Annotated in this window: 47 protein-coding genes and 1 pseudogene (2 of these 48 cut by a window edge); 26 read left to right on the forward strand and 22 right to left on the reverse strand. The window is 75.4% G+C overall.

Annotated features, from left to right (window positions below; translation table 11 throughout):
• The 4 genes from ACFYUY_RS02135 to ACFYUY_RS02150 all read right to left on the reverse strand — a co-directional run.
• A protein-coding gene (locus ACFYUY_RS02135) for an ABC transporter substrate-binding protein (protein ID WP_387897174.1) crosses the window boundary here: on the reverse strand, positions 1-240 show its beginning. 762 nt of this gene lie to the left of the window's left edge; the window shows 240 of its 1,002 coding nt (coding positions 1-240); it begins with the start codon at positions 238-240; its stop codon lies off the left edge, out of view.
• Positions 241-334: 94 nt separating this feature from the next.
• Positions 335-1,168 (reverse strand): ABC transporter ATP-binding protein, encoded by an 834-nt coding sequence (locus ACFYUY_RS02140; protein ID WP_360205444.1) that lies wholly within the window; start codon positions 1,166-1,168, stop codon positions 335-337.
• Positions 1,168-2,202, reverse strand: coding sequence for a FecCD family ABC transporter permease (locus ACFYUY_RS02145; RefSeq protein WP_387897177.1), 1,035 nt, complete (start codon positions 2,200-2,202; stop codon positions 1,168-1,170). Before ACFYUY_RS02145 ends, ACFYUY_RS02140 begins: the two co-directional genes overlap by 1 nt.
• Positions 2,199-3,164, reverse strand: a complete 966-nt coding sequence (locus tag ACFYUY_RS02150; protein ID WP_360205481.1) for an iron ABC transporter permease — start codon at positions 3,162-3,164, stop codon at positions 2,199-2,201. Before ACFYUY_RS02150 ends, ACFYUY_RS02145 begins: the two co-directional genes overlap by 4 nt.
• 242 nt (positions 3,165-3,406) lie before the next feature.
• On the opposite strand from ACFYUY_RS02150, the gene ACFYUY_RS02155 reads away from it, so the two are divergent.
• The 6 genes from ACFYUY_RS02155 to ACFYUY_RS02180 all read left to right on the forward strand — a co-directional run bounded on the left by ACFYUY_RS02155 (position 3,407) and on the right by ACFYUY_RS02180 (position 11,851).
• The gene (locus ACFYUY_RS02155; RefSeq protein WP_387897179.1) at positions 3,407-4,207 is read left to right on the forward strand and encodes a (2Fe-2S)-binding protein; all 801 of its coding nucleotides are present in this window, start codon (positions 3,407-3,409) and stop codon (positions 4,205-4,207) included.
• A 269-nt stretch (positions 4,208-4,476) separates the two neighbouring features.
• On the forward strand, positions 4,477-4,878 hold the full coding sequence (locus ACFYUY_RS02160; protein WP_360219712.1) for a VOC family protein: 402 nt from the start codon (positions 4,477-4,479) through the stop codon (positions 4,876-4,878).
• A gap of 72 nt (positions 4,879-4,950) precedes the next feature.
• On the forward strand, positions 4,951-5,709 hold the full coding sequence (locus ACFYUY_RS02165; protein ID WP_387897180.1) for a dienelactone hydrolase family protein: 759 nt from the start codon (positions 4,951-4,953) through the stop codon (positions 5,707-5,709).
• A 693-nt stretch (positions 5,710-6,402) separates the two neighbouring features.
• Entirely contained in the window at positions 6,403-7,221 is an 819-nt protein-coding gene (locus tag ACFYUY_RS02170) for an alpha/beta hydrolase (RefSeq protein ID WP_387897182.1), read from the forward strand.
• Positions 7,222-7,332: 111 nt separating this feature from the next.
• Positions 7,333-9,546, forward strand: a complete 2,214-nt coding sequence (locus tag ACFYUY_RS02175; protein ID WP_387897183.1) for a serine/threonine-protein kinase — start codon at positions 7,333-7,335, stop codon at positions 9,544-9,546.
• Positions 9,547-10,195: 649 nt separating this feature from the next.
• Positions 10,196-11,851: a M4 family metallopeptidase gene (locus ACFYUY_RS02180; RefSeq protein ID WP_387897184.1), complete on the forward strand. Its 1,656-nt coding sequence runs from the start codon at positions 10,196-10,198 to the stop codon at positions 11,849-11,851.
• Between the two features lie 195 nt (positions 11,852-12,046).
• Here the strand turns inward: ACFYUY_RS02180 and ACFYUY_RS02185 are convergent, their stop codons facing one another.
• The 3 genes from ACFYUY_RS02185 to ACFYUY_RS02195 all read right to left on the reverse strand — a co-directional run bounded on the left by ACFYUY_RS02185 (position 12,047) and on the right by ACFYUY_RS02195 (position 15,458).
• Positions 12,047-13,297: an MFS transporter gene (locus ACFYUY_RS02185; protein WP_387897185.1), complete on the reverse strand. Its 1,251-nt coding sequence runs from the start codon at positions 13,295-13,297 to the stop codon at positions 12,047-12,049.
• A 311-nt stretch (positions 13,298-13,608) separates the two neighbouring features.
• Positions 13,609-14,610, reverse strand: coding sequence for an ABC transporter substrate-binding protein (locus tag ACFYUY_RS02190; RefSeq protein WP_387897187.1), 1,002 nt, complete (start codon positions 14,608-14,610; stop codon positions 13,609-13,611).
• A 59-nt stretch (positions 14,611-14,669) separates the two neighbouring features.
• Complete coding sequence (locus ACFYUY_RS02195; protein WP_387897189.1) at positions 14,670-15,458, reverse strand: MerR family transcriptional regulator; 789 nt, start codon at positions 15,456-15,458, stop codon at positions 14,670-14,672.
• Between the two features lie 265 nt (positions 15,459-15,723).
• Here ACFYUY_RS02195 and ACFYUY_RS02200 point away from each other — a divergent pair, with 265 nt between their 5' ends.
• Genes ACFYUY_RS02200 through ACFYUY_RS02210 form a run of 3 tightly spaced genes read left to right on the forward strand, consistent with a single transcriptional unit; the run spans position 15,724 to position 19,267 of the window.
• Positions 15,724-17,319, forward strand: a complete 1,596-nt coding sequence (locus tag ACFYUY_RS02200) for a flavin-containing monooxygenase (RefSeq protein WP_387897191.1) — start codon at positions 15,724-15,726, stop codon at positions 17,317-17,319.
• Positions 17,316-18,350 (forward strand): alpha/beta fold hydrolase, encoded by a 1,035-nt coding sequence (locus ACFYUY_RS02205; protein ID WP_387897192.1) that lies wholly within the window; start codon positions 17,316-17,318, stop codon positions 18,348-18,350. The genes ACFYUY_RS02200 and ACFYUY_RS02205 overlap by 4 nt, the downstream gene beginning before the upstream one ends.
• Entirely contained in the window at positions 18,347-19,267 is a 921-nt protein-coding gene (locus tag ACFYUY_RS02210; RefSeq protein WP_360219685.1) for an SDR family oxidoreductase, read from the forward strand. The genes ACFYUY_RS02205 and ACFYUY_RS02210 overlap by 4 nt, the downstream gene beginning before the upstream one ends.
• Positions 19,268-19,353: 86 nt before the next feature.
• Here ACFYUY_RS02210 and ACFYUY_RS02215 read toward each other — a convergent pair whose 3' ends face one another.
• Positions 19,354-20,718: a PLP-dependent aminotransferase family protein gene (locus ACFYUY_RS02215; protein ID WP_387897193.1), complete on the reverse strand. Its 1,365-nt coding sequence runs from the start codon at positions 20,716-20,718 to the stop codon at positions 19,354-19,356.
• Positions 20,719-20,865: 147 nt separating this feature from the next.
• Here ACFYUY_RS02215 and ACFYUY_RS02220 point away from each other — a divergent pair, with 147 nt between their 5' ends.
• Complete coding sequence (locus tag ACFYUY_RS02220) at positions 20,866-21,528, forward strand: LysE family translocator (RefSeq protein ID WP_387897195.1); 663 nt, start codon at positions 20,866-20,868, stop codon at positions 21,526-21,528.
• A gap of 66 nt (positions 21,529-21,594) precedes the next feature.
• On the opposite strand, the gene ACFYUY_RS02225 is transcribed toward ACFYUY_RS02220, so the two are convergent.
• The 4 genes from ACFYUY_RS02225 to ACFYUY_RS02240 form a co-directional block, all read right to left on the reverse strand.
• A complete protein-coding gene (locus ACFYUY_RS02225) occupies positions 21,595-22,668 on the reverse strand; it encodes a serine hydrolase domain-containing protein (RefSeq protein WP_387897197.1) in 1,074 nt (357 codons plus the stop codon).
• On the reverse strand, positions 22,665-23,600 hold the full coding sequence (locus ACFYUY_RS02230) for a DUF6895 family protein (protein ID WP_360219673.1): 936 nt from the start codon (positions 23,598-23,600) through the stop codon (positions 22,665-22,667). Before ACFYUY_RS02230 ends, ACFYUY_RS02225 begins: the two co-directional genes overlap by 4 nt.
• On the reverse strand, positions 23,597-24,331 hold the full coding sequence (locus tag ACFYUY_RS02235) for a hypothetical protein (protein ID WP_387897199.1): 735 nt from the start codon (positions 24,329-24,331) through the stop codon (positions 23,597-23,599). Before ACFYUY_RS02235 ends, ACFYUY_RS02230 begins: the two co-directional genes overlap by 4 nt.
• 80 nt (positions 24,332-24,411) lie before the next feature.
• On the reverse strand, positions 24,412-24,618 hold the full coding sequence (locus ACFYUY_RS02240; RefSeq protein ID WP_360219667.1) for a hypothetical protein: 207 nt from the start codon (positions 24,616-24,618) through the stop codon (positions 24,412-24,414).
• Positions 24,619-24,773: 155 nt separating this feature from the next.
• Between ACFYUY_RS02240 and ACFYUY_RS02245 the strand changes: the two genes are divergently transcribed.
• Together ACFYUY_RS02245 and ACFYUY_RS02250 are read left to right on the forward strand one after the other, a co-directional pair.
• Positions 24,774-25,547, forward strand: a complete 774-nt coding sequence (locus ACFYUY_RS02245; RefSeq protein ID WP_360219664.1) for an SDR family NAD(P)-dependent oxidoreductase — start codon at positions 24,774-24,776, stop codon at positions 25,545-25,547.
• A 226-nt stretch (positions 25,548-25,773) separates the two neighbouring features.
• Positions 25,774-27,654 (forward strand): ABC transporter ATP-binding protein, encoded by a 1,881-nt coding sequence (locus tag ACFYUY_RS02250; RefSeq protein WP_360219661.1) that lies wholly within the window; start codon positions 25,774-25,776, stop codon positions 27,652-27,654.
• 110 nt (positions 27,655-27,764) lie between these two features.
• Here the strand turns inward: ACFYUY_RS02250 and ACFYUY_RS02255 are convergent, their stop codons facing one another.
• Entirely contained in the window at positions 27,765-28,433 is a 669-nt protein-coding gene (locus tag ACFYUY_RS02255) for a lysophospholipid acyltransferase family protein (protein ID WP_360219658.1), read from the reverse strand.
• 173 nt (positions 28,434-28,606) lie between these two features.
• Here ACFYUY_RS02255 and ACFYUY_RS02260 point away from each other — a divergent pair, with 173 nt between their 5' ends.
• The gene (locus tag ACFYUY_RS02260; RefSeq protein WP_360219655.1) at positions 28,607-28,819 is read left to right on the forward strand and encodes an EF-hand domain-containing protein; all 213 of its coding nucleotides are present in this window, start codon (positions 28,607-28,609) and stop codon (positions 28,817-28,819) included.
• A 189-nt stretch (positions 28,820-29,008) separates the two neighbouring features.
• Here ACFYUY_RS02260 and ACFYUY_RS02265 read toward each other — a convergent pair whose 3' ends face one another.
• A complete protein-coding gene (locus ACFYUY_RS02265) occupies positions 29,009-31,207 on the reverse strand; it encodes a bifunctional glycosyltransferase family 2 protein/CDP-glycerol:glycerophosphate glycerophosphotransferase (RefSeq protein ID WP_360219652.1) in 2,199 nt (732 codons plus the stop codon).
• A 769-nt stretch (positions 31,208-31,976) separates the two neighbouring features.
• Here ACFYUY_RS02265 and ACFYUY_RS02270 point away from each other — a divergent pair.
• Complete coding sequence (locus ACFYUY_RS02270; protein ID WP_360219649.1) at positions 31,977-32,243, forward strand: hypothetical protein; 267 nt, start codon at positions 31,977-31,979, stop codon at positions 32,241-32,243.
• A 277-nt stretch (positions 32,244-32,520) separates the two neighbouring features.
• On the forward strand, positions 32,521-32,967 hold the full coding sequence (locus ACFYUY_RS02275) for a YjbQ family protein (RefSeq protein WP_387897202.1): 447 nt from the start codon (positions 32,521-32,523) through the stop codon (positions 32,965-32,967).
• A gap of 204 nt (positions 32,968-33,171) precedes the next feature.
• Here ACFYUY_RS02275 and ACFYUY_RS02280 read toward each other — a convergent pair whose 3' ends face one another.
• A complete protein-coding gene (locus ACFYUY_RS02280) occupies positions 33,172-33,738 on the reverse strand; it encodes a DUF1990 family protein (RefSeq protein WP_387897203.1) in 567 nt (188 codons plus the stop codon).
• A gap of 144 nt (positions 33,739-33,882) precedes the next feature.
• Here ACFYUY_RS02280 and ACFYUY_RS02285 point away from each other — a divergent pair, with 144 nt between their 5' ends.
• The gene (locus ACFYUY_RS02285) at positions 33,883-34,101 is read left to right on the forward strand and encodes a hypothetical protein (protein WP_387897204.1); all 219 of its coding nucleotides are present in this window, start codon (positions 33,883-33,885) and stop codon (positions 34,099-34,101) included.
• 12 nt (positions 34,102-34,113) lie between these two features.
• Here ACFYUY_RS02285 and ACFYUY_RS02290 read toward each other — a convergent pair whose 3' ends face one another.
• Together ACFYUY_RS02290 and ACFYUY_RS02295 are read right to left on the reverse strand one after the other, a co-directional pair.
• Positions 34,114-37,227 carry an AAA family ATPase gene (locus tag ACFYUY_RS02290; protein ID WP_387897205.1) on the reverse strand — a complete coding sequence of 1,038 codons (3,114 nt, stop codon included), beginning with the start codon at positions 37,225-37,227 and terminating at the stop codon, positions 34,114-34,116.
• Complete coding sequence (locus ACFYUY_RS02295; RefSeq protein WP_360219634.1) at positions 37,224-38,393, reverse strand: exonuclease SbcCD subunit D; 1,170 nt, start codon at positions 38,391-38,393, stop codon at positions 37,224-37,226. Before ACFYUY_RS02295 ends, ACFYUY_RS02290 begins: the two co-directional genes overlap by 4 nt.
• 533 nt (positions 38,394-38,926) lie before the next feature.
• On the opposite strand from ACFYUY_RS02295, the gene ACFYUY_RS02300 reads away from it, so the two are divergent.
• The 3 genes from ACFYUY_RS02300 (at position 38,927) to ACFYUY_RS02310 (ending at position 42,029) form a co-directional block, all read left to right on the forward strand.
• Positions 38,927-39,775 (forward strand): hypothetical protein, encoded by an 849-nt coding sequence (locus ACFYUY_RS02300; protein WP_387897206.1) that lies wholly within the window; start codon positions 38,927-38,929, stop codon positions 39,773-39,775.
• A gap of 225 nt (positions 39,776-40,000) precedes the next feature.
• Positions 40,001-40,681, forward strand: coding sequence for a hypothetical protein (locus ACFYUY_RS02305; RefSeq protein WP_360219628.1), 681 nt, complete (start codon positions 40,001-40,003; stop codon positions 40,679-40,681).
• A 550-nt stretch (positions 40,682-41,231) separates the two neighbouring features.
• Positions 41,232-42,029 carry an SGNH/GDSL hydrolase family protein gene (locus ACFYUY_RS02310; RefSeq protein ID WP_360219625.1) on the forward strand — a complete coding sequence of 266 codons (798 nt, stop codon included), beginning with the start codon at positions 41,232-41,234 and terminating at the stop codon, positions 42,027-42,029.
• Between the two features lie 114 nt (positions 42,030-42,143).
• On the opposite strand, the gene ACFYUY_RS02315 is transcribed toward ACFYUY_RS02310, so the two are convergent.
• From ACFYUY_RS02315 to ACFYUY_RS02330, 4 genes and pseudogenes are all read right to left on the reverse strand, one after another.
• The gene (locus ACFYUY_RS02315; RefSeq protein ID WP_387897208.1) at positions 42,144-42,374 is read right to left on the reverse strand and encodes a hypothetical protein; all 231 of its coding nucleotides are present in this window, start codon (positions 42,372-42,374) and stop codon (positions 42,144-42,146) included.
• A gap of 79 nt (positions 42,375-42,453) precedes the next feature.
• Positions 42,454-42,753: pseudogene (locus ACFYUY_RS02320) on the reverse strand (hypothetical protein); the annotation flags it as partial.
• Between the two features lie 150 nt (positions 42,754-42,903).
• Positions 42,904-44,034 (reverse strand): polysaccharide deacetylase family protein, encoded by a 1,131-nt coding sequence (locus tag ACFYUY_RS02325; protein WP_360214032.1) that lies wholly within the window; start codon positions 44,032-44,034, stop codon positions 42,904-42,906.
• A 328-nt stretch (positions 44,035-44,362) separates the two neighbouring features.
• Positions 44,363-46,261, reverse strand: a complete 1,899-nt coding sequence (locus tag ACFYUY_RS02330) for an AMP-dependent synthetase/ligase (RefSeq protein WP_387897209.1) — start codon at positions 46,259-46,261, stop codon at positions 44,363-44,365.
• A gap of 811 nt (positions 46,262-47,072) precedes the next feature.
• On the opposite strand from ACFYUY_RS02330, the gene ACFYUY_RS02335 reads away from it, so the two are divergent.
• From ACFYUY_RS02335 to ACFYUY_RS02355, 5 genes are all read left to right on the forward strand, one after another.
• Positions 47,073-50,117, forward strand: coding sequence for a nitrate- and nitrite sensing domain-containing protein (locus ACFYUY_RS02335; protein WP_387897210.1), 3,045 nt, complete (start codon positions 47,073-47,075; stop codon positions 50,115-50,117).
• Positions 50,118-50,229: 112 nt separating this feature from the next.
• The gene (locus ACFYUY_RS02340; RefSeq protein ID WP_360213917.1) at positions 50,230-50,649 is read left to right on the forward strand and encodes a roadblock/LC7 domain-containing protein; all 420 of its coding nucleotides are present in this window, start codon (positions 50,230-50,232) and stop codon (positions 50,647-50,649) included.
• A gap of 8 nt (positions 50,650-50,657) precedes the next feature.
• Positions 50,658-51,305 (forward strand): DUF742 domain-containing protein, encoded by a 648-nt coding sequence (locus ACFYUY_RS02345; protein ID WP_387897211.1) that lies wholly within the window; start codon positions 50,658-50,660, stop codon positions 51,303-51,305.
• On the forward strand, positions 51,286-51,930 hold the full coding sequence (locus ACFYUY_RS02350; RefSeq protein ID WP_387897213.1) for an ATP/GTP-binding protein: 645 nt from the start codon (positions 51,286-51,288) through the stop codon (positions 51,928-51,930). Before ACFYUY_RS02345 ends, ACFYUY_RS02350 begins: the two co-directional genes overlap by 20 nt.
• A 1,169-nt stretch (positions 51,931-53,099) precedes the next feature.
• Positions 53,100-53,690 carry a winged helix-turn-helix domain-containing protein gene (locus tag ACFYUY_RS02355; RefSeq protein ID WP_387897503.1) on the forward strand — a complete coding sequence of 197 codons (591 nt, stop codon included), beginning with the start codon at positions 53,100-53,102 and terminating at the stop codon, positions 53,688-53,690.
• A gap of 205 nt (positions 53,691-53,895) precedes the next feature.
• On the opposite strand, the gene ACFYUY_RS02360 is transcribed toward ACFYUY_RS02355, so the two are convergent.
• Positions 53,896-54,678 carry an IclR family transcriptional regulator gene (locus ACFYUY_RS02360; RefSeq protein ID WP_360213921.1) on the reverse strand — a complete coding sequence of 261 codons (783 nt, stop codon included), beginning with the start codon at positions 54,676-54,678 and terminating at the stop codon, positions 53,896-53,898.
• Positions 54,679-55,265: 587 nt separating this feature from the next.
• Between ACFYUY_RS02360 and ACFYUY_RS02365 the strand changes: the two genes are divergently transcribed.
• Together ACFYUY_RS02365 and ACFYUY_RS02370 are read left to right on the forward strand one after the other, a co-directional pair.
• Positions 55,266-56,234, forward strand: coding sequence for an ABC transporter substrate-binding protein (locus ACFYUY_RS02365; RefSeq protein ID WP_387897215.1), 969 nt, complete (start codon positions 55,266-55,268; stop codon positions 56,232-56,234).
• A 188-nt stretch (positions 56,235-56,422) separates the two neighbouring features.
• Positions 56,423-56,625, forward strand: partial view of an NrtA/SsuA/CpmA family ABC transporter substrate-binding protein gene (locus ACFYUY_RS02370; RefSeq protein WP_360213925.1) — the start only. Its footprint extends 826 nt past the window's final position; the window shows 203 of its 1,029 coding nt (coding positions 1-203); it begins with the start codon at positions 56,423-56,425; its stop codon lies beyond the right edge, outside the window.

A 56,625-nucleotide genomic window follows, 5' to 3' on the forward strand; every position in this document is an offset into this window, starting at 1 on the left:
GACGTCGTCCAGCTCGCCGCTGTCGAGCACCACGACGCGCTGGGGCTGCGCCTTGATCTGGGCCGTTCCGGCGGCGTGGGTGACGGTGCGCGGGAAGCCGGCGGTGGCTCCGGCGCTCGCGGAGGCGCCGGCCTGGGCGGCGTCCCCGCCCTGCTTGGTCCCGCCGTCGCTGCCGCAGGCGGCGAGCAGCGTGGTGGAGAGGGCGGCGGCGAGGACGGCGACGGGCAGTCGGCGGTTCATGGGGGTTCCTTGGATCCGGTCGAACGGGGGACGGGGAGGGGGAGGGACGGGAGGAAGGGAGTGGGGGGAAGGGCGGGGTGTCCGGGCGCGGCCGTCAGCCGGCGGCGGCTCCGGCGCGGGCACGGGCCCGGGGGACGACCAGCGGCGTGCCGGTCTCCGGGTCGGGCACCACCCGGCAGGGCACCTGGAAGACGGCCTCGACCAGCTCGGCGGTGAGCACCTCGGAGGGCGCGCCGGCGGCGGCCAGCCGGCCGTCCTTGAGCACCACCAGGTGGTCGGCGTACCGGGCGGCCTGTCCGAGGTCGTGCAGCACCATGACGACGGTGCGGCCGGCCTCGGCGTGCAGGTCGGCCACCAGGTCGAGGACGTCGAGCTGGTGGCGGAGGTCGAGGAAGGTGGTCGGTTCGTCGAGCAGCAGCAGCTCGGTGTCCTGGGCGAGCGCGAGCGCGATCCAGGCGCGCTGGCGTTGCCCGCCGGAGAGCCGGTCGACCTGCTGGTCGCGCAGTTCGGCGGTGCCGGTGCGCCGCAGCGCCTCCTCGACGGCCTCCTGGTCGGCCGCGGACCACGGGCTGAGCATCCGCTGGTGCGGGTAGCGGCCCAGTCGGACGAGGGCCTCGACGGTGATCGCCTCGGGGGTGACCGGCTGCTGCGGAAGCAGGCCCATCCGCTTGGCGAGCGCCCGGGCGGGCATCCGGTGGATGTCGGAGCCGTCCAGGGTGACGGTGCCGGCGGCCGGGCCGAGCAGGCGGACCAGTCCGCGCAGCAGGGTGGACTTGCCGCAGGCGTTCGGTCCGACGATCGCGGTGACGGCGCCGCCGGGCAGTTCGAGGTCGAGTCCGTCGACGACGGTGCGGTCGCCGTAGCGCAGGTGGAGGCCGTGGGCGGCGAGCCGGTTGGCGGTGGGGTCGACGGTGGGGGCCGTGGTCATCAGCTGTTCCTCACGGGGAGCCGGCCCTGGCGGATCATCAGCGCCAGGAGCCAGGGCGCGCCGAGGGTGGCGGTGACGGCACCGACCGGCAGGCCGTGGACGGGGATCACGTGGAGCACGAGGAGGTCGGCGCCGAGCAGCAGGACGGCGCCGGTGAGCGCGGTGAGCCCGAGGGTGCCGAGGGTGGGGGGACCGGCGAGCAGCCGGACGAGGTGCGGCACGGCGAGCGCGACGAAGGCGACCGGGCCGGTGAGGGCGGCGGCCAGCGAGGCGAGGGTGATGCCGAGCAGCAGCAGGAGGAGCCGGTCGCGCCCGGGGTCGAGGCCGAGCCCGCCGGCGGAGTCGTCGCCGAGGTCGAGGACGGCGACCCGGCGCTGGCAGAGCAGCACGGCGCCGGCGGTGAGGGCGATGGCCGTGCCGCCGATCCACACCTCGGTCCAGTTGCGGCCGTAGAGCGAGCCGGTGGTCCACTGCATCGCGGAGGAGGCCAGTTCGGCCGGGAACCGGACGATCATCAGGTTCACGGCGGCGGCCAGGCCCTGCTGGACCGCCAGGCCGACCAGCACCAGGCGGGTGACGGCCATCCGGGACTTCCAGGCGAAGCCGCCGAGCAGCAGGGCCGCGAGCAGCCCGCCGCCGAGCGCGGCCAGCGGGATCAGCTGCTGGGAGGCGCCCGTGGCGAGCATCAGGACGGCTCCGAAGGAGGCTCCGCCGGTGACGCCGATGGTGTCGGGGGAGGCGAGCGGGTTGCGGAAGAGCCGCTGCAGCATGGAGCCGGCCATCGCCAGTGCGGCGCCCGCGATGAGCGCCGACACCACGCGCGGTGCGCGGAACTGCTGCACCACCAGTACGTTTCCGGGGTCGCCCTGTCCGACGAGGGCGCGCAGCGCGTCCCAGACGGAGATGCTCAGCCGTCCGGTGCCCAGCGCGACGCCGGTGAGCAGGACCAGCAGGACGGCGGCCAGGGCCGACCAGGCGGCGGTGCGGGCCCGGCGCCGGGCGAGGGTGCGGACGGGCAGGGCGAGCGCGGTCACCGGGCCACCTTCCGGGCGAGCACCGCGAGCAGCGGGGCCCCGAGGAAGGCGGTCACGATGCCGACCTCGATCTCGGAGGGGCGCACCACGAGCCGGCCGAGCACGTCGGCGGTGAGCAGCAGCAGCGGACCGGTGATCAGACAGCCGGGCAGCAGCCAGCGGTGGTCGTTGCCGAGCAGCGGGCGGACCAGGTGCGGCGCGGCCAGGCCGATGAAGGCGACCGGTCCGGCGACGGCGACGGCGCTGCCGGCGAGCAGCACGACGGCGAGCCCGCCGGCGAGCCGGATCCGGGCGACCGGCACGCCCAGCGACTGGGCGGTCTCGTCGCCGAGGGCGAGGGCGTTGAGCGCGGGGGAGATGGCCAGGGCGCCCAGCAGGCCGACGGCCAGGAACGGCAGCACCGGCAGGAGGGTGTCCAGCTGCCGCCCGGCGATCGAGCCGGCCAGCCAGAACCGGGCCTCGTCCAGGGTGCGGTGACTGGCCAGCATCAGGGCGGAGGTCCAGGAGGTGAGCACCACGGTGAGCACGGTGCCGCCGAGGGCGAGCCGGACGGGGTCGAGGTCCCCGCCGCGGCGGGACATCGCGTACGCGGCGACGGCGGCGACGGCGGCTCCGGCGAAGGCGAACCAGACGTACTGGACGGGCCGGGCGAGGCCCAGCGCGTAGATCGCGGCGACGACGGCGAGGCCGGCGCCGGCGTTGATCCCGAGGGTGACGGGGGAGGCCAGCGGGTTGCGGGTGACGCCCTGGGCGACGGCCCCGGCGACGCCGAGCGCGGCTCCGACGGCCAGCCCGATCACCGTGCGGGGCAGCCGAAGGCCCGTCACGACGTCGGCGTCGCCGCCGTGGGCGGCTCCGGTCAGCGCGTCCACGACGGTGGACAGCGGGATGGATCGGGAGCCGAGCGCGAGGCTCAGCGCGGCGCACAGCACGAGCGCGCCCGCTCCGGCGATCAGCAGCAGGGGCCGCCGGACCGCCGAGGACCGGGGCGTCGCCGGGGCCGTGGCGGCCGTCGGGTCGGTTCTCAACACGAGTCGACATCTTAGGTTAGGTTTGCCTAAGTTCGTCAATCTCGGACTCCCGCCCACCGCCCGTTCGACCGCGGACCGGCACGGGGGCGCGGCCCGAGATGGCATGCCATCCGCGACATTGTAAGGTGAGCCTCACCTTATTCGATCATGCGGAGTCGATCTAGGGAGCGAAGATGATCCCGGGACCACCCCTGCCCGTCGCACCGCCGTCCGCGCTGCTCGGTGACTACCGGCGGCTGCTCGGCCTCTGCCCGGTGCTGAGCCTGCGTCTGCTCGACGCCGCGGAACCGGCGCCCGAGGCCGCCGACGGCTGGTACGGCGCGACCCGGATCGCCGACGACGAACGGGCCCTGGCCGCCGTGCTGGCCGGCGCGGAGGAGCGCATCGCCGCCGAACACGGCCGCGCCCCCCGGCCCCACGTCACCGCGTCCCGGCTGCTGCACCACTACGCCTGGTCGGTCTGCCTGCTCATCGCCGGCCCCTGGCACCTCTCCCGGCGGGTCCCCGTCATCGACCCTTCCGACGTGTGGCTGCACGCCCCCACCGGCGACCTCGCCCTGCGTCCGCGGGGCCACGTCGAGCTCCCCGGAGACGACGAGCTGCGCGCCGAGCTGCGGGCCGCCGTCGTCGGCCACCTCGAACCGCTGCTCGCGGCCTTCGCCGCCCCCACCCGCCGCCGGGACCGCGCCCTGTGGGGCATGGTGACGGACGATCTCGCCTCCGCCGTCTGGTACCTCGGCCGGATGCTCGGCGACGAGGACGCCGCCGTCGCGGCCGCCGGGGCGCTGCTGCCCGGCGGCACCCTCCCGCTGCCCGGCGCCGCCGACTTCCGCCGGCTGCACACCCCCGACGGGCGCGGCCACCACACCCGCACCCGGCTCGGCTGCTGCCTCTACTACGCCGTCGGGCCCGCCGCCACCGCCTGCCTGACCTGCCCGCGCACCGATGACGAGGAACGGCTGCGCAGGTTCTGACGGCGCGTCCGGGGAGCGGGCGGGGGCGGCCGGGGCGCCTCCGGCCGGCCGGAGGCGCCCCGGCGGGGCCGCTCCGGTGTCAGTGGCATCGGCTAGGGCGTGTCTTTCGGATCACGTCGGATCAGCGGGCGTCGTTGGGGTGCGTGCATCGGCGGCGCCGAGGAGGGAGTCCATGCGGAGCATCGGCGACTGACGAGAAGCCGGCGAGGTGCGTGCCCCGGCGGCGACCGCCTGGCGTGATCCGAAAGACAAGCCCTAGGGTCACGAGCATGATCGATGCGACGACACGGGTCCGGATCGCCCGCCCCTCGCGGGACCTCCGGGCGGCCGAGCACTTCTACGTGGGCGGTCTCGGCCTCGACGTGCTGTGGCGCACCACCGAGCGGGTGTCCGGCGAGCACGACCTGCTCATGGTCGGACCGCCCGGGGGCGCCTGGCACTTCGAGCTCACCCACGATCCGGAGCACCCGCTGGAGCCCACCCCGACGGTCGACGACCTGTTCGTGGTCTACCTCGGCGCGCCGGTGGACGACGCCCTGGTCGCCCGGCTGGAGGCGGCCGGCGGCACCCGGGTGCCCGCCCACAACCCGTACTGGGAGGAGTTCGGCGTCACGGTGGCCGACCCGGACGGCTACCGCCTGGTGCTCTGCTCGCGCGGCTGGGGAGCCTGAGCCGGGAAAATGCCGTGCTCGGCCGGGCCCGAACGGCTACCCTTCCGCGCGGACCGAAGGAGGCCCCTCACCATGAGCACGCGCGGAACCACCGTGGACGTCCCGACGGCGGACGGCACCGCCGACGCCTACCTCGCCCACCCCGACGACGGCCGGGCCCACCCCGGCGTCATCCTCTACATGGACGCCTTCGGACTGCGGCCCCACCTGCGCCGGACGGCCGACCGCCTCGCCGCCGCCGGCTACACCGTGCTGGTCCCCAACTGCTACTACCGGCAGGGCCGGGCGCCCGTCGTCGACCTGCCGGAGCTCATCGACCCGGACGGCGACCCGTCGGTCTTCGACCGGCTCATCCCGCTGCTCGCCACGCTCACCCCCGAGGCGACCACCCGCGACGCCGACGCGTACCTGCGGTGGCTGGCCGACTCCCCGCTCGTCCAGGACGGCCCGGTCGGCCTCACCGGCTACTGCCGCGGCGCCGTGCTCGCCCTGCGGACGGCCGCCAGCCACCCGGAGCGGGTCGCGGCCGCGGCCGGGTTCCACGGCGGCAACCTCGCCACCCCGGCACCGGACAGCCCGCACCTCGGGGCCCACCGGATCACCGCGGAGCTGTACTTCGGCCACGCCGACCAGGACGGGTCGATGCCCGCCGAGCAGATGACCAGGCTCGCCGAGGCCCTCACCGCGGCCGGCGTCCGGCACCGGGCGGAGGTCTACCCGGGCGCCCTGCACGGCTACACCCAGGCCGACACCACCCGCTACGACGCGGCCGGGGACGCACGGCACTGGGACGCGCTGCTCGACCTGCTGAAGCGGACGCTGCAGGCCTGAGCCGCCCTGAGCCGGCCCGCGCGTACGGGGGCGGGTGGGCGGTGACACGGGCCCGAGGCCTGCCGGGGGCTGATGACGGGGCTATGACGGGGTGGATCACGGGCCGGACGGCCAGGGGGCGGGATGGGTCACGACAGGGCGGTACGGGGGCAGGGCGTGACGGGGCAGGGCGGGACGGGGCGGGACGGGGCGGTGAGGGGCCGGGTGCAGGACCGGGAGCGCCGGACGCCGGCGCCGGAGGGCGCCCGCTCTTCGCCGGGAGGTCGACTGACGGACACGAAGGATTCGGGCTGCCGTGTCGCCGGGAGGCCAGGGTCTGAGGCCTGTCGGCCTCCGCGGCCCGGCGCCTGACGGACGGTCGGGGCTCGATGAACGACCGGGCCCGATGAACGACCGGGCCCGATGGACGACCGGCTGCCCGGGACCGGGGCGCCGGTGGAGGCGTCCGCGGCCACGGCCGCCGCGGTTTGCAGGAGAACCCGCGACACCCGGCACCCGAGCCGGGGCGCGGACAGTACCCAGGGGGAAACGCACATGCGCAACACGCTGAACAGAATCGACGCACGGACCACCCGGAACGGCGGACGGACGGCGCCGCGCCCGCGGGCGGGGGGAGCCGCGGGCCGGGAGGCGCTCGGCGAACGCGTCCCCGGAGGGGTTAGCCGGGGCGAACTCGACCGCTCCGGAAGGGCGTTGCGATGGTCCGAGGCGGGGCTCGGCGGCCCGCCGGTGGTCCTGCTCGCGGACTGCGGCAGCCCGTCGCAGACCTGGGCGCCGGTGCTGCCCGAACTCGCCGCGCACAGCCGGGTGGTGGCCTACGACCGGGCCGGGCTCGGCGCGAGCGACCCGGAGCGGTCCGCCGGCCCGACCCTGGAGACCCCGGTCGGTGACCTGGCCGCCCTGGTGGAGCACCTGGACGCCGGACCGGCCGTCCTGGTCGGGCACGGTTGGGGTGGCCTGCTGGCCCAACTCCTGGCCTGGCAGCAGCCCGAGCTGGTCGCCGGACTGGTCCTGGTGGACCCGGCCCACGAGGAGTTCCAGCCGCCGGCCGTCCGCACCGCCGACGCCGTCCTGCTGAGCCTCGGGCTGATCCGGGAGGCGCTGGCGCCCGCCGCCCCCGGCGTCACGGGTGCGGCGCCAGGGGCCGGCGGCGTGGGGACCGGGACGGCGACCGGGACGGTGGCGGTCAAGGTCGCCCGCCGCCACCAGTGGCGCGCCGCGCTCGACGAGAACCGGCTGGCCGCCCTCGCCGTCCCCGAGCTCCGCAGCAGGCGCTCCGCCGGACGGCTGCCCGACGTGCCGGTGACGGTGCTGAGCGCGACCGACGGGCTGCCCAGGGCGCTGCGCGAGCGCTGGACCATCCTGCAGTCGAGGATCGCGGAGGGGGCCGTCCGGGGCTCGCACATCGTGGTCAGGGGAGCCGGCCACGCCGTCCACACCGACCAGCCGGAGGCCGTCGTCGCCGCCGTCCTGGAGGTCGTCGAGCACGCCCGACAGGCCCGGAACGCCTGATCCGGACCCCAACCGCCCTTCGGACGGCCCCTGCTGGGCCTTCGGCCCCCTCTGGCACACTGGGGGCCGAACGGCCCGCTGGGGAGGGTCATGACACATGGGGGAAGCGGTATGAGGGGTCCGGGTGCCGTGCTCGGCGGGCGCTACACGCTGGTCGAGCGGATCGGCGGCGGGGGCATGGGCACCGTCTGGCGGGCCGACGACACGGTGCTGGCACGCCCCGTCGCCGTCAAGATCCTGCACTCGGCGCTGTTCGAGGACGACACCTTCATCCAGCGCTTCCGGCGGGAGGCCCAGCTCGTCGCCGCGATCGACCATCCGGCGGTCGTGGACGTGCACGACTACGGCGAGACCGGCGGGCGCCCGGCGGGCGCCGCGGGCGGCTCCGGTGACGACGGCGGGGCCGACGGGGCTGACGGCGGCGGGGACGGAGTCGGCGGCGGGGAGGGCGGCGGCGGGGAGGAGCGCTGCGCCTACATCGTCATGGAGCTGATCGACGGGCGGCCGGTGGACCGGGTGCTCGCCGAGGAGGGCCCGATGGCGCCCGACCGCGCGCTCGGCCTGGTCGCGGCCGCCCTGGACGGACTGCACGCCGCACACCTCCGCGAGATCGTGCACCGTGACCTCAAGCCGTCCAACCTGATGCTGCGCGCCGACGGCCGGGTGACCATCACGGACTTCGGGATCGCCCGGGCGATCGCCAGCACCAAGATCACCGCCTCGCACGCGATCGTCGGTACGGCGCTCTACATGGCCCCCGAGCAGGCCGAGGGCCTGGGGACCGGCCCGGCCGCCGACCTCTACTCGATCGGCGTGGTCTGCTACGAACTGCTCACCGGGCGGCCGCCGTTCACGGGCGAGGGGGTGCTGGAGGTCGCCCTCAAGCACGTCCGGCAGCCGGCCCCGGACCTGCCGGAGACCTTCCCGGCGGCGGTCCGGGAGCTGGTCGCGAGGGCGCTGGCGAAGAAGCCCGAGGACCGTTACGCCGACGCCGCCGAGATGGCGGCAGCGGCGCGGGCCGCGGTCGGCGGGGCGGGTGCCGGCGGGGTAGGTGCCGGCGGGGCGGGTGCCGAGGGCGCGAACGGCGCCGGCGCCCGGGCGGACAGCGGGACGATCGACCTCAGGGGAGCTGCTCCCGGAGGTGCCGCCGGTGCCCCTGGTGCCGCCGCAGGCGCACCGGAGGAGAAGGCCGCGGACGGCGCGGCGCCCGCCGGCGGAGCCGCCGACCGCCCCGCACCGGACGAGGTCGCGAAGGTGGAGCCGCAGGCGGTCACCGAGCCGGTCCGGCGCCGCTCGCGGCGGGCACTGCTGGTGCCGGTCGTCATCCCCGTGGTGATCTCGCTGGGCACCGCCACCGTCCTGCTGGTCGACCGCGGGCCCGGCCGCTCGGACGCGGCCGTGCCGCCCGCCGCCCAGGCCACCGTGGTCGTGACGGCGCCGGCGGCGCCCGCGGCGGGTACCGAGACCCCCACGGCCGCCGCCACCACGACGCCCGCCACCCCGACCCCGTCCGACACCCCGGCGGCGACCCCCGCGGCCGACCCGTCGGCGGGCGCCCCGAACCAGCAGGGCGCGCCGGTGCCCGCCCCCGCGCCCGGGCAGGCCGGCAGCGGCACCTCGGCGGGCCGTGGCAGCGGAGCCGGTGCGGGCGGCGGCGCGGCAGCCGGCGGGTCCGCCTCCGGAGGAGCCGCCTCGGGCGGTGCGCAGTCCGGGGGCGGAGCCTCGGGCGGCCAGAACGGTGGCGCGGGTGGTGGCACGCCCAACCAGCCGGCCAACCCCAACCCGCAGCCGCCCGCCCAGAACGCGGCCGGTGGCGCCGCCGCCGGTGGCGGGTCCCCGGCCGGGGGCGGTTCACCGGCCGGCGGGGGCTCCCCGTCGGGTGGCGGCAACCCGCCCGCGCCGCAGACCCCGGCCCGCCCCGCGTCCTGCGGCGGCACCAGCTGGACGACCATCGTCAGCGTGCAGGACGGCCGCCCCATCGGGTTGTCCCGCGACTCGCTCAGCGGCGGCGACAACCCGGTCGTGGTCGGCGGCGCCTCCCAGTACGGCTGGGTGCGGGCGACCAACCCCGGGGCCTGGATCCTGTTCAACGCCTGCAACAGCGGCGGCCCGCAGCTCGTCCAGACCACGGACGGCAAGGTGGTGCTGAACGGCGGCTTCAGCTTCCTGACCAACTGGACGGTGCGCAACGGCACGGCCCAGGGCTCCTACACCCTGGCCGACTTCCAGAACCAGGTCTGCATGACCAACAACGGCCCGGGCAGCCCGGTCACCATGGTCGCCTGCACGCCGGGCAACGCCGCCCAGGAGTGGCGCTTCCAGTAACGGCGCCGCCGTTTCCGCCAACCACCTTTTCGTCTGGGGCACTTCACGCAGCGCCACGCGGAGCTGACGGTGCGTCGACAGCGGTCCGTCGGGCCGCCCGTCGGGCGGCCTTCGCGTTCAACTCGTCGACTGCGCACCGGAGTCGGGCGAACACGCAAGTGGTCGGAGCTAGCAGCCGCGGCGGCCGAGGGCAAGGGTGGCCGGTGGCGGGACCTCGCCAACCGGATGTCAAGATTCCGTATGGGAAGTTCTACAGCGGTGTAAAAGTCGATTTGCGGCCACTCGGGGCGGTCGACCCGGAGGGCGTTCGGCGGCCGGTCGCGCATCGGAGCAGGTCGGCGGTGATGGTTCGGACGGGAACTGTCGCCGAGGTGGGTCGAATTGCCCTGTTTTGCCTACCCCGTAGAAGGCGGTCCGGGCTGGCGGGACCTGGCCAATTCCTGAAGCAGACCTGTCAATTCATCTGGTGCATCGTCATGCTTCTTCTCAACCCCGGCGCCGGCCCCCACCCCCACCCCTCGGTGGCCCGCCGCTCGAACGCCCGGGGTTTCAGCACGTCAGCGCCCGTTCCGCCCCCACAGGTGCCGACCCCGGCCCCCGGGACGCGGCGTGACCGCGGCCAGCCGCGGTTTCCCGGAAGGACTCGTACGTGAAGCGTAAGCTCGCGGCCGTCGCCGTTCTCTCGGCCACGGCCCTCCTGACCGGTGTGATCCAGGTGAGCACCGCCGCCCAGGCCAGCCCCGCCCCCGCCGGCCAGACCGGGGAAGCCCGCGCCGCCCAGGCCGCCCGGCAGCACGCGGCCGTGTTGGCGCTGGCCGGCGACCAGTCCGGCCCGCTCGCCGGCGCCCTCGCCCTGGGCGGGCAGGAGCGGCTCGTCGCCAAGGACGCCGTCGTGGACCAGGACGGCACCCGCCACCTGCGCTTCGAGCGCACCTACGCCGGCCTGCCGGTGCTCGGCGGCGACCTGGTCGTCCACCAGAAGGCCGACGGCTCGGTGAAGGCGGTGAACAAGGCCGTCACCGCGCAGCTGAGCCTGCCGAGCCTCACCCCGCGCATCCCGGCCGACCAGGCGGCCGCGCAGGCCACCGGCGCGGTCCAGGCCACCGTCGGCGCCACCCTCGACGCCGACGAGTCGCCGCTGACGGCCGTGCACCAGACCGGCAAGGCCGAGCTGGTGGTCTGGGCGAGCGACGGCAACCCGCGCCTGGCCTACCGCACCACCGTCGAGGGCGTGCGCGCCGACGGCACCCCGAGCAGCCAGGTCCTCGTCACCGACGCCGCCAGCGGCAAGGTCCTGTCCACCCACGAGAAGGTGCAGACCGCCGCCGGCACCGGTACCGGCGTCTTCGTCGGCCAGGTGCCGCTCACCACCGCGCAGGACGGGGCGAGCTACTCGCTGAAGGACGACTCCCGCGGCGGCCAGTCCACCAGCGACATGAACAACGGGACCACGGGCAGCGGCTCCCCGTTCGCCAACACGTCCAACTCCTTCGGCGACGGCACCGCCGGAAACCGCGAGTCCGCCGCCGTGGACGCCCAGTTCGGCGCCGCCACGACCTGGGACTTCTACAAGAGCGCCTTCGGCCGCAACGGCATCCGCAACGACGGCGTCGGCGCCGCCAGCCGCGTGCACTACGGCTCCAACTACGTCAACGCGTTCTGGAGCGACGACTGCTTCTGCATGACGTACGGGGACGGCAGCGGCGACACCCACCCGCTCACCGAGATCGACGTCGCCGGGCACGAGATGAGCCACGGCGTCACCGCCGCCACCGCGAACCTCAACTACTCCGGGGAGTCCGGAGGCCTGAACGAGGCCACCTCCGACATCATGGGCACGATGGTCGAGTGGTACGCCAACCTGCCCTCCAACCCGCCGAACTACCAGATCGGCGAGCTGGTCAACCTGCGCGGCGACGGCAGCCCGCTGCGCTACATGGACCAGCCCAGCAAGGACGGCCAGTCCGCGGACTCCTGGTCCGCCGACGTCGGCAACCTGGACGTGCACTTCTCGTCCGGCGTGGCGAACCACTTCTTCTACCTGCTGTCCGAGGGCAGCGGCGCGAAGAGCATCAACGGGTTCGACTACAACAGCCCGACCTCCGACGGCTCGACGCTCAGCGGCATCGGCCGGGACAAGGCCGCGCAGATCTGGTACCGCGCCCTGACCGTCTACTTCACCTCCACCACCGACTACGCGGGCGCCCGGGCGGGCACCCTCAGCGCGGCCTCGGACCTGTACGGCGCCGACAGTGCCGAGTACAACGCCGTCGCCGCCGCCTGGACGGCGGTGAACGTCAACTGAGGCCGGTGGCGGCCTGACCGACGGTCCTGCCGGCCGTGGGTGCCGGCCGGCAGGACGGAACGGCGGGGGTGACGGTGTGCGGACCACCGTCACCCCCGCCGTCGTGCGCTCACCGTCGCCCCCGCCGTCGTGCGCTCACCGTCGCCCTCCGGTGCTCATCGACCCACCGGTTCACCGGTTCACCGGCCCACCGGTTCACCGGCCCACCGGTTCACCGACCGGGTCCGGTGTGGCCGGGGCGCTCGGTTCGCGGCGGCGGTAGCGGCGCTCCGTCGCGGTGCAGGCGGCCAGCAGCAGGGCGGTGGCGGCCGCGGCGGCGGTCACGGCGAACGGCGCGGCGGGCGAGAAATGGGTGGTGGCCCAGCCGCCCAGGAAGGTGCCGGCCGACTGGGCCAGGATCAGCGCGCTGACCAGCACGGCCATCGCCTCGCCCAGCCGGGCGGCCGGGACCGTCCGCTCCACCAGGCCGAACATCGTGATCATCTGCGGGGCCACCGCCACCCCGAGCAGGCCGACGGCCGCGGTCAGCGTCCACAGTCCGCCGCCGGAGACCAGCAGGACGCAGGAGGCGGTGAACAGCAGCACCGTACCGGCCCGCAGCCGGGACGGCAGCCCCCACCGGGCGGGGAGGGCGGCGGTGGCGATCCCGGCCACGGAGCTGGTGCAGCCGATGAAGCCGTAGAGCAGCCCGGCGGCGCCCGGCCGGCCGAGGGCCTCGGTCGTGGCCGTCACCCCGACCTGCACGGAGCCGAAGCACGCGCCGAGCAGCGCCATCCCGGCCAGCAGCAGGACGTACGGGGTGCTCAGCAGCCGCTCGCCGTTCCCCGCCGGGGACTTGGGGACGCCCGGGGAGGCGGTCGGGTGCAGTGCGAACAGGGTGGCGCAGACGCCGGACAGGGCGGCGGCCGTGAGCAGCCCGACCGAGGGGGAGACGACGGTGGCGAGCACGCCGACCAGCGCGGGCCCGGCGGTGAAGCCGATCTCGTCCACGATTCCGTCCAGCGACAGCATGGTGGAAGTCAACTCCGGCTCCCCGGCGGCCAGTCGGACCCACCGGCTGCGGGACAGCGGGCCCACCAGCGGGACGGACAGGCCGATCAGCGCTGCCGCCGCGACCTGCCAGCCGAGGGCCAGCCCGTCCTCCGAGGCCGCCACCAGGGCGACCAGCGCGGTGGCGTTCACCAGTGCGGCGACCAGCCCGACCGTCCGCTGCCCGCGCCGGTCGGCGAGACGGCCCACCAGCGGTCCGCCGACGGCCTGCCCGCCCGCCAGCGCCCCGGCCACCAGGGAGCCGCACCACACGCTGCCGGTGTTCCGGCTGACCAGCAGCAAGGTGCCGATCGGGCTCATCGCGTTCGGCAGCCGGCCGAGCAGCGACCACAGCAGCACCCGGCCTCCGGTCAGTTGCGCGGCTGTTCGGAACTTGACGACCATGGACGCGGACATCGGCGCACGACCCCAAACGGAGCCGACGCGGGCGCCCGCCTCCCGTCGTCGGCCCGGTCAGGCGACTGCGACCTGCGGGTGAGCCTCGACGGTAGGGGCGGCCGGTGCGGCCGGGTAACCGTCCGATCACCCAGTGCAGTCGGGGTGCGGGCGGGGGAGGGGTTGGAGGAGTGGACAACGCGGTCGCCCCGCGCCGGTGGCTTCCGACAGTCCGGCGGCTCGGCGGCGGGTCGGTCGACCGCCCTGACTGATCGTCAATTCTCTTCTGCACGCCGTCGGCCGTAAGTCGTCAGCCCGTCAGTGGTCAGGCGTCAGCCGGTGAGGTCCGCCCGGATCTGGTCCAGGATCAGGCCGGCGCCGGTGTAGCCGATGCCGAGCATCCACAGGTTGTCGTCCACGCGGAACACCCGGCCGTTGCGGACGGCGTCCAGGTTCTTCCAGAGCGCCCCCTCGGTGATCCTGCCCTGGTCGGACTTGGCCGCGTCCCCGTAGACCGAGTAGAAGATGGCGTCGGCCGCCGCCTGGTCGACCTGTTCGGGGCTGATCTCGACGGAGAACCCGGGCTTGTCCTGGTTGGCGGGGCGGCCGAGCCCGAGGTCCTTGAACAGCGAGCCGACGAAGGTGTCGTTGAGGTAGAGCCTGGTGGGTGCACCGGCCAGGAAGCGGGCCATCGCGACCCTGGTGGCGGCGGCCCGGGCCGGGCCGCCGAGCGCGGTGACGAGGTCCCGGGCCTTGGTCCGGTACGCCGCGTCGGCCGCCTCGGCCTCGCCCTGCCGCCCCAGCGCCTCGGCGTGCAGCCGGACGTTCTCCTTCCAGGTCGGCCCGGTGGTCTTCGAGAGCACCGTCGGCGCGATCTTCGACAGTTCGTCGTACCGCTGGTCGTCGCGGACCTGGTTGCTCAGGATGAGGTCCGGCCGCAGCGCGGCGATCGCCTCCAGGCTGGGCTGGCCGATGGCTCCGACGGCCTTCGTCCCCGCCAGCCGGTCGGCGGGCAGGTAGCCGGGGAAGGACGCGCCCGCGGAGACGGTGGTCGCGCCGACGGGGGTGAGGCCGAGGGTGACCGCCGAGTCCAGTGCGTCGGTGTCCAGCACCACCACCCGGGCCGCCCTGGCGGGTACCCGGGTCTCGCCGCGGGCGTGCCGGACGGTGCGGGGGCCGGCGCCGCCGGAAGGGCCGCCCCCCGGGGCGGACGCGCCGGTGCCCGGGGAGGGCTGGTCCGCCCCGCAGCCGGTGAGCGCGGGACCGAGCACGAGGCCCGGGGCGAGCCGGGCGGCGAGGCCGAGTGCGGTGCGGCGGCTGAGCGGTCGGGGCATCGGCGGATCCTCCAACGGGCGGGCGGGGCGCGGGAATTCCTGCCCGTCCGTCGGGGTGGTCATGCGTCGGGGTCGGTCTCGCGCCGCTGGCGCAGCAGGTCGTCGTAGTCGGCCTGCACCCGGCGGTCCATCGCCAGGGCGAACTGGGCGTCGACGACCGTACGGGCCAGCGGCCGGACCCGCACTATGCGTTCGGTGAGCCGCGCGGCCTCGCCGGGCGGCAGCGGGGCGTCGCCGGCCAGGGCGCCGAGCAGGTGCTCGCCGACCAGGTCGACGAAGACCTCCGCGATGGCGTCCACGTGCTCCTGGGTGCGCCTGCTGGCGTCCAGGACGGCCGAGAGCGGCACGCCCTCGGCGACCAGCGCGGTGGTGGCGTCCATCAGCCGCCGGCTGACGTGGGTGATCCCGTCGTCGTCGACCGAGATGAAGCCCTGGGAGATCGACTCGGCGGTGTTCTCCTCGGTGAGCTGCTCCCCGAAGACGGCGCGCAGTTCGTCCCAGTCCAGGCGCACCGGCGTCTCGTCCGACCAGGGTGCGACGATCGCGGCCTCCAGTCCGATCAGCTCGGCGACGTCCCGCCCGCTCTCGCCGGCGCCGATCAGCTCGGCGATGCCGCCCAGGGTGTGGCCGCGCTCCAGCAGTTCGCCGATCATCCGCAGCCGGGCGAGGTGCTCCTCGCCGTACCAGGCGATCCGACCCTCCTTGCGGGGAGGCTGGAGGAGTTTGCGCTCGCGGTAGAAGCGCAGGGTCCGGGTGGTGATGCCGGCCGCCTCGGCCAGTTCCTCCACGCGGTACTCGCGCTTTTTGTCGTCGGCAGCAGCTCTGACCTTGTCCACGGCGATCAGCATAGGTCCGTCGCCTCGGGCGGTTCCCGAATCAGGATGGTCGCGCTTCTTCCATCCGGTGTCAGCAAGGGCTACCCTGCCAATCGTGCCAGTGATTACTGGCGCGATTGGTAGGGTCCCGGGGGCCGGCCCCCGGGAGGCAGCACCACCGCGGCCCCGACGGCGCCGCCCGCACGTGATGAGTGGCACCGGTGGTGCCGCCCGCACATGATGAGCGGCACCCGTCAGGCAGCCCGAAGATCACCGCCCACCCTCAGGAGGAGGCCGCATGGCATCCAGCAGCAAGCGCCCCCGCTCCGGCGCGTCCGGCGCCCCGGCGGAGGAGGCCGCCCCGGTGGGCGAGGCCGTCCCGGCGGGAGAGGCCGCCCCGCACGTGCGGGTGGCGGTGATCGGCTCCGGGTTCGGCGGCCTCGGCGCGGCGGTGCGGCTGCGCCGTGCCGGCATCACCGACTTCGTCGTCCTGGAACGCGCGGACTCGGTCGGCGGCACCTGGCGCGACAACAGCTACCCGGGCTGCGCCTGCGACGTGCCCTCGCACCTCTACTCCTTCTCCTTCGCGCCCAACCCCGAATGGCCGCGCAGCTTCTCCGGCCAGCCCGACATCCGCGCCTACCTGGAGAAGGTCGCCACCGTCTTCGGCCTCCGCCCCCACCTGCGCTTCGGGGCCGAGGTGCTGGAGGCGCGCTGGGAGGCGGACCGGACCCGCTGGCGGATCACCACCTCGGCCGGCCAGTGGACCGCCGACGCCGTGGTGTCCGCGGCCGGACCGCTCGCCGACCCGCAGATCCCCGACCTGCCCGGGCTCGCCTCCTTCCCCGGCAAGGTGTTCCACTCCTCCCGCTGGGACCACGACTACGACCTGGCCGGCAAGCGGGTCGCCATCGTCGGCACCGGCGCCTCCGCCGCCCAGATCATCCCGTCGATCCAGCCGGAGGTCGGGAAGCTGACGGTCTTCCAGCGCACCCCCGCCTGGGTCCTGCCGCGCCGGGACCGCGAGATCAGCCGGCTCGAGAAGTGGTTGCACGACCGCCTGCCCGTCACCGGCAGGATCCGCCGCGGCACCCTGTTCGCGCTCCGCGAGCTCCAGGTCGACGCCTTCGTCCGACGCCCGGGCATGCTGAAGGTGGTCCAGCAGTTCGCCGAACGCCACCTCGCCCAGGGCGTCGCCGACCCGGCCCTGCGCGCCAAGCTCACCCCCGACTACCGCATCGGCTGCAAGCGCATCCTGCTCAGCAACACCTACTACCCCGCGCTCGCCGCCGCCAACACCGAGGTGGTCGCCTCCGGCCTGCGCGAACTGCGCGGCTCCACCCTGGTCGCCGCCGACGGCACCGAGCACGAGGTGGACGCCATCGTCTTCGGCACCGGGTTCCACGTCACCGACATGCCCATCGGTGCCCGGGTGTTCGGCGCCGACGGCACCAGCCTGGCCGAGCAGTGGAAGGACGGCATGGAGGCCCTGCGCGGCTCGACCGTGCACGGCTTCCCGAACCTCTTCTTCGTGATCGGCCCCAACACCGGCCTCGGGAACAGCTCGATGATCCTGATGATCGAGTCCCAGCTGAACTACCTGATCGACGCGCTCACCACCCTCGACACCGTCGGCGCCACCGCGATGCAGCCCACCGTCCGCGCCCAGCGCCAGTGGAACCTCGAACTCCAGCACCGGATGGACCGCACCGTCTGGACGACCGGTGGCTGCCGCAGCTGGTACCTCGACCCGAACGGCCGGAACACCGTGCTCTGGCCCGGCTCCACCACCGCGTTCCGCCGTGCCACCCGAAGAGTCGACCTCGGCGAGTACGAGTTGATCATGCGCACCGCACCTTCCGCCGCCCCCGCCGTCCAGGAGGTGTCCGCATGAGCGCCGACCGTCTGCCCGCCGAGTACGTCCCGCCCACGCCCGTCGAGGAGTTGAGCGTGCGCTCGGCCGACGGCGTCAGGCTGCACGTCGAGGTGCACGGCCAGCCCGGGGCGCCGACCGTGGTGCTCGCCCACGGCTGGACCTGCTCGACCGCCTTCTGGGCCCCGGTGATCCGCCGACTCGCCGACCGGTACCGGGTGGTGGCGTACGACCAGCGCGGCCACGGGCGGAGCGAGATCCCGCCGAGCCGGGCCCGCTACTCCACCCGCGCGCTCGCCGAGGACCTCGCCGCCGTGCTCGCCCGGACCGTTCCGGCGGGGGAGCGGGCCGTGCTCGCCGGGCACAGCATGGGCGGGATGACCATCATGGCCGCCGGCGGACGCCCCGGGGTCGCCGAGCGCACCGCCGCCGCCGTCCTGATCTCCACCGGGCCGTCCGAGCTGGTGGACCGGCTCACCGTCCTGCCGGGCGCGGTGCGCCCGCCGTGGCTGCGCCGCTTCCTGCACCGGCAGCTGCTGCGCTCCCGGCTGCCGCTCGGGCCGGTCACGTCCGTCAGCCGCGCCGCGCTCAAGTACGCCACCATGGGGCCGGGTTCGGCCGCCGGGCAGGTCGAGGCGACGGCGCGGATCGTGCACGCCTGCCCGACGGGCGTGCGCGTCCACTGGGCCGGCGTCCTCGACCGGCTGGACGTCCACGCCGGGCTCGCCCGGCTCACCGTGCCGACGGCGGTCGTGGTCGGCACCGCCGACCGGCTGACCCCGCCCGTGCACGCGCACCGGATGGTCGCCGAACTCGCCGACCCGCAGGGGCTGTTGCTGCTGCCGGGGGTCGGCCACATGGCCCCGTTGGAGCGGCCGGTGGAGGTCGCCGCCGAGATCCACCGGCTGGCCGCCGCGCACCTGTCCGGTAAGCCGGCTACCGAGCCGGCCGCCGAGCCGGTCGCCGAGCCCACCGTCGAGCCCACCGTCGAGCCCACCGTGTCCGTCGAAACCCCTGCCGGCCCCGCCACCGAGAGGACCGCCGTCGCATGAACGCCGTTCCGCCGCTGTCCGCACAGGTCGTCGTCATCACCGGAGCCGCCCGCGGGGTCGGCGCCTCGCTGGCCCGCACGCTCGCGCGGCGCGGAGCCACCGTCGCCCTCCTCGGCCTGGAACCCGAGGAGCTCAAGGCCGTCGCGGCGCAGTGCGGGCCCGGCGCGACCAGCTGGGAGGTCGACGTCACCGACCTCGACGCGCTGACCGACGCCGCCCGCCGGATCAAGGAGCACCACGGCCGGATCGACACCGTGGTCGCCAACGCCGGCATCGCCATCGGCGGGCCGCTCGCGGACAGCGACCACCGCGCCTTCACCCGGGTGATCGAGGTGAACCTGCTCGGCAGCGTCGCCACCGCCCGGGCCTTCCTGCCCGCACTGACCGAGAGCCGGGGCTACCTGCTGCAGATCGCCTCGCTGGCCGCGCTGACGCCCGCGCCGCTGATGAGCGCGTACTGCGCCAGCAAGTCCGGGGTGGAGGCCTTCGCCCACTCGCTCCGCGCCGAGGTCGCCCACCAGGGGGTCAAGGTCGGTGTGGGGTACCTGAGTTGGACCGACACGGACATGGTGCGCGGGGCCGACGAGGACACCGTGCTGCGGCAGATGCGCACCCGGCTGCCGTGGCCGGCGAACAAGACGTACCCGCTGGAGCCGGCGGTGGAGCGGATCGCCGCGGGCATCGCCCGCCGGTCCGCCCACGTCTACGCCCAGGCCTGGCTGCGCGGGATGCAGCCCGTCCGCTGGGTGCTGCCGAGCCTGATCGCGGCGGTCGGCTCCCGTGACGTCGCCAAGCTCGCCCCGCAGCTCGCGGCCACCGCGGCCTCCCGGCTGCGCGCCGTCGGCGCCGGGGGCGCGGCGGACACGGCGGTCCGGCGAAGCCACAGCGGCCCGGGGGGCGGCGCCGACGCCCGGTGACGGATGACAAGTAACAGATAACAGATAACAGCTGACAGATGTTGAAATCTGTCAGCTGTTATCTGTTCGCCGTCAGCTGTCAGTCGTCAGCTGTCAGCCGCTCTGGTCGCTCGGCCCCCCGCCCCTCCGGCCCCCGCCGTCGCGATCCGCGCCAGCGTCCCCAGGGCCCGTGCCAGCACCGGCAGGGTCGGGGAGGCGAGCCCGACCCGGACCGCGGCCGGTGACCGGCGCGGGTCCACGGCGAACGCCGCCGCGGGTGTGATCGAGATCCCGGCCCGCGCGGCCGCCGCCACGAAGGCCTCCGCCCGCCAGGCCCCCGGCAGCTCCCACCACAGGTAGTACGAGCACGGGTCGGCCCGCACCCGCTGCCCCGCCAGCACCTCGCGCGCCAGCGCCTGCCGGTCCGCCGCGTCGGCCCGCTTGGCGGCCTCGGTCGCGGCCAGGGTGCCGTCCCCGATCCAGCGCACCGCCGCCTCCAGCGCGAACCCGTTCGGCGTCCACCCGCCCGACCGCAGCGCGCCCGCCACCTGCTCGCGCAGCGCGCCGGGGGTGAGTGCGAACCCGCTGGTCAGTCCCGGCACGAGCCGCTTGGACAGGCTGTCCACGAGAACGGTGCGCTCCGGGGCCAACGCGGCCAGCGGCGTCAGGTCGGGCCGCAGGAACGACCAGACGGCGTCCTCGACCACCGGCAGGTCGAGCCGTCGCAGTTCCTCCGCGAGCGCCGCCAGCCGCGCGGGCGGCATGCTCGCACCGAGCGGGTTCTGCAGCCGGGGCTGCACGTACACGGCGCGCAGCGGAGCCGCGCGGTGGGCGGCCGCGACGGCCTCGGGCAGCAGCCCGTCCTCGTCCACGGCCAGCGGCACCAGGCGGACGCCCAGTCGCTGCGCCACGGCCTTGACCACCGGATAGGTGAGCGCCTCCACGCCCAGCCGCTGCCCGGGCGGCACGAGTGCGGACAGCGCCCCCGCGGCGGCCTGCCGCCCGTTGCCCGCGAACAGCAGGTCCGCGGGCTCGGCCTGCCAGGAGCCGGCGGAGAGCAGGCCGGCGAAGGCCAGCCGGGCCGCGTCCGTGCCGGCCGCGCCGACCGGGCGCAGCGCGTCGCCGAGCGCGTCCGGCCGCAGCAGCGGTGCGAGTCCGCCGGCGAGCAGTTCGGCCTGCCCGGGGGTGACGGGGTAGTTGAGTTCCAGGTCGACGGGTGCGCTGGTCGGTTCGGCGAGTGCGATGCGGCCGTCCTCCGTGCTCCGCCCGGCGCGGACGAAGGTGCCGCGCCCGACCTCGCCGACGGTCAGTCCGCGGCGGGCGAGTTCCCGGTAGACGCGTCCCGCCGTCGAGGCGGCGATGCCCCGGCTGCGGGCGAAGGCGCGTTGGGTGGGCAGCTGCTGCCCGGGCCGCAGGCGTCCGTCGGTGATGTCGGCGGCGACCCGGTCGGCGATCAGGCGGTAGTCGTCCATCGGTGTCGTCCCTCCGTGCTGTCGCCCGGTGCCGTCCCGGTGCCGTCCCGGCTCGTCCCGGTGCCGTGGGCCGGCTCCGCCGGCGCCATTGCACCGAGCGCAAAGTCATCATTGCACCGAGCCGGTGATCCGTCCTAGCCTCCCTGCATGGACGCGTTGACATCGGCCGTGGACGGCCACGCGGTACTCGGGATCGCCGCCGTGGCACTGGGCATGGTGCTGTCGCCGGGGCCGAACATGATCTACCTGGTCTCGCGCTCGATCGCGCAGGGCCGCCGCGCCGGGCTGATCTCGCTGCTCGGGGTCGCGGTCGGATTCCTGGTCTACCTCGTCGCGGTGACGGCAGGCGTGGCCGCGGTCTTCTCGGTGGTGCCCGCCCTCTACACCGGGATCAAGCTGGCGGGTGCCGGCTACCTGCTCTGGCTGGCGTGGAAGGCGGTGAAGCCGGGCGGTACGGCGGTCTTCGCCCCGCAGCAGCTGACCCCGGACCCGCCGCGGCGCCTGTTCGCGATGGGCTTCCTGACCTGCCTGCTCAACCCCAAGATCGCCATCATGTACATCTCGCTGCTGCCCCAGTTCGTGGCCCCCGAACGCGGCCGCGTCGCCCTGCAGAGCCTGGTGCTGGGCCTGACGCAGATCGCGATCGCGGTGACCGTGAACGGCCTGATCGCGATGAGCGCGGGCGGCATCGCGGCCTTCCTCAACCGCCGCCCGGCCTGGCTGCGCGTCCAGCGCTACGCGATGGGGACCGTCCTCGCCGGCCTGGCGGTGCACATCGCCGCCGACCGCGCCAAGGCCGTCGCGGCCTAGGCTCCCCGGCCGGGAGCCACAGGCCCGCGGGAGCCGTCGGGATCCGCCGGGATCCGCCCGGCGCACCTACGCCGTCCGGGCTGCCACCCGCAGCACCTCGTACCCGGCCTGGACGACGTGCGAGCCGAGCGTCGGCCCGGTGTTGGCCAGCGCCGCCACCGCGGCCGCAGTCTGCGGCGAGAACCCGACGAGCACCGTGAAGCCCCTGGTCGCCCCCGCGTGGAAGTACAGGTCGTGTCCGCCCGAGCGGCGGCGGTTCCACACCAGGCAGACCTCGTCGCCCGACCGCGGCAGCCGCAGCCGCGGCCGCCGCACCTCCCGCAGGGCGGCCCCCAGGGAGGTCCCCGCCGCGGCGTCCAGGCCGTCCAGGCCGTTCATGCCGTCCAGGCCGTCCAGGCCGTCGAGGTGGGCCCGCAGGTAGCGCAGCACATCGGCCCCGCTGGCCCGCACCGCGGCCGCTCCCGGCAGTCCGGGGGCGTGCCACGGCGGCAGTTCCCGGCCGCGCAGGTGCCCGGTCGCCCGCCCCGGCGCGTCCGGTGCGCACCCGGTGGCGCGCAGTCCGAGCGGGCCGCAGATCCGTTCCGCGAGCAGCGCCCCGTACGGGGAGCGGCCCGTCTCGGCGAGTGCCCGCCCGAGCAGCCCGACTCCGTAGTTGGAGTACCGGTAGTGCTCACCGGGCCTGCGTCGAGGGGTGGTTCGGGCCAGCGCCTTCCGCAGGTCGTCGTCCCCGAACCCCGCGTAGGGGTTGCTGCGCCAGCGGGGGAGGGCGGCCGCCAGGAGCCCGGGAGGCAGCCGGGGCAGGCCCGAGGTGTGGGTGGCCAGGTGCAGCAGCCGGACGGGTTCGGCGCAACGGCTGGGTACCGGTGGCCAGTTCGGCGGGAGCCGGTGCTCCAGCGGGTCGTCCAGGGCGAGTTCGCCGCGGGCCGCCATCTCGGCCAGCAGGAGGGCGGTGAACGTCTTGCTCACCGAGCCGAGTTCGAAGACGGTGTCCGGCGTGCAGGCAGCTGCCCGGCCGCGCCCGGTCCGCCCGTGGCAGCGCACCTCCTGCCGTTCCCCCCGCGCCACGGCCACCGTGACGGCGGTGGCGTGGGGTTCGGCCGCCCGCACCACCGCCGCCACCGCGGTGTCCAGTGCGTTCACGCGGCCGCCGCGCCGGTGCCCAGCGCCCGGGCCAGGGTGACGTCGCCGGCCAGGACCGCGACCACGGCGGTGTGCTGGTGCTCCCGGAAGGACTCGTCGCGGTCCGAGCTCACCGCCTCGTTGGCCTCGCGCGGCACCAGTCCGTCGTCGTGCTGGACGGCGGCCAGCGCGTCCCAGCCCTGTCGGCCGGTGGCCGGTTCGCCGATGCAGGCGTCGACGATGAGGAGTTCGAGGGCGAGGTCCCACTGCCCGATCTCCAGCCAGACGTCGAGCCAGACCGGGAGCCAGTCGCGGACGTGGTCGCGCATCGGCTCGGGCAGGCCGTCCGGGTGGGCGCCCCAGTCGGTGAGGTGGAAGACGGTGTGCGTGATCTGGTAGGCGATCTCCCATTCGACGGCCCAGGGCTCGGGCGTGGCGCCGAGCCAGGTGCGGGCGGCGAGCGCGTCCCAGTCCGGCTGGTGGCTGAGCCCCACCAGCCGGCGGGCGTTGGCGACGGCGAGCCGCCGGTTGGCCTGGATCTCGGTGGCGTGGGCGGCGCGCAGGCGGCTGATCGATTCGAGGAGCTCCTCGAGGGCGGGGTGGCGGTAGCCGGCCCGGGCGAAGTGGCCGTAGAGCTCCAGCGGGTCGCTCATCGTGACGTGGCGCAGCTGGCGTTCGTACAGCAGGTCGCCCTCGCGGACCTCCTCCCACGCGTAGTCGAGCAGTTCCCGGGCGGCCCGGGTGCCGGCGGGCCCGGCGACGCCGTCGCGCAGGACGACGGAGGCGACCAGGGCGATCTCGCCGAGCGGCTTGTAGGCGTCGTTGGGGGTGGCGAGGTCGACGACGGTGTTGTCGGGGATCCGGCCGAGGCCGTCGCGGTGGGCGGCGTGCAGCCAGGTCATCGCGCGGGAGCCGACCTGCTGGGCGACGGAGAGGACGTGGGTGTCGGTCATGGGGCCTGGTTCCGTTCGGCGGTCGACGGGCGGGAGCGGTCGAGCAGCAGGCGGGCGACGGCGAGTTCGAGCCCGGTGCGGGCGCTCCCGTCGCCGGCCAGGCGGATCCGGTCCAGGACGGGGTCGACGTCGAGCGGCAGCGGTCGGCCTTCGGCGGCGGCCCAGCCGAGCCAGCGGGCGAGCCGGGCGGCGGTGGTGAGGTCGCGGCGCATCATCGAGCGGACGGTGCCGCGGGCGAGGGCCAGGACCCGGGCCCGGGCGGTGTCGTGCACCGGGCCGTCGAGTCCGGGCAGGGCGAGGACGGACAGCTGCGCCATCCGCACCGACCAGGCCTGCCAGCCCAGCTCGTCGGGGCCAGGCAGCGGGGCGGGCGGTGGTACGGCCTCGCCGTAGGGGGTGCGGGCGAGCACCTGTCCGGCGGCCCAGTCCTGCCATCCGATCACCAGCGCGGCCTCTCGGGAGGGGGGTGCCGGTGCCGGGAGCGCCCGGCGGGCCTCGGCCAGCAGGGCGGCGGCGGGGCCGTCGGGTCCGGCTCCGGTGAGCAGCTGGGGGGAGAGGAGGTCGGCGCCGAGCAGTCGCACGGCGGCCAGCAGCGGGCGGGGTACGGCGGTGTCGGGGTCGACGAGCGCGGCCGCACCCCCGCCGCCCCGGAGGGCGTCGAGGGTCCGGCCCGCCACCCGCTCGACCGCCGCGGCGTAGTCGTCGCGGAGCGAGGTCTCGGCGAATGGCATCGGTGGTGTTCCTCCTTGGTGGGGCGGGCCGGCCCGTTCGCGGGGCCGGCCCGGCCTTCAGGTGGTGTGGCCGGCCCGCGTCACCGGGTCGGCTTCTCCTTCGGCGGCTTCGGCGATGCCAGGAGCAGGCCGAGCAGCAGGGCGGCACCCGCGGCCTCCGGCAGGTACGTGGGCGCGTCGGACACGACGGCCTCGTCCTCCACCATCAGGCTCGCGAGTGTCTCGGCCTCGGCGAGCGTCGCGCTGGGTGACGCCGAAGCGGTTTCCGTGCGGAACTGAGTAAGCATCAGATGTGCCTCCTCGCCTGGATTTCATCACCCGTTCGGGCGATGCCCCTGTCCGACACTACGAGCACGACCGATCGCCTGCATCCGCAGTCCGCTGAGCAGGGACGTTGCCCTGGGTGTGGGCTCGGCTGCGGGGAGTCGGTACGGTCAGGGGCATGACCACTGCCTTGATCACCGGCGCGACCGCCGGCATCGGAGCCGCTTTCGCCCGCCGACTCGCCCGCGGCGGCTACCGCCTCGTCCTGGTGGCCCGGGACACCGGGCGTCTGGAGCGGGCGAGCTCCGACCTGCACGCCGAGTACGGCGTCGAGGTGGAGGTGCTGACCGCCGACCTCGCGACGGACGAGGGCATCGCCGCCGTCGAGGCCCGGCTGGGCGACGCCGGGCGCCCGGTGGACCTGCTGATCAACAACGCCGGGTTCGGCAACAAGGGCGCCTTCGGGGCCGTTCCGCTGCAGGCGGAGCTGGACATGGTGAAGGTCCACGTCGAGGCGGTGCTGCGGCTGACCACGGCAGCCCTGCCGGGGATGCGCGAGCGCGGTCGGGGTGCGGTCGTCAACGTCGCCTCGGTGGCGGCCTTCCTGCCGCGGGGCACCTACGGGGCGAGCAAGGCGTGGGTGGTGAGCTTCACCCAGGGCGTGCTGCGCGACCTCGGCGGCACGGGCGTGCGGATGATGGCGCTGTGCCCGGGCTTCACCCGGACCGAGTTCCACGAGCGGGCGGGCATGGGCACCGGCAACATCCCGGCCTGGTCCTGGCTCTCGGCGGAGCGGGTGGTCGACGAGGCGATGCGCGACCTGGCGCGCGGCAGGTCGTTGTCGGTGCCGGGCCGTCGTTACAAGGTGGCGGTCGCCGTCGCGCGGATGCTGCCCCCGGGCAAGCTCGGCGGCGTGTCCTCGAAGGCGGCGCGCACCTACCGGACGGACTGAGGCGCCGGCCGACCGGGCGGGCGGATCGTGACGCCGGGCGGTCGGTCGGCCGACCGCCCGGTCGGGTCGGTCGGCGGCCCGGTCGGGGTCGGCGGTCGGCAGCCGGGCGCCGCGGCCGCGCGGGAATAGAGTAACTCTCACTATTAGCTTGTCTAACTATGAGCTATTCTCGCTATGCTGGCGGCCGCCCGACCGCCGACCCCGGCACACCCTGGGAGGCCCGCCCTTGAGGCCCGACGCCACCGACTGGACCGCCCCCGAACGCGCCGAGGGTGCCCCCCGCCCGCCGGCCCAGTGGCGGCGCATCCTCGCGCTGTTCCGCCCGTACGCGGGGCGACTGGCCGTCGTCGGGCTGCTGGTCGCCGCCTCCGCCGTCGTCTCGGTCGTCTCGCCGTTCCTGCTGAGGGCCGTGCTGGACACCGCCATCCCGCAGGGCCGCACCGGACTGCTCAGCCTGCTGGTGCTCGGCATGATCGCCGCGGCCGTGGTGAACAGCGTCTTCAGCGTGCTGCAGACGCTGATCTCCACCACCGTCGGCCAGCGCGTCATGCACGACCTGCGCACCGCCGTCTACGGCCACCTGCAGCGGCAGTCGCTCGCCTTCTTCACCCGCACCCGCACCGGTGAGGTGCAGTCCCGGATCGCCAACGACATCGGCGGCATGCAGTCCACGGTGACGTCCACCGCGACCAGCCTGGTCTCCAACTTCACCGCGGTGATCGCCTCGGTGGTCGCCATGGTCGCGCTCGACTGGCGCCTGACCGTCGTCTCGCTGGTGCTGCTGCCGCTGTTCGTCTGGATCAGCCGCCGGGTCGGCAACGAGCGCAAGCGGATCACCACCGAACGGCAGAAGCAGCTGGCCGCGATGAGTTCGGCCGTCCAGGAGTCGCTCTCCGTCAGCGGCATCCTGCTCGGCCGCACGATGGGCCGCTCCGACTCGCTCGCCCGCGAGTTCACCGGCCAGTCCGACCAGCTCGCCGACCTGGAGGTGCGGGCCAGCATGGCCGGCCGCTGGCGGATGAACACCATCCAGATCGTGATGGCCGCGATGCCCGCGCTGATCTACTGGGCTGCCGGGCTGTCCGCCGCCGACGGCGCCCCGATCGTCTCGGTCGGCACCCTGGTCGCCTTCGTGACCCTCCAGCAGGGCCTGTTCCGCCCGACCGTCAGCCTGCTCTCCACGGGCGTGCAGGTGCAGACCTCGCTCGCGCTCTTCCAGCGCATCTTCGAGTACCTGGACCTGCCGGTGGAGATCGCCGAGCCGGCCGGGGCGGTCGGCCTGGCCGAGGTCCGCGGCGAGGTCCGCTTCGAGGGCGTGGACTTCCGCTACGACCCGGACCAGGAGCGGCCCACGCTGTCCGGCGTCGACCTGGTCGTCCCGGCCGGGAGCTCGCTGGCCGTGGTCGGCGAGACGGGCTCCGGCAAGACCACGCTCAGCTACCTGGTGCCGAGGCTGTACGACGTCACGGGCGGCCGGGTCGCCATCGACGGCGTGGACGTGCGCGAGCTGTCCTTCGACACCCTGGCCCGCGCGGTCGGCGTGGTCTCCCAGGAGACCTACCTCTTCCACGCCTCGGTCGCCGAGAACCTGCGCTTCGCCAAGCCGGACGCCACCGACGCCGAACTCGTCGAGGCCGCCCGGGCCGCGCAGGTCCACGAGACCGTCGCCGCCCTGCCGGACGGCTACGACACCCTGGTCGGCGAGCGCGGCTACCGCTTCTCCGGTGGCGAGAAGCAACGCCTCGCGCTGGCCCGGACGATCCTGCGCAACCCGCCGGTGCTCATCCTCGACGAGGCCACCAGCGCCCTGGACAACCGCACCGAGCGCGCCGTCCAGCAGGCCGTGGACACCCTGGCCGCGGGCCGCACCACGATCACCATCGCGCACCGGCTCTCCACCGTGCGCACCGCCGACCAGATCGCCGTCCTGGACCACGGCGAGGTCGTCGAACTCGGCACCCACGACGAGCTGGTCGAGCTGGACGGGCGCTACGCGGCACTGCTGCGCAGGGAGGCGCCGGAGCCGGTCGCGCCCGTCCGGGAGCCGGGTCTCGCGGACGCGGGGCCGGCCCTCCTGGACCAGGAGCCGGCCGTCCTGGTCCGGTGAGCCGGGCACCCGGGCACCCGGGCACCCGGGCACCCGGGCACCCGGGCACCCGGGCACCCGGGCGGCGGGTCGCGCGGGAGCGACCGGCCGGCCCGGGCCGCCGGACGGGCCTACGCGGCCTTCGGCACCTCGTTGTAGTTCTCCGCGACCTCCTGGCCGGAGAGCCGCTGGATCGCCGCCATCACCTCGTCGGTCACCTGTCGACGGGCCTTCAGCGAGCGGGCCTGCCCGTGCAGCTCGTCGAAGTGCAGCGGCTCGCCGAAACGGACCGTCACCTTCCTGAGCCGCGGCAGCCGCTTGCCGACCGGCAGGATGTGCTCCGGCCCCTCCAGCGCCACCGGCACCACGGGGACACCGGCGGTGAGGGCCAGCCAGGCGACGCCCGTCTTGCCCCGGTAGAGCCGCCCGTCGAGCGAGCGGGTGCCCTCCGGGTAGATGCCGAAGGCCTTGCCGTCCTCGAGGATCTCCAGCGCGGACTCCAGCGAGGCCTGGGCGGAGCGGTAGGTGCCGCGCTCCACCGGCACCGCGCCGATCGACTCGAAGAAGCCCTTGGAGAGCCGGCCCTTGAGCCCCGTCCCGGTGAAGTACTCGGCCTTGGCGAGGAAGTGGACCCGGCGCGGGGCGGTCAGCGGGATCACCACGCTGTCGATGAAGGACAGGTGGTTGCTGGCCAGGATGACCCCGCCCTTGCGCGGCACGTTCTCGATGCCCTCGATGGACGGGCGCCAGATGCCGCGCGAGACGGGTTTCAGCAGCAGCCTGGTGACGAGGTCGAGCATGGTCCCTCCCTGGACGAACGAACGCCCGGGAGGTGCCCGGGCCTGCAATCAGATCCGCAGACTACGACACCCACCCCCGCGCCCGTCCACTCCCGCCGACCGTGGCGCACACCACGGCCGGGTAGGGTACCGCCGTCCGCACCGAGCACAACCCGCAGTACCAGGAGGGCACGATGGAGACCACTGAGGCGATCAAGGCCATGTTCGACCGTTTCGACAAGGACGGCGACGGCAGGATCACCCCGGCCGAGTACGCGCTGGCCGCCAACGAGATGGGCGACCACGACGTCACCATCTCGATGGCCGAGGCGCTGATCAACACGATGGACACCGACCACGACGGTGTGCTGACCTTCGACGAGTTCCTGGCCGCCCGCCGGCGCTGAGCCCGCGCCGACGGGGCCGGTCGCCGTACGGCGGCACCGGCCCCGTCCGCAGCCGCTCCCTATCCGCACCCGCACCGCTGGGATCCGCCGGGCCGGGACGTTCGCCGCCGGGCCGGGACGTCGCCCGTGCGTCAGGACCCGGCTCCCGGGTCAGGAGCCGGTTCCCGCGTCAGGGCCCCGGTTCCCGCGTCAGGACGGCACCGGGAAGACCCGGCGCACCACCCGCTCCGAGGCCCCGCCGTCGTCCCACGGGCAGAACCGGGCCCGGAACCGCGCCCGCGCGGCCGGCTCCGGATCGCCGGCCAGCAGCGCCTCCACCAGCCCCTCCGGATCCACCGTGACGGCCCCCGGCGGTTCGGCGAACAGGTCGAAGTAGACGCCGCGCACCCGCTGGTACTCCTCCCAGTCGGGCGCGAAGACCACGACCGGACGGTCCAGCACCGCGTAGTCGAACATCATCGACGAGTAGTCCGTCACCAGCACGTCCGCCGCGAGGTAGAGGTCCTCCACCGTGGGGTGCGCCGAGACGTCCACGATCTCGGCCGAGCCCTCGTCCGCCGCGAGGTCCCCCGGCCCGCCGGTGTGGAAGTAGTGGGTGCGCACCAGCAGCGTGTAGTGCGGGCCCAGCCGCCGGGCCAGTTCCCGCACGTCCAACAGCGGGACGTACCCGCCCTGGTCGCCGCGGTGGGTCGGGGCGTACAGCACGGCGGTGCCGCCGGGCCGCAGCCCGAACCGCTCGCGCATGGCGCGCACCTCGTCCCGGGTGGCGTTGGCCAGCCGGTCGTTGCGCGGGTACCCGGTGTCCAGCATCTCGTACCGGCCGGGGAAGGCGCGGGCGAAGTGCTCGCTGGTGTGCGGGTTGGAGGAGACCAGGAAGTCCCAGCGGTCGATCGCCTCCCGGAGCCGGTCGAAGTCCATCCCGCCGGCCGCCTCGGGGCGGTCCCGCAGGTCCATGCCCATGGCCTTGAGCGGGGTGCCGTGCTGGGTCTGGACGTGCACCGTGCCCGGCCGCTTCGCCATCGTGCGCGGGAAGTTGACGTTGTTCACGAAGTACTTGGCGGTCGCCATCACCTTGAGGTAGGCGGGTGTGTTGACGATCACGTACGGCACCCCGGGCGGCATGGTGGCGGCCTGCTTGCGGTTCTCCACCACCCACACGCCCCGGACCTGCGGCGCCAGCTCCCTGGCCTTCTCGTAGATCGCCGCCGGGCTGCACGCGTAGCCGCGGTGCCAGTAGGCCGCGTAGACGGCCAGGTTCTCGTCCAGCGGCAGCCGGCGGAAGGCGTTGTACGCGGTGAACCGGGCGCTGCTGCGCACGCCCTTCTTCACCGCCGGGGCCACCGCGCGCGCCCCGCGCTTGAGTTCGCGCGGCAGGCGGCCGGTGCGGCGCAGCTCGGCGTACGCGATCCGGGCACCGCGGGCGGCCAGCCGGTACTGCACGCCGCGCACGCCGCCCGGGAACTGGTAGCCGTCGGGGCGGTGGCGGGCGAAGTGCTGGGTGATCCGGCGGAAGAACTCCTTGCGCCGGTCGAGGGGGACGAGCCCGGGGGTGTCGTAGACGTTCAGGGCCTGCCGGACGGTCCGGTCGAAGACCAGGGTGCGCAGCGAGGCCGGGACGGGCTCCCCGGGGCGGTCCGGGCGGTCCAGGAAGGCGAAGATCGCCTCGTACTGGGCGAAGACGTCGGCGTGCCGGGGGGAGGCGGTCGCGGTGATCGCGCCCTCCCGGCCGCGCCGGTAGACGTAGCAGGGCCGGTCCAGGTAGCGCAGCCGCCCGGCCGCCAGCAGTGCGGGGTAGGTGACCGAGATGTCCTCGTAGTAGCCGCGGCCGAAGGAGACGCCGAGGCCCTCCAGGTAGGCGCGGCGGAACACCTTGTTCCAGACCGACATCACGGTGTTGAACAGCGCCGGGTGCTCGGCCAGGGTGCAGCCGTCGACCAGTGGGGAGCCCAGCAGCACGTGGCGCCACGGGTTGGGCTCGGTCCCGCCGTCGGGGTACACGTGGGTGAAGTCGGTGATCAGGACGTCGGCGGGGGTCTCGCGGCGCTGCTCCTGGCGCAGCTCGTCCAGGACGACGCTGACGGTGCGCTCGGGCAGCCGGTCGTCGCTGTCCACGAACCAGACGTACTCGCCGCGCACGTGCGGCAGCGCGGCGGTGCGGGCGCCGCCGAGGCCCTGGTTCTCGGTGAGGTGCAGGACCCGCAGCCGGGGGTCGCGGGCGGCGTACTCGTCCAGGATCGCGCCGCAGCCGTCGGGGGAGCGGTCGTCGACCGCGATCACCTCGAAGCGGGACTCCGCGGCGGGGGTGTCGCCGAGGATCGAGTCGAGGCAGTGCGGGAGGAACCGCTCCACGCCGTGGACCGGGAGCACGATGCTGAGGAGGAGGGACACGCTGGCCGAGTCTACCGACCGGCGCGGCGCGACCTGCGGGGACGTCCGGTCGGCCGGATCGGGGCGGGTGGACGGGCCCCTGGCCCCGGAGCCGCCGGTGCCGGGCCCCTGGCGGGGCGGCACCGGCAGCCTGGTGGCGGCCCGGCCGACCCTCTACGGCCGGCCGCCGGTCCGGGCACCTGGCGAGCCTGGCCGCCGCAGCGTCGAGGCGGCCGGGCAGTGGCTCGCAGGAGCCGGAGTTCTTCATCACTCGAACACGCGATCGGTGCGGTGCGGGCACCTGCGTGTTCTCAGAGATATTGCTTGGAGGAATCCCGGGAGTCAATCCCTCGAATGTGTTCACTTCATGAAGTCAGGGGGATCTGTCGACCGGTCTCCATGTCGACCTCCGGGGGGTTGTCCCCTTTATATGTGCCGCGCGTCGTTCCCCGCCATCGCCCCCGCCGTCCTCCCTCTCGCCGCCCCGCCGTCCTCCCCCTCGGTCGTTCCCTCGGTCGTTCCCTCGTCGGCGACGACCGGGTGCGCCCGGCGCACTCGGCGCACTCGGCCGGACCGGGCGCCGGGCCAGTGCCTCCGGACACCGGTGACGAACGGCTGGTCGTGCACCATCATTGATGCCTAGTCGTGACCGGCCGGGTAGCCCCTGGTGCATCGTCAGTTGACGCCGCACGGTACGGTGGCACAACACCAGGGACGGTTGCGCGAAGGCCGTCCATCGCGGATAGTCTTCGCCTCTGGCCCTGGCGCCTCGTAGGGGTGGGAAGAACTGATGGAACACATGCAAGTGCGGACTCGGCCCCGTGTGCCGGCGATCCAGTGCGGTGTCGGCACGACCGGCCGCCGGATCGAGCGACACCTGGCCGTGCTCGGCGCGCCCGCGCTCCCGGCGGTGGACACCGCCGAGGCGCTCGGGCTGATAAGGGAGCTGACCCCGCGCGGCGCGGACGCTCCGGCGACCCGGCGCCGCCACGTGCGGGTCTCGCTGCTGTCGCCGCTGCGGCGGCTGCGCCGCAGCCTCTTCGGCGGACGCGGCTAGGGCCTCCGGGCCCTGGCCCGGGAATCCCGGCCGGGGGGCCTCGGCCCGCCGCGCACACCGGGATCCCGACCCGACGGACCACCAGGACCGTCGGGTCTTCGGCGTACCCGGGGAGTGCGCGGGGCCGGCCGCGGACCGGCGCGGGCCACGGCCCGGGCACCGCCCCCCGAGCGCCCCGTCTGGTCTGAACCTCTCACCCTACGCCCGCGTGCCGGCCCGGCGAGCGGAGTCGGCGAGGTACTGCGCGGGCACGGGCCCGGTGGGTGAGGATGGCGCCATGGCGGACAACACCCACTCCACCCCCACCAGCCCCTTCCAGACCACCACCTTCGAGATCACCACCGGCAGCCGCGAGGTCGCGCTCGACATCACCGACCGCTGCACCGGGTTCCTCACCGAGCGGGCCGCCGGCCGCGACGGCCTGCTCAACGTCTTCGTCCCGCACGCCACCGCGGGGATCGCCGTCCTCGAGACGGGCTCCGGCAGCGACGAGGACTTCCTCGCCGTCCTGCGCGAGCTGCTCCCCGCCGACGACCGCTGGCGCCACCGCCACGGCAGCCCCGGACACGGACGGGACCACGTCGTCCCCGGCCTGGTCGCCCCGCACGCCACGCTGCCGGTGATCGGGGGCCAACTGGCGCTCGGCATCTGGCAGTCCGTGGTGCTGATCGACACCAACGGGGACAACCCGCGCCGAACCGTCCGGCTCTCCTTCCTCGGCTGAGCGGCCGACCGGACCGGACCTGGCCGGACCTGGCCAGGTCCGGCACGGCACGGCGCGGCACCGGGCCGGGCCGTGCCGCGCCGTGCCTGGGCGGGGCGGTGGGCGAACGCTCCGGTCGGCGCGAGCGCGTCTTGCCGGCCCACGTCCGCGGCCCACGTCCCCCGGCTCGGGCCCGTCGGCCGGGGCTCGCCGCTCCGCGTGCGGTCAGCGGTGCACGGCGGGGTCCGCGACCGCGGCGGCCACCGCGGCGAGGTAGCGCTCGATCGCCAGGTACTGGCAGAGCTGCGCCACCGGTCGCCCCAGCCGCGCGTACCAGGCGCTCAGCCGGGAGAACGCGGCCACCTCGAACCACACCGCTCCGTCGGCGTCCATCGACACCAGGAACGCCTCCTCGCCGCACTCCGGGTGCCCGGGCAGCGTGCCGTAGGCGAAGCCGATCCGGTCCGGCCGGTCCACCGTCCACACCACCCGGCAGGGGATGACCAGCCGCGGCCACCGCCCGCCCGGCAGGCTCAGCCGCAACAGGACCGTCGCCCCCTCCTCGGCCGGCGCGTGCGGGTACACGGCGAACCCGGTGCCCAGCTGGCTGCCCCAGCCGAGCACGTACCGCCCGGCCCGGGCCAGCACCTGCGGCCCGTGGCCGAGGTGCACCCGGCGCCGCAGGTGCGCGTAGCCGGCCGGCAGGGGGCCGCCCCGGGTGGCGCCCACCTCGGGGTAGGAGGGGGCGGCGGCGCGGGCCGCGAGCAGGCGGTCGTGGAGGTCGGCGGGCATGCGGCCCACCGTAGCCGGGGGCGGCGCGGGCCCCCTCGGCGGGCCGGGGAAGGGGCGAGGAAGGGCTGGGGAAGGGGCCGGGGCCCCGGGGCCTGCGCGGCTCCCGCCTTGCGGCGGGCACCGCCCGCGCAGTAGGAAGGCGGCATGAGCGACGGCACGAGGGACGAGGACACGACGGTCTGCGGGCTCGCCCCGGAGACCGGGGCCGGGGCCGCGCTGGCGCCCGCCCCGGCGCAGGCCGGGCCGCGGGCCGACTGCGTCCTGTGCGGGGAGCCGACCGAACTGCCCGCCGACCACCCGGGCAGCACCCTCTGCCCGGTCTGCGCCTGGCAGCAGGCGCAGCGCATCGCCTGCTCGGGCTGACGCCCGGCGGGCTCAGGCGTCCTCCCTCCCGGCCAGGGCCAGGGTGGAGCCGTGCCGCCCCTTGCGCACCAGCAGCTGCGCCGGGATCCGGCTGCGCAGGTCGGCGACGTGGCTGACGATGCCGACCGCGCGGTCCCGCTCGCGCAGGCCGTCGAGGACGTCCATCACCTCCTCCAGGGACTGCTCGTCGAGCGTGCCGAAGCCCTCGTCGATGAACAGGGTGTCCAGCGGCATGCCGCCGGCCTCGTCGGTGACCACGTCGGCCAGGCCGAGGGCGAGCGCGAGGGAGGCGAAGAAGCCCTCGCCCCCGGAGAGCGTCGCGGTGTCGCGCTCGGTGCCCGTCCAGGCGTCCACCACCCGCAGGGCCAGGCCCGAGCGCTTGTTGCCACTGCCCCGGTCGTCGCTGTGCACCAGGGTGTACCGGCCGCCGGACATCCGCACCAGGCGGTCGCTCGCCGCCGCCGCGACCTGCTCCAGCCGGGCCGCCAGCACGTACGACTCCAGGCGCATCCGCAGCCGGTTCTCGGTGGAGGTGCCGGCGGCCAGGGCGGCCAGCCGGTTGATCCGCCCGTACCGCTCCAGCGCCGGCGCCAACCCGGCGGCCAGCTCGCCCAGCTGCCGGCCGATCGCGGCCAGTGCCGCGCAGCGCTCACCGGCCGCCGCCCGGGCGGCGTGCGCCCGGCCCAGCCGGTCGGTGGCGGCAGCGAGCGCGGCCGCCGCGGCCGGCAGGTCCACCGGCGGGCGGGCCGCGGCCTCGGCCAGTTCCGGCAGCGCCAGCTCGCGCCGCACGGCGGCCGACTCCGCGCGGTGCCGCTCGACCCGCGCCTCCAACCGCTCGCGCTCCGGGCGGGGCAGCAGCACCGCCAGGGCCTCCCCGGCGTTCGGGAAGCCGGCCGCGGCGGCGGCCCTGGTCAGCTCCTCCTCCGCGTCGTGCAGCCGGGCCAGGGCCCGGTCACGGGCGGCGGCGGCCCCGGCCACCGCGGCGACCAGCTCGACCAGCCGCTCCAGTTCCGCCGCCCGGTCGGCGACCGAGGCGGCCTCGCCGCGGGCGGCGGACACCAGCGCGGTGAGCTCCCGCCGCTCCAGGTCGAGCGCCTGGAGGCGGTCGGTGCGCACGGCGCCGCGCTCGCGGGCCTCGCGCAGCTCGGCGAGCCGGCGGGTCTGGTCCGCCGACAGCCGGGCGACCTCCTGCTCGACCCGGCCGAGCGCCTCCGCCGCGTGCAGCGCCTCGTGGTGCTCGCGGGCCAGCTCGTCGAGGGCCCGCGCCAGCGCGTCGACGGCCTCCGGCCCGGCCGCCCCGGCCGCGGTGGCCTCGCGGACCCGCAGTGCGGTGAGCGCCTGGTCGGCCGCCGTCCAGGCCTGCTCGGCGACGGCCTGGGCCCGTTGTGCCCGTTCCTCGTCGCCCGCGGCGACCAGGGCCCCGGCGGCCTCGGCCGGTGCCGGGTGCTCGGGCGATCCGCAGACCCGGCAGGCCTCGCCCGCCCGCAGCTGCTCGGCCAGCTCGGCCGCCATTCCGGTCAGACGGCGTTCGCGCAGGCTCAGGCAGTGCTCGCGGGCGTCCAGCGCGGCCGTGCGCAGCGCGCTCACCCGCGGTTCCTCGGCGGCGATCCGGGCCCGCAGCCCGTCGCGCTCCCGGGCGGCGTCCAGCCGGGCTGCCGACTCGGCGCGCCGGCCGTCCAGCTGCTCCACCCGCAGGCCCGCGGCCCGGGCCTCGGACTGCTGAGCCCGGAGGCCGTCGAGCCGCTCGTCGTACTCCGCCAGCCAGTCCTCGGCCTCCTCGGCGAGCTCCTCGGCCCGCCGGCGTTCCTCGTCCAGGAGCCGCTGCTCGCGGGCGAGTTCGGCGCAGCGCCGCTCCTGCGTCCGGGCCGTCTCCAGCCGGACCAGCTCCGCGCGCAGGCGCCGTTCGGCCTCGGCCAGGGCCGCCGCGGGAGCCTCGGCCAGGGCCGGGCCCTCCTCCGCGCCGACCTCACCGGCCTCCTCCGCGCCGACCTCACCGGCACCGCGGCCCCCGCCGGCCGGGACGCGGGCGCCCGCGTCCGGCCGGGCCAGCGCCGCGCGGTGCCGGCGCTCGTCCTCCCGGGCCCGCCCGAGGGCGTCGGCCGCGCCCTCGCGCAGCCGCAGCGCGGACTCCACCCCGACGGCCGCCTGCGCCGCCGCCAGCCGCCGGCCGTCCGCGGCCGCCTCGGCCTCCGCTGCGGCCAGCCGGTCGGCCCGCCGCAGCGCCTCCCGGTGGCGGCCCTGGCGGCCGGCCAACTCCTCGGCCTCCCCGCGATCGGCCTGGGCCGCCCGCTGCGCGGCCTCGGCACCCTCGAGCGCCGCCTCGGCGACCGCGAGCTGCTCGGCCGCTCCGCCGCGCAGCACGGCCGCCCAGCCGAGCACCCCGGCGGTCAGGTCCGCGGCGTCCTCCTCGGCGGGAACCCAGTCCGCGGCGGGCTCGGCGTCCGGGCCGGCCGCCTGCTCGGCCTTGCTGGCGAGGTCCCGCAGCCGGCGCCGACCGGCCTGGACGGCGGCCTCCTGGGCCCGGCGCTGCTCCGCGAGCCACGCCTCGACGTGTTGGAAGCGCTCGGTGTCGAAGAGCCGCCGGAGCAGCTTGCCGCGCTCCTCCGAATCGGCCTTGAGGAAGCGGGCGAAGTCGCCCTGCGGCAGCAGCACCACCTGGCAGAACTGCTCCCGGTTCATGCCGATCAGCCGGTGGATCTCCTCGCCGGCCTCCTGGTGGGACTTGCTGACCGCCCGCCAGCCGGGCGTGCCGTCGCCCGCGTCCGCGGCCCACTCCCGCAGCAGGGTCTGCGGGCGCTCGACCGTGGTGCCGGTGCCGACCTTCTTCGGGCGGCGCTGCTCGGGCAGCCGGGTGATCTGCAGCCGCCGCCCGCCGAGCGTCAGCTCCAGCCGGACCTCGGTCAGCCGGCGCGGGTCGGCGTGGTCGCTGCGCAGCCGGTTGGCGCGGCGGGTGCCGGGCACGTCCCCGTACAGGGCGAAGCAGACGGCGTCCAGCACGCTGCTCTTGCCCGCGCCCGTCGCCCCGCGCAGCAGGAACAGGCCACCGGCGGCGAGCGCGTCGAAGTCGACCGTCTCGCTGCCCGCGAACGGGCCGAAGGCGGTCACGGTGAGCCGGTGCAGTCTCATCGGGGCAGGTCCGCCTTCCGGTCGGTGTTCTCCCGGACGCTCTCGAACCCGGTGCGCAGCCAGTCCAGCTCGTCGCCGTCCGGCTCCGCGCCGGGGCGCACGTGCCGCAGGAAGCCCTCCGCGACCTCCAGGTCGGCGCGGCCGCTGACCCGGGCCGCGTAGGAGCGCGTCGGCTCCGCGTCGGCGTCCTCCGGGTCGAAGAGCAGCTGCAGGGTGTGCGGGAAGCGGCGGCGCAGCTTCTCCATCGGCTCGCTCGGGCGGGCCGCGTCGGTGAGGGTGGCCTGCACCCAGGACTGCTCGTGGGGCGCGTACGCCTCGTCGGTGAGCAGCGCGTCGAGACCGTCGCGCAGGGTGACCAGTGGGCGCGGCTGCGGGCAGTCGACCCGCTCCGCGGCGACCGACCCGTCGGCGGCGAGGTCGACCAGCCACATGGTCTTGCGCTGGTTCGCCTCGGAGAAGGAGTAGGCGAGCGGGGAGCCGCTGTACCGCAGGTGCGGGGCGAGGGTCTGACAGCCGTGCAGGTGGCCGAGCGCCGCGTAGTGCACGCCGTCGAAGACCGCGGCCGGCACCGAGGCGACCCCGCCGACCGCGATGTCCCGCTCGCTGTCGCTCGCCGTGCCGCCGGTCACGAAGGCGTGCGCGAGCACCACCGCACGGGTGCCCGCCGGGCGGGCCGCCAGATCGGCCCGGACCTCGTCCATCGCCGCGCCGAGCACCGCCGCGTGCCCGCCGCGCTCCAGCCCGAACCGCTCGCGCACCAGCGTCGGCTCCAGGTACGGCAGGCCGTAGACCGCCACCGGGCCGTGCTCGTCCGCCAGCAGCACCGGGACGGCGCACTCTCCCGGGTCGGTGCGCAGGTGCACGCCGGCCCGGCCGATCAGCCCGGCGCCGACGCCCAGCCGGCGGGCCGAGTCGTGGTTGCCGCTGATGAACACCGTCGGCACGCCCAGCCCGGCCAGCCGGTGCAGCACGTCGTCGAACAGCGCGACCGCGTCCAGCGCGGGCAGCGCCCGGTCGTACACGTCCCCGGCGACCAGCACGGCGTCCACGTGCTGCTCCCGGACCACGTCCACCAGGTGGTCCAGGAAGGCGCGCTGGGCGTCGTGCAGGCTCTCCCGGTGGAAGGAGCGGCCGAGGTGCCAGTCGGAGGTATGCAGCAGTCGCATGGTCCCCGACCCTAACGTCCGGCACCGACAATCCCGTCCGGACCAGCCGCCCCGTCCGTCCCGGCGGGCGGGTCCGGGACGGCGCCGGACCCTGCGGTGGGGCGCCCCGGCCCCGCCCCTCCGATCACTCGGGGTGGATTGTCAGTGGCTCTGTGTATGGTCCCCGGTGTCGGCGGCTCCGGGTCGGGGCGGCCGGCGGTGTCCGTCGTCGGGTGTGCGGGGTGGGAGGAACCATGCGGGTGTGGTCGTCGGAAGGTGTGGGCTCCGGTGGCTCCGGAGCGGTCGCGACCGCCCGGGGGTCCGGGGCGGCCGGCGGGTTCGGGCGGTCCCGGGTGCGCCGGAGGGCGCTGGTGCGCGCTGGGCGCGGGCCGGCGCCCGGCGAGGGCGGCGGCGGGGGAGGGCCCGGCGGGGCGCGGCCGCCCCGGGGGGACGGGCCGCCCGGCGGCGGTGCGGGAGGCGGTCGGGCGGGAGGCGGCGCCGCGTCCGGTCGGCGGGGCGGGCGGGTCCGGGGCGGAGCCCCGCCGCCGGAGCCGGTGGCGGTCGCGCTGGCGGCGGCGGCCGCCGACTTCGCGGCCCTGGCGCGCCACGGGCTGTTCGGGCGGCTCGCGCACCCGGAGTACCTGCGGCGGGTGGAGTCGCACCTGCGCGCGCTGCACCGTCGGGGCCTGGAGGTGCACCTCAGGGTCCTGGAGGCGGGGGACTACGAGGACTACTGTGCGGCGCTCGGCCTCGATCCCCGGGCGCCCGCCACCCGGGTCGCCTACGCGGCCGATCCGGAGCTGGCCGGCGAGCCCTTCGTCTACGCCGGGCAGCGGCTGGCCGGGCTGCTCCCGGTGCTGCTGGACGACCACCGGGCCCGGGTGCGGATGTCCGTCGCCGGGGTCGCGCTGCTCCAGGCCGTCGGTGACGACGAGGACGGGCGGCGCAGGCTGGCGGCGGTCATGGGCTACGTGACGGCGGTCTACCTCGCGCTGGCCGCGGGTGCGGGGGAAGGCGGCCACCTGCTGACCCTGCGCTGCCACGGCCCGGAGGACGGCGAGCAGCTCACCTCGGCGGTGGACCTCCGCGTCCGGGCGGGGAGCCTCCACCCCGAGGGGCGGGACACCGAGGCGTTCTGCGTCACGCTGGCGGCGGGCGTGGCCGGCGGCGGCACGGGGGCGCTGCTGCTGCACGGCGATCCGGCCGCGTCCGGCGGTGCGCTGGTGCGCGGTTGGGCGCTGGCCGGCGGGCGATTGCGGCCGATGACGGTCCACGAGGTGTTCGACGAGCTGGCCGACGACGCGGCGTGCGGTCTGCCGTTCCCGCCGGGGGTGGTCCCCCGACCGGGGTTCCCGGTGCCCGGGTTCCCGGGCGAGGGGGAGGGGGGTGGGCCGCGGGGGTGACGTCGCCGGGGTGATCAGGGGGCTTCCGGGCGCCGCATCCTCCATGCGGCGCTGGGGACTGTTCATCGACCGCCTGTTCGGGGAAGATTCGGAGAAGATCAACAGCAGGAGCGTGTGGTGCCCCCACGCCGACGCTCCGGCCGCTCCGCTCCGCTCCGTACCGTGCTCCGCAGGTCCGCCCCGCGCACCGCCGGTCCGGCGAGCCCGACACCGAGAGGGGGACGCATGAGCCGGATCGAGTACAGCGCGGAGATCGCCGAGCTGCTCGGCAGGGTGCGCCGGCGTCCCACCGCGGGGTGGCCCTGGCGCCCGGGCGAGCAGGTGCCCGGTGACCTGCCGGTGAAGCAGTCCTGGGGCTGGCTGTTCGCCCCGGACGGCCGGGTGCTGACCTTGGTCAACCCCCGGGACGGGATCTGCTCGCTGCCCGGCGGCTCGCTGGAGCCGGAGGACGCCGGCGATCCGGCCCGCGCCCTGGCGCGGGAGGCGGCCGAGGAGGCCCAGGCGGTGATCGGCAGACCGTACTACCTGGGCTACCTCTACGACCGGGTGGGCTCGGCGAACGGCGGGCACGAGTGCGCGCGGGTCCGGATGGCGGCGCCGCTGCGGGCGGTCGGCCCGAGTGTGGCCGACCCGGCCTCCGGGCGGCACTACCGCCGGCTGCTGGTCGCGCCCGGGCTCGCCGTCGAGCTGCTCGGCTGGGGTGCGCCGGGGCTGCGGCAGGCCCGGGCGGCCGTGGCCACCGCGGCGCACCGCCTCGGCGTGCCCGTCGCCGCGAACGAGACGATCGAGGAGCTTCCGGTGGGGGGCTGCACCGTCTTCCCCGGTCCCGCCTACCCGGGCGTCGACCAGGGCCTCGCCGAGCCGGGCGCCCCTCGCCCCGAGGACCGTCACCCGGCCGACAGCTGATCGTGGGCCGACGGACGGCCTCCGGCCGACGGCTGGTCCGCGGTCGCAGGCTGGCCTTCGGCCTACGGGTGGCGCTCGGGGAAGGCTGATCCCGGGCCGAGGGCCGGTCCCCGGCTGACGGCTGGTGCCCGGTCCGCCCGCCGCCGCGTCGAGCCGGGTGGCGGCCGTCTGATCACCGGCCGGCCGCCGCTCCACCGGCGACCACTCCACCTGCCGCCGCTCCACCGGCGACCGCTCCACCGGCTGCCGTTCCACCGGCTGCCGTTCCACCGTCGGGCGCGCCCGATCGGGCACCCCCGCCCGCCTCCCGACCGCCCTTTCGGCTGACCGCCGACTGACCACTCGCTGACCGTTCGGCCGACCACTCTCTACGCGCGATGACCGACGCCCGTCGGCATTGGCCGCCTTGACCAGCGTCAACTCACGCACTGTGGGCCGGGGTTCACTTCTGCGTTGTCAGACGGTCCGTCAATATCCTTGGCATGAGCGCTTCCCGGTTCACCTACCTCCTGGTATTCCTTCTGTGACCAATGCCACACCAGGAGGTGTCATGCTCCGTCCAGCTCGTGCACTGTCCGTTGCCGCGATAGCGGCTCTCCTCACTCTGACCACGCTCTTCACCGCGTCGTCCGCCAACGCGGCGGGGGTCAACTACGTCGCGCTCGGGGACTCCTACTCCGCCGGCGTCGGCGCCGGCAGCTACCTGAGCGACAGCGGTAACTGCAAGCGGAGCACCAACTCGTACGCGTACCTGTGGAAGAACGCGCACGCGCCGTCATCCTTCTCGTTCGTCGCCTGTTCGGGTGCCAGAACCGGCGACATCCTCAACAACCAGATCTCCGCCCTGAGCTCCGGCACCACGCTGGTCAGCATCTCGGTCGGCGGCAACGACGCCGGGTTCGCCGACACGATGAAGACCTGCGTGCTGGAGTCGGACAGCTCCTGCCTCAACGCCGTCAACGCGGCCCAGAACTACGCCCGCAACACCCTGCCGGCCCAGCTGGACAAGGTGTACTCGGCGATCCACGCCAAGGCGCCCAACGCCCACGTGGTCGTGCTGGGCTACCCGCACCTCTACAAGGTCGGCGGCAGCTGCATCTTCGGCATCGGCGACACCAAGCGCGCCGCGATCAACGGCGCCGCCGACACGCTGGACGAGGTCATCGCCAAGCGGGTCGCCAACGCCGGTTTCACCTTCGGTGACGTGCGCAGCGCGTTCACCGAGCACGAGATCTGCGGCTCGCTGACCACCTGGCTCAACAGCACCACCCTGCCGGTCGACGAGAGCTACCACCCGAAGGCCTCCGGCCAGTCCGGTGGCTACCTCCCGGTCTTCACCCGGTCCTGACACACAGCCCCGCTGCGCGTCGCTGACGCGGGACCGCGAGGCCGGTCCCGCGCCCGCACCGGTGCCGCCGGCTGCTCCCCGAGGAGGGGAGCAGCCGGCGGCACCGGCCGTTGCTCAGGCGCCGGCCGGCCTTGTCGCCGTTCCCGGGCCCGGGAACGGGAGTTCCGCCTCCTGGTGCTCCTGGTGCTCCTCGTGGTCGAGGTGCGCCTCCAGCAGCTCCGCCATCCGGTCCGGTTCGGAGCGCATCCGCTCCGGATCGGTGACCTCGATCCCGGCGAGCAGGGCCACCGGCTCCTCCCTGACCCGCCGGACGGCCCGGTGTTCCTCGCCGAGGCGTTCCAGCACCCCGGCCGGCTCCCGCCCGCGTGACGGCCCGGTAGTCGCCGTAGCCGGGTCGCTTCCGGACGGCGGCTGCGAACCTCCGGTCCCGCCGGGCGCGCTCGGCCGGCACGGCGACGGCATCGAAGGAGTCGGCGCCGAGTTCGCCCCGGGCCGCGGGAGGGGCGAGCAGGCTGCGGTACCACGGGGGGCGGGTTCGCTCCGGTCGCCGCGGCGGCGACCGGGAGCAGTCCCTCCGCCTCGACGTACCCGAGCGGCACGGTGTGCGGGCGCCCGAACGGCCCCGGCGGTGGTGAACAGCAGCGGGCCGCGGCCCTCGAAGGGGCCGCCGACGCGGCCACGGGTCTGGGTGGGCTCTCCCGCGGGACGGGGGAGTCACGACCACACGCGGTTCAGGGGTTCAGGGGTGCGGGGCGCAGCGGCGCATCGGTGTACGGCGGTGGGAAGGGGCCGACGGACGGACGTCGACGGCCCGTGCGCGGCCGGGCCGCCGCTCCGGGGTGGGAGCGGAGGCCCGGTGGAGTGGGGCGGTAGCTCAGTGCAGGTAGTCGGCCAGGCCGGCGGGCTTGAGGCCGGCCGCGTCGGCGGCGGCCAGAGCGCGCTGGAGGTCGGTGGCGAGGGTGTCGGTCCAGTGCATCAGCACGACGTCGCCCGGCTGCAGCGTGCCGGGGTGCCAGATGTTGGAGGCGCCCCAGCTGAAGTCGGCGTCGGCGGTGAGGACGGTGCGGATGCCGCAGTTCGCGGCGGCCTGCAGGGTGTCGGCGTTCCAGGCGAAGTAGGGCGGCCGGAACACCACCGGGGCGGTGCCGAACAGGCGGGTCAGGGCGTCGCGGGCGTCGCAGATCTCGACCTGCTGCCGTTCGAGCGGGAGCGTGCTGAGGTCGGAGTGGGAGACGCTGTGGTCCTGGACAGAGGAGCCGGGCACAGCGGTGACCCGCCGGAAGAAGCCCGGGTCGGTGCCGGCGGGCATGGGCAGCGGGAAGGCGGTGATCGGCAGGCGGTGGTCGGCGATGAACCGCTCGGCCTCGGGGGTGCGCTGCCAGCCGTCGTCGACGGTGAAGAAGACGACCTTGTCGTCGGTCGGGACGGATCCGGCGGCGACGGCCGGGGTGGGCGCCGGGCCGTCCACCCGGACGTCGTCGACGGAGAACGGCCCCTGCTGGTACCAGCCGTGGACGTAGAGGCGGACGCTGCGGGCCTTGGGGCCGGTGGTGAAGCGGGTGGTGAGCTGCTGCCAGCCGCCTGCGGTGCTCGCGGTCCAGGCGGGGGCGACGTCGCGGCCGGTGCCGGTGGCGCCCAGGTAGACGAAGGAGCCGCGGACCCAGGCCGAGGCGGTGTAGGTGGTGTCGGGCTGGACGGAGACGGTCTGCGCGCACTCGCCGGTGGAGTCGTCGCCGGCCGGGGTGACGGTGAGCGCGGAGCTCCCGGAGTGCGGGGCGGCGGTGGTGAGGGCGGCCTCGGCCGGGCCGCCGGTGCAGCTCCAGCCGGGGACGCTGCCCCAGTCGGCGAGGTCGGGGGAGGGAAGTTCGAAGCCGGGGTTGGTGGCCAGGTTGACGGTCGGGCCGCCGGTGCCCCCGGCGGCTCCGGGGGTCGCGGTGGCCACCGGGGCGGTGAGCGCGGTGAGCAGCGCGACGGAGGCGGCCAGCGCGGACAGGCGCGTGGACATCGACACGTGAGGACTCCTGCGGGGTGGGGGAGCCGCGCCCGTGGGGAGGGCGTGGCGGAATCGGGACCGTGGAACCGGGGCGCTCCCCGAGGGGCGGGAGCGGGTGGTGCGCCGCACGCGGACCGAGGAGAAACAATGGACTGGACCAATCGGCCCGTCAAGGGAACGGCGGGTGAACCGAGTGCCGCCCGCCCGGCCGCAAAGAGGACGAGACGACCCGTCAGGAGACGTACCGCACAAGGGCGGTGGAACCGGCGGCTCACCGACCTATCGGACGTGCCGGTGGGGGCGGGGCGGCGGGCCGGATCGGGGCGGCGCTCGCGCCGGCTCAGGAGACGTACAGCTCCGCGACGTCCTCGGCGTAGTACTCGGCGATGGCCGCCCGGCGCAGTTTCAGCGAGGGCGTCAGCAGGCCCTGCTCCTGGCTGAACTCCCGCGGCAGCAGCCGGAACGCGCGGATCGACTCGGCCCGCGACACCGCGGTGTTCGCCGCCGCCACCGCGCGCTGGATCTCGGTGTGCAGCTGTTCGTCGGCGAGCACCGCCCACGGGTCCAGCTGTTCGCGCCCGTGCGTCTTCAGCCAGTGCGCCAGTGCGCCGGGGTCGAGGGTGATCAGCGCGGCCACGTAGGGCCGGTCGTCGCCGACCACCAGGCACTGGGAGACCAGCGGATGCGCGGCCACCCGCTCCTCCAGCGCCGACGGGGCGAGGTTCTTGCCGCTGCTGGTGACGATCAGGTCCTTCTTGCGGCCGGTGATGGTCAGGTAGCCGTCCTCGTCCAGCCGCCCCAGGTCGCCGGTCGCGAACCAGCCGTCGACCAGGGACTCGGCCGTGCACTGCGGGTGGTTGAGGTAGCCGCCGAAGACCGAGTCGCCGTGCACCCACACCTCGCCGTCGTCGGCGAGCGCGACCGAGCAGCCCGGCAACGGGTGTCCGACGGTGCCCGGCTTCTGCCGGCCGATCGGGTTGGCCGTGATCGCGGCGGACGTCTCGGTCAGCCCGTACCCCTCGTAGAGCTGCAGTCCGGCGCCGGTGAAGAAGAGGCCGAGGTCCCGGCGGAGCGAGGATCCGCCGCACATCACGCTGCGCACCCGGCCGCCGAGCACGGCCCGCAGCCGCTGGTAGACGGTCCGCTCGTAGGCGAGGTGGCGCAACCTCAGCTTCGGCCCGGGGCCCGGCCCGCGGCCGAACACCTTCTGCTCCCGGGCGGCCGCCCAGTCGACGGCCACCTGCCGGGCCTGCTCGAAGAGCTCCCCGCGCCCGGCGTCCTCGGCGGCCTGCCGGGCCTGTTGGAAGATCTTCTCGAAGACGTAGGGGACGGCGTTCAGGAAGGTCGGCCGGAAGGAGGCCAGGGCGGGCAGCAGCGCGTCGGTGGAGACCTCGGGGACGTGGCCGATCCGGAGCCCGCCGCGGATCGCCGCGATCTGGACGGCCCGGCCGTAGACGTGCGCCAGCGGCAGGAACAGCAGGGTCGACGGCTGGCCGCCGCCGGTGTCCCGGAAGGCCTCGCCCCAGCCGCCGAGCAGGGCGTCGGCCTCGGCGGCCAGGTTGGCGTGGGTGATCAGGCAGCCCTTGGGGCGCCCGGTGGTGCCCGAGGTGTAGACGACGGTGGCGATGTTCCCGGCGGCGACGCCGAGGCGCTGGCGGTGCACCAGCGAGTCGGGCACGTCGCGGCCGTCCTCGACGATCGCGGCCACGCAGTCGCGGTCCAGCTGCCAGATGCCGGTGAGGTCGGGCAGCGCGTCGCAGACCGCCCCGACCGTCATCGCGGCGTCCTCGTCCTCGACCAGGCACGCGACGGCCTGGGTCTCGGCGAGGATCCAGCGCACCTGCTCGGCGGCCGCCGTCGGGTAGACCGGGACGGTGATCGCCCCGATCGACCAGAGCGCGTAGTCGAACAGCGTCCACTCGTAGCGGGTGCGGGACATCAGGGCGACCCGGTCGCCGTAGCGCACGCCGCGGGTGAGCAGGCCCTTGGCGAGGGCGAGCACCTCGTCCCGGAACTCCCGCGCGGTGACGGGCTCCCACTGCTCCGACGGGTCCGGGCTTCCGGCGGCGCCGGGACCGCCCTGGCTGCCGGGTCCGCCGTGGCCGGCGCCGGCGGGGGGTGGCGTGCGGCGGGCGAGCTGGACGAGGTCGGGCGTGCGTTCGGCGGTGTCGTAGAGCGAGTCGGCGAGTCCTCCGGTGGCCCCGGGCCCGGCCAGGGCGGGGGTGGTGAACTCGCGCACAATCCCCCCGTTCGCGTCTCGCGGCCGTACCGCCCGCGCCGTGCTCCTGCCGTGCCCGTGGTCCTGCCGTACCCGCACCGGGCCGGGGCCCGTACCCGCACCGGGGCCGGACCCGTGCGCCACCGCCGGTGCCGTGCCGTTGCCGTCGGCCGTGCCCCGCAGGGCCCGTGCCACCGCCGGCGGCTGTCGCCGACCGGGCCGTTCGCGGGCCGTTCCGTGCCCGTGGCGCCCGGAGGGCATGGCGGTGCTGCCGGGCAGCGCAGGTGCAGCGAAACTATCGGATCGTCGTTTCGCTGCCCAGGGTTGTGACCGTGACGCGACGAGATCGGCACCGGGCCGCACGGAAAGTGTCGGGCGCGGGGAGGAGTCGTGTGCGGCCGACCACCGGGGCAAACGGGGCGTCCGGGGAGGATCCGGACGGCTGGCGGCGGTGATCGGGACCGCTTCCTGACGTGTCCCGGTCGAGCCGGAGAAGTGGGTGGGTTCGACCCTCGAACGAGTGGTCAGGGCGTAGTAGGCTCTCGCAGACCTGCGGCCGGGGGCCTCCCGGCCAGGCCCGATCCGACGACGCACCATCCACGCCGACCAGCCCCGCGGCCCCTTCCGCACCGCACCCGACACCCGTGCAGGACCCCCCCCAGGACCTGCGCACCCACGCCCCGACGCCGCCCGACCGGCCCGGACCGCCCCCACGGCTCCGAGCCCCGTCCGCAACACCGGCACCGCCCGTGGCCGGCTCCCGCCGCCCGGACCGCCCCACCGTTCCGAACCGCTCCCCGTCCGCGCCTGGCACTTCCCGACCGAGGACTCCATGCGTCTGCGCAGCAGCTCGATCCGCGCGAAGATCATCGCGCTGCTCCTGGTGCCCATCGTCGCCCTCACCGCCCTGTGGGTGTACGCGACCCTCGCCACCACCGGAGACGTCTGGGGCCAGCTGGAGATCACCCGTACGTACAAGGAGTTCGGGACTCCGGTCGACCAGTACGCCACCGACCTGCAGAACGAGCGGCGGGCCGCCGTCCAGCGCCTGGCCGACCCGAACTCGCGGGCCGCCAAGGACGCCTACGAGCGCGCCAAGACCGCCACCGACCACAGCCTCGACGTCCTGCGGCAGAAGATGGACGGCTCCGGGGGCAAGCTCTCCAGCGCCCAGCGCGGCCGCTTCCTGCAGATCGTCGCCGCGGCCGACCAGATGGGCCCGCTGCGCGCCCAGGTCGGCCGCTCGGCGCTCAACTGGGAGTTCGCGCTCGACCAGTACAGCGACCTGGTCAAGCCGGTGTTCGGCTTCCGCTCCGCCTACGTCGCCCGGCAGACCGGCCAACTCCCCCGCCAGGGGACGATCCTGATCGAGCTGGTGCGCGCCCGCGAGTACCTCTCCCAGGAGGACGCGGCCATGGAGGGCCTGCGCGCCGGCGTCGCCAGGCCCACCGGCGAGCAGTACCAGGTCGCGCTGGACGCCCTGCACAACCAGCAGGCCCTGTTCACCGTCTACATCGCCGAGCTCGAACCCGCCGACCAGGCCGACTACATCGCGCTGCGCGGGGGCGAGGCCTGGGCCGCGCTCGCCCGCGCCGAGGCGGACTTCGTCGGCGCCGGAGGCCCCGAACGGGTCGCCCAGGCCATCAACGGCGACTCCTGGCGGGAGACCGCCGACCGGGCGCTCGGCGACCTCGCCGCCATCAACTCCCGCATCGCCGGCGGGATCGGCGACCGCGAGCGGTCCGCGGCGATCGGACTGCTCTGGCGCGGCGGCATCGCCGGGGCGATCGGCCTGGTCGCGGTCGTGCTGTCGGTGCTGATCTCCTACCGGATCGGGCGCGGCCTGGCCCGCGAACTCATCGGCCTGCGCAACTCCGCCAACGAACTCGCGGGCACCCGACTGCCCTCCGTGATGCTGCGGCTGCGCCGCGGCGAGGCGGTGGACGTCGCCGCCGAGGCCCCCGAGCTGCGGTTCGGCTCGGCCGAGATCGGGCAGGTCGGGCAGGCCTTCAACGCCGTCCAGCGGGCCGCCGTCGAGGCCGCCGTCGAACAGGCCGAGCTGCGCCGCGGCGTCTCGGCCGTCTTCGTCAACCTGGCCCGGCGCAGCCAGGTCCTGCTGCACCGCCAGCTCACGCTGCTGGACACCATGGAACGCCGCACCGAGGACCCGGCGGAGCTGGAGGACCTTTTCAAGGTCGACCACCTCACCACCCGTATGCGCCGGCACGCCGAGGGCCTGATCATCCTGGCCGGCGGATCCCCGGGGCGCGCCTGGCGCAAGCCGGTCCGGATGGTGGACGTGGTCCGCGCGGCGGTCGGCGAGGTCGAGGACTACGCCCGCGTCATCGTCCGGCCCTTCCCGGGGACCGGCCTGCTCGGTAGCGCCGTCGCCGATGTCACCCACCTGATCGCCGAACTCGTCGAGAACGCGGCGGTGTTCTCCCCGCCGACCACCCAGGTCACCGTGCAGGGCGAGGTCGTCGCGCACGGATTCGCCCTGGAGATCGACGACCGCGGGCTCGGGCTGAGCGAGCAGCTGCTCGCCGAGATCAACGAGCGCCTGGCCGTGGAGCAGGAGTTCGACCTGGCCGACACGGACCGGCTGGGCCTGTTCGTGGTCAGCCGGCTGGCCCGGCGCCACGGCATCCGGGTCCACCTGCGCCCCTCCCCGTACGGCGGGACGACCGCCGTCGTGCTGATCCCGCGCGAGCTGCTCGCCGAGGCGCCGGACGGGCGGCCAGAGCCGCCGCAGGCCGGACAGCGGTCGGGCCCGGCCCGGCGCGGGCAGCGCGACCTGGTCGCCGTGCCCCCGCTCGCCGGGACCGGAGCGGACGCGCCGGGCGGCGCGCGCGGCACGGGCGGTGCCACCGGCACCGGCCGGGCGAGCGGTGTGAACGGCGCGGGTGGTGCGAGTGGTGCGAACGGCCTCAGCGGTGTGCCCGCGGCGCGGCCGACGGCCGTCGGTGGCGGTACCGGCACCGGTGGTCGGCACCGGGGCGGCAGCGGCGGGCCCCGCCCGTCCCTGCCCGAGCCCGGCCGTACACCGGGCGGACTGCCTCGCCGGGCCTCGCGCACCAAGGGCGGGCCGGTCCTGGTGCCGGCACCGTCACCGTCCGGCGGCCCGGTGGCCGACGGCGAGGGCCCGCCCGGGACGGGGCGGCACCGCCGCGGGGAGGCGCCGGCCTTCGCGGACGCAGCCGTGGACGCCGTGGACGCCGTCGGTGGCGCCGACCCTGCCGGCCCTGTGGGCGTCGCCGGGACTGCCGCGGGTGCCGCCGTGGGTACTGCCGTGGGTACCGCCGCTCCGACGGACCCGCAGCCGCAGCCCGTGCAGCGCACTCCGGGCGGGCTGCCCCGGCGCGTCCGGCAGGCCAACCTCGCGCCGCAGCTCAAGGACCAGCTGGCCAACCGGCTCCGCGACCGTGCCGCGGCCGGCCCCGAGGGCGGCGCCGCCGGCGACGGCGCGGGGAGCGGGGACGGCGAACCGGCGCGCGAGCGCTCGCCCGAGGAGGCGCGGGCCGCCTTCGCCTCGTTCCAGCGCGGCTTCACCCGCGGTCGCGGCCTCACCGCCCCCGTGGCACCGGCGAGCCCCCGGCCCGCAGCCGTCCCCGCCTGGCAGCCCCCGGACCCGTCCCGCCGGGCGATCAGCCCGGCCCCCGCGCCGATGGCGCTGCCCGCGCCGTCCGAGGCGACCCGCGCGCCGCTGGCCCGCCGGGTGCCGCCCGGTCAACCGGTGCGCCTGAACCCGGTGAACCCGGCGCCGGAGGGGCCCGTACCGTCATCGGTACGACCCGATGCGCGGGCGCGGACCGACGGGCCCGGGCCCGGACGACCCGACGGGCCGGAAACATCCGAACGTCCTGGAACGTCTGAATGACCGTACGACCCGATTCACCCGCTCCACCCGCGTGACCGCTTCACCCGCGTGACCGCTTCACCCGCACGACCGCTTCACCCGCACCACCTGCTCCAGCGGAAGGAACTGATTCATGACCACTTCGACGCAGCCGTCCGGGGACCTCAACTGGCTCCTGGACGACCTGGTGGGGCGCGTCGCGGCCCTGCGGCACGCGGTGATCCTCTCCAGCGACGGTCTGGCCACCGGCGCCTCCCGCGGTCTCGACCGCGAGGACGCCGAGCACCTGGCCGCCGTCGCGGCCGGCTTCCACAGCCTGGCCAAGGGCGCCGGCGGGCACTTCAAGGTCGGCGGGGTCCGTCAGACCATGGTGGAGCTGGACGAGGCCTTCCTGTTCATCACGGCCGCCGGCGACGGCAGCTGCCTGGCCGTGCTGAGCGAGGCCGAGGCGGACATCGGCCAGATCGCCTACGAGATGGCGCTGCTGGTCAAGCGGGTCGGCGAGCACATGGCCGCCGAGCCGCGCACCGAAACCGCCCCGCCGGTGAGATGAGCGGTCCGATGGCGGATCCGAAGGGGGAGACGGCGGGGCGGACCGGCCCGGACGGGGCGTCCGAGCCGTCCGGGCCGCGCGTGCCCGGGGTGACGGCCGGCCCGGACGGACCGGCCGGGGCCGACGGCGTGGCCGCCCCGCGCCTGGTCGCCCCGCATCCGGTCGACGCTGTGAGCGGCGCGAGCGGCACGGACGAGGGCGCGGACGACGGCGGCCCCGACGAGGACGGTCCGGAGGCGCTCGAGGTCGACCTGTTCCGTCCCCGCACCCCGGTCGACGACCGCTGGTTCGACGACGAGGCCGGGCCTGTGGTGCGCCTCTTCTCGATGACCCGCGGGCGCGCCCGGCCCGTCGAGGACGGCCTGTTCGACCTCATCTCGCTGATCACCGCCGCCGATCCCGGGCCGGACGCGGGGGCCGTGCCCGCGCACGTCCTCGACCCGGAGCACCAGACCATCCTGGCCTGGTGCCGCCGCGAGCCGCTGTCCGTCGCCGAGCTCGGCTCCTACACGGACCTGCCGGTCAGCGTCGTCCGGGTGCTGCTCGGCGACCTCTACGACGCCGACCTGATCAGCGTCACCCGACCCGTTCCGCTCGCCGAGCTCCCGGACGAGCGCCTGCTGCGAGACGTGATCAATGGACTCCGTGCGCTCTGACCACGACGGCGCCACCGCCCCCGCCGACCGCGCCAACGACCCGAGCTGGCGCGGCGGCCCGGCCGTCGCGGTGAAGATCCTGGTCGCGGGCGGCTTCGGCGCGGGCAAGACCACGCTGGTCGGCGCCGTCAGCGAGATCCGGCCGCTGCGCACCGAGGAGGAGCTCAGCGAGCTGGGCCGCCCGGTGGACGACACCGCGGGCGTGGAGGACAAGCGCACCACCACCGTGGCGATGGACTTCGGCCGGATCGACCTGCGGCCCGGGCTCGCGCTCTACCTCTTCGGCACGCCGGGGCAGGACCGCTTCTGGTTCGTCTGGAACGAGCTGGCGCGCGGCGCGCTCGGTGCGGTCGTGATCGCGGACACCCGGCGACTGGCCGACTGCTTCCCCTCGGTGGACTTCTTCGAGCAGCGCGGCATCCCCTTCGTGGTCGCGGTGAACTGCTTCGACGGCACCGAGCGCTTCTCGCCCGACGAGGTCCGGGACGCGCTGGACCTCGACCCGGGGATCCCCGTGCTGCTGTGCGACGCCCGGCTGCGCGAGGACGGCAAGGACCTCCTGGTCGCGCTGGTCGAGCACGCGGCCGCCCGCCGTCACCGTGCCCCGACCCCGGCCCGGACCTGACGAAGCGTCAATTCAGCTCCAATGGAGCGTCATCCCGTATGCGGCGCCCGCCCGGCCCCGGCCCGGCGGGTGTCCGGGGCTGCCTCGGTCGTGGCGCTCCGCGTAGTCGCGGGGCCCGCCGAGGCGCCCATGCATCGCCCGCCGTCTCATTCCGGTGTCCGCATCCCGGACGTTTCATGTGCTGAAGGTTGCCTAGACCGGCGCGGCGTGGAAGGCTCTGGACACGAAGGCCGCCCGGCCGTGCCGTCGGGAGGGCCGGAAACGTTCCGTTCACGCGACCGCGCTCCGAGCGATCGCGCAGCAGTGCAGAGCCAGGGGGAGGGCTTCAGGATGACCGTCGACCAGCGACGCGCCGCCACCGTCCCGGCCCCCGTCACGCCGGCACTCACCGCCCGCCGCTACATCGACCAGGCCCTGATCTGCAGCGCCTGTTGTCGCTGACCGGCTGACCGTTTCCCGGTCCGCCGCAGGCGCCCCGGCCCGTCCGGCAGCCCTCCGGCGCACCATCACCCCCGTTGACCAGGCCGATCGCGGGCCCGCCCACCCGGCGTGCCCGCAGCGGGCCGTCCGGCCCCGCCTCGCGGAGAGACCACCAGTGAACATCGCCTGCACCAGCCCCGCCCCCGGCACCGCCGGCCGCCCCCGCAGGACCGGGGCGGTCTCCGCGGTGTGCGACGGCGGCCCGGCCGGGCGGTGGAACGGGCGCGCCGACCGCGCCGAGGACAGCCGGAGGGGTCGCCTCGACCTCGAGCCGTTCTGGCCGTCCCGGCAGCCGCACCTGTTCGATCAGACGTGTCCGGGCTCGCCCAGCGCGTCCCGGCCCTCCGCCGGCTGATCCCGGATCAGCCCCGCACGACGCCCGGTCGACGCGCAGACGACTCCACCCCGTCCGTCACGCGCGAAATGAGCGGTACACCATGTCTTCCTCCTCCACGGCCACCCTGAACCCGCCCACCGCGACCCCGCACCTGCGCGCGGTCCGCTCCCTCCCGGGCGTCGCCCCGGTCGGGCCCGGCACGTCCGGCGCCCCCGGCTCCTCCGTCCCGCACGCCGCCCCGGTCGCCGACCGATGGCCCGGCGCACCCGTGCGCACCTCCCACGCCGCCCCGCCCCGTCAGGTCGGCGCGGCCACCGCGCCCCAGCCGGGTGCGGTGCTCCCGCCGGCCGCCGTGATCCCGGCTCCGGGCGCGGCGCTCCCGCAGGCGCCGCAGGCCCTGCTCGCCGCGCTCCCCGAGGGGGCGACCGTCGTCGCCGCCCTCCCGCAGGGTGCGCTGCCGCAGGGACTGCTCGCCCAGTACGGCTCGCAGTTCGGCGCCGCCGGGAACCCGATGGTCGGGTACCTGGTGCTGGTGCCGGCCGACACCGCGGTGGGCGCTCCGGCGGGGCTGTCCGCAGGTCCGGCCGCCGGTCCCTCCGCCACCGTGCCCGGGCCGGCGCCCGCTCCCGCCGGAGCCCGTCCGGTCCGGCCCGCCGGGCGCGGCATCACCGTCGACACCGAGCGGCGCAACGCCTACGTGGACGGGCGGCTGCTCGACCTCACGTACCTCGAGTTCGAACTGCTCGCCCACCTCACCGAGCACCCGCAGCGGGTGCACACCCGCGACCACCTGGTCTCGGCGGTGTGGGGCTACGGTCACGTCGGGGACGGCCGCACGGTCGACGTCCACGTCGCCCGGCTGCGCCGCAAGCTCGGACCGGCCTACCGGGAGACCATCGTGACGGTGCGTCGGGTCGGCTACAAGTACACCCCGGGTGCCTGATCGGCGAACTGCCAGTTAGCGGACCGCCTGTTCCTCCGCGGAACGGGCGGTCCGCCGTGCTGTTGTGACGGTTCGTGCAAGTGTGGTGTCGGGCACGCCGGTTGCGGCTTCCGGTTGCGCCTGCGGGTCAGACCTGCGGGTCAGGTCCGCTGGTCGCGTCGGCGGGTCGGCCCGCTGGTCGGGCCCAGCTGGTCGGCCCGGCTGGTCAGGCCCGCTGGTCGGGCGGCAGCAGGAGGACGGCGAGCGCGTCGGCACAGGTGCGGGCGTGGCCCAGGAACCACTCCAGCCGGTCGTCGGTCAGGTGCGCCGGGGTCGAGCGGACGGCGAGGGCGAACCGGGCCAGTCCGGAGCCGTCCAGCACCGGAACGGCCACCGTGCGCACCCCGGCGGCGGACTCGCCGTCGTTGAGGGCGAACCCGGCGGTCCGTACCTTCGCCAACTCCTCGTCGAGCAGTGCCGGTTCGGTGATCGTCCGCTCGGTGAACGGTGCCAGCGGGCCGAGTGCGGAGACCGCCGCCTCGCCCGGGCGCGGCCAGGCCAGCAGCACCTTGCCCAGGGCCGTGGAGTGCAGCGGGCGGCGCAGTCCGAGGCCGCTGTCCGGGCGGACGGAGGCGCCGACCAGGATCACCGCGTGCGGACCGCTGCGGATCGCCAGGTCGGCGGTCGCGCCGGTGCGCCGGGAGAGCAGGTCCAGTTCGGGGGCGGCCAGGTGCAGTCCGCGCCGGTGGAAGGAGAGCTGGCCGAGCTCGGCGACGGCCGGGCCGAGCCGGTAGCGGGCGGTCTGCTCGTCCTGCTCCAGGAAGCCGGCGCTGACCAGGGTCCGGGCCAGGCGGTGCGCCGTGGAGACCGAGAGGTCCATCCGGCGGGCCAGGTCGGAGGCGCTCAGGTCGGGGCCGTTGTCGTGGAAGCAGTGCAGCAGCCCCAGCGCACGCTGGACGGCCTGCGCACCGGCCGGCGGACTCTGGACGGCGGTGGCGGCCTCGGCCATGGCACCTCGCGTTTCGGTGGGGATTTCCGGTCGGACCGCCGGAGGGAGTCTCAGCGTAGGGCAGCCATTGCTTCGGGAATATGTCGACGACGTTGCAATGGCATGCCGTTGATGAACAAGTGCTCCCATGATGTGGCAAACCCTTGCCCGCGGCTCGATCGGCGTGGAACGCTCCTCGCATCGCGCCGGACGCCCAGCCCGACGCACCACCGCGACACCCGACGCGCAGGAAGGAGCGACACCGTGACGAACCACCGGTGCCCCGCCTCCCGCGCGTGTCGTCGCTGACGCCTTTCCCCCTCCCCGGTCGCAGCGCACGGCCCGGTTCTCCACCGGCGCGGTGACTCCCCGCCGCCCCGGGCGCTGCGGCCCTCCGGGCCCCCTTCCAGCCCGTCGCCATCCGCCAACTGCCGTCCGCCATCCGGCGAAGCCCTCCACAGAGGACGCATCCCGTGCCAAGCCGCACCCCCAGCACTCCCCGCATTCCCGGCACGTCGGGCAGGTCCGGCACGCCGGGCACTTCCGGCGCATCCAGCGCTTTCAGCCCGTCGGGCCCTCTCGACACCCTCTGGTTCACGCGGTGCCCGGTGCCCACCGCCACCGGGATCGCCGCCGACCAGGGCCGGCTCGCGCGGGAGTTCGCCGCCGACGGCATCGCCGTCCGTTCGCTGCAGGACGCCCCGCCGGAGGTGGCCGCCGACCACCACTACACCCACGCGCTGACCGGCCTCTTCCGGGAGGGCGGCAACGTGCCCGCCCTGTGGGCCCGTTCGCGCGGTGAGGCCACCCGACTGATCGGCCTGACCTGGATCGAGGAGCGCCAGGTCGTCCTGGTTCGGGCGGGCAGTGGCCTCTCCGGGCCGGGCGACCTGCGTGGACTGCGACTGGCGATCCCACATCATGACATCGGCATCGACTTCTGGCAGGCCATGGCGCTGGCCGGCTTCCGCGGGGCCCTCGGCCTCGCCGGGCTCACCCTGGCCGACGCGAAGCCGGTCGACGTCCCGAGCCCTCCGGGTGGCGGCCAGTGGGCCGCGGAACTGGCTGCGCTACGGGACGGGGTGGTGGACGCCGTGTACGTGAAGGGGGCGCTCGCCGTCGAGGCGGCCCGCCGGGTCGGGGCGGAGGTGGCCGTGGAGCTGGACGCCGCGCCGGACCGCCGGGCCCGGGTCAACAACGGGACGCCCCGGCCGGTGACCGTCCACCAGCGGCTGCTGGACGAGCGGCCGGAGCTGGTCGTCCGCTTCCTCGCGGTCCTGCTGGAGGCCGCCGACTGGGCGGCCGAGCACCCGGCGGAGGTGGTCCGGATCCTGCGGGCCGAGACCGGCGCAGGTGCGGAGGGCGTCGCCGGGGCGTACGCGCCGGGCAGCCACCGCACCCTGCACCTGGACCTCTCGGACGAACGCCTCGACCTGCTGGCGCAGCAGGAACGATTCCTCGGGGAGGCGGGATTCCTCGCCGCGCCGGTCGACGTCCACTCCTGGGCTGACCCGGAACCACTGCGCGCCGCCCGCGAGCTGCTGCGGACCCGCCGCTCCACTCCGGCCGCCGGCTGAGCCGCCCTGACGGCTCTCGGCCGACCGCTTTCAGCTGACAGATTTCAGGTGACAGATTTCAGATGACAGATGTTGAAATCTGTCATCTGAAATCTGTCATCCGTCGCCGGTCATCCGTCCCCCGTCGCTCACCAGCCCATTGCCCACCCCTCGCCAGCCCATTGCCCGCCCCTCGCTTGGAGACCCCCGTGAACACCTCCCGCCTCGCCCTGGCCGCCGCAGCGCTGCTCGCCACCACCGCCCTGGCCGCCTGCGGCTCGTCCGCAGACGGCGCCAAGGCCTCCGCCGGCGGCGGGGCCGGCGACAGGGTCGACATCGTGCTGCGCCTGCCCGACCCGGGCAACAACGGGTTCCTCGCCCGCGGGAAGAAGGACGGCTCCCTGGACCGGGC

Source organism: Kitasatospora sp. NPDC004745 (assembly GCF_042873275.1).
Lineage (GTDB): Bacteria > Actinomycetota > Actinomycetes > Streptomycetales > Streptomycetaceae > Kitasatospora.

Coding starts and splice junctions, on each gene's coding strand:
- ACFYUY_RS02140 (WP_360205444.1), bottom strand. CDS start 1,168: ATGACCACGGCCCCCACCGTCGACCCCACCGCCAACCGGCTCGCCGCC.
- ACFYUY_RS02155 (WP_387897179.1), top strand. CDS start 3,407: ATGATCCCGGGACCACCCCTGCCCGTCGCACCGCCGTCCGCGCTGCTC.
- ACFYUY_RS02160 (WP_360219712.1), top strand. CDS start 4,477: ATGATCGATGCGACGACACGGGTCCGGATCGCCCGCCCCTCGCGGGAC.
- ACFYUY_RS02165 (WP_387897180.1), top strand. CDS start 4,951: ATGAGCACGCGCGGAACCACCGTGGACGTCCCGACGGCGGACGGCACC.
- ACFYUY_RS02175 (WP_387897183.1), top strand. CDS start 7,333: ATGAGGGGTCCGGGTGCCGTGCTCGGCGGGCGCTACACGCTGGTCGAG.
- ACFYUY_RS02185 (WP_387897185.1), bottom strand. CDS start 13,297: ATGTCCGCGTCCATGGTCGTCAAGTTCCGAACAGCCGCGCAACTGACC.
- ACFYUY_RS02190 (WP_387897187.1), bottom strand. CDS start 14,610: ATGCCCCGACCGCTCAGCCGCCGCACCGCACTCGGCCTCGCCGCCCGG.
- ACFYUY_RS02195 (WP_387897189.1), bottom strand. CDS start 15,458: ATGCTGATCGCCGTGGACAAGGTCAGAGCTGCTGCCGACGACAAAAAG.
- ACFYUY_RS02200 (WP_387897191.1), top strand. CDS start 15,724: ATGGCATCCAGCAGCAAGCGCCCCCGCTCCGGCGCGTCCGGCGCCCCG.
- ACFYUY_RS02205 (WP_387897192.1), top strand. CDS start 17,316: ATGAGCGCCGACCGTCTGCCCGCCGAGTACGTCCCGCCCACGCCCGTC.
- ACFYUY_RS02210 (WP_360219685.1), top strand. CDS start 18,347: ATGAACGCCGTTCCGCCGCTGTCCGCACAGGTCGTCGTCATCACCGGA.
- ACFYUY_RS02215 (WP_387897193.1), bottom strand. CDS start 20,718: ATGGACGACTACCGCCTGATCGCCGACCGGGTCGCCGCCGACATCACC.
- ACFYUY_RS02220 (WP_387897195.1), top strand. CDS start 20,866: ATGGACGCGTTGACATCGGCCGTGGACGGCCACGCGGTACTCGGGATC.
- ACFYUY_RS02230 (WP_360219673.1), bottom strand. CDS start 23,600: ATGACCGACACCCACGTCCTCTCCGTCGCCCAGCAGGTCGGCTCCCGC.
- ACFYUY_RS02235 (WP_387897199.1), bottom strand. CDS start 24,331: ATGCCATTCGCCGAGACCTCGCTCCGCGACGACTACGCCGCGGCGGTC.
- ACFYUY_RS02240 (WP_360219667.1), bottom strand. CDS start 24,618: ATGCTTACTCAGTTCCGCACGGAAACCGCTTCGGCGTCACCCAGCGCG.
- ACFYUY_RS02245 (WP_360219664.1), top strand. CDS start 24,774: ATGACCACTGCCTTGATCACCGGCGCGACCGCCGGCATCGGAGCCGCT.
- ACFYUY_RS02255 (WP_360219658.1), bottom strand. CDS start 28,433: ATGCTCGACCTCGTCACCAGGCTGCTGCTGAAACCCGTCTCGCGCGGC.
- ACFYUY_RS02260 (WP_360219655.1), top strand. CDS start 28,607: ATGGAGACCACTGAGGCGATCAAGGCCATGTTCGACCGTTTCGACAAG.
- ACFYUY_RS02270 (WP_360219649.1), top strand. CDS start 31,977: ATGGAACACATGCAAGTGCGGACTCGGCCCCGTGTGCCGGCGATCCAG.
- ACFYUY_RS02275 (WP_387897202.1), top strand. CDS start 32,521: ATGGCGGACAACACCCACTCCACCCCCACCAGCCCCTTCCAGACCACC.
- ACFYUY_RS02280 (WP_387897203.1), bottom strand. CDS start 33,738: ATGCCCGCCGACCTCCACGACCGCCTGCTCGCGGCCCGCGCCGCCGCC.
- ACFYUY_RS02285 (WP_387897204.1), top strand. CDS start 33,883: ATGAGCGACGGCACGAGGGACGAGGACACGACGGTCTGCGGGCTCGCC.
- ACFYUY_RS02290 (WP_387897205.1), bottom strand. CDS start 37,227: ATGAGACTGCACCGGCTCACCGTGACCGCCTTCGGCCCGTTCGCGGGC.
- ACFYUY_RS02295 (WP_360219634.1), bottom strand. CDS start 38,393: ATGCGACTGCTGCATACCTCCGACTGGCACCTCGGCCGCTCCTTCCAC.
- ACFYUY_RS02305 (WP_360219628.1), top strand. CDS start 40,001: ATGAGCCGGATCGAGTACAGCGCGGAGATCGCCGAGCTGCTCGGCAGG.
- ACFYUY_RS02310 (WP_360219625.1), top strand. CDS start 41,232: ATGCTCCGTCCAGCTCGTGCACTGTCCGTTGCCGCGATAGCGGCTCTC.
- ACFYUY_RS02325 (WP_360214032.1), bottom strand. CDS start 44,034: ATGTCCACGCGCCTGTCCGCGCTGGCCGCCTCCGTCGCGCTGCTCACC.
- ACFYUY_RS02335 (WP_387897210.1), top strand. CDS start 47,073: ATGCGTCTGCGCAGCAGCTCGATCCGCGCGAAGATCATCGCGCTGCTC.
- ACFYUY_RS02340 (WP_360213917.1), top strand. CDS start 50,230: ATGACCACTTCGACGCAGCCGTCCGGGGACCTCAACTGGCTCCTGGAC.
- ACFYUY_RS02345 (WP_387897211.1), top strand. CDS start 50,658: ATGGCGGATCCGAAGGGGGAGACGGCGGGGCGGACCGGCCCGGACGGG.
- ACFYUY_RS02350 (WP_387897213.1), top strand. CDS start 51,286: ATGGACTCCGTGCGCTCTGACCACGACGGCGCCACCGCCCCCGCCGAC.
- ACFYUY_RS02360 (WP_360213921.1), bottom strand. CDS start 54,678: ATGGCCGAGGCCGCCACCGCCGTCCAGAGTCCGCCGGCCGGTGCGCAG.